This window comes from Mesorhizobium sp. M0016 (assembly GCF_040324035.1).
Taxonomy (GTDB): Bacteria; Pseudomonadota; Alphaproteobacteria; order Rhizobiales; family Rhizobiaceae; genus Mesorhizobium.
Map to the genome: position 1 here is coordinate 383,786 of NZ_JAMYVM010000003.1, position 41,969 is coordinate 425,754.

General features: G+C 61.4%; 36 protein-coding genes, 1 tRNA gene and 4 pseudogenes (1 of these 41 cut by a window edge). 29 read left to right on the forward strand and 12 right to left on the reverse strand.

Annotation, left to right across the window (positions count from 1 at the left end):
* From pyrE to rpoZ, 3 genes are all read right to left on the reverse strand, one after another.
* Positions 1 to 58, reverse strand: partial view of an orotate phosphoribosyltransferase gene (gene pyrE / locus NKJ88_RS07110; protein ID WP_023731418.1) — the 5' portion only. The gene continues 521 nt to the left of window position 1, outside the view; the window shows 58 of its 579 coding nt (coding positions 1–58); its start codon is at positions 56 to 58; its stop codon lies off the left edge, out of view.
* 116 nt (positions 59 to 174) lie between these two features.
* The gene (locus tag NKJ88_RS07115; protein ID WP_023670236.1) at positions 175 to 2,406 is read right to left on the reverse strand and encodes a RelA/SpoT family protein; all 2,232 of its coding nucleotides are present in this window, start codon (positions 2,404 to 2,406) and stop codon (positions 175 to 177) included.
* 127 nt (positions 2,407 to 2,533) lie between these two features.
* Entirely contained in the window at positions 2,534 to 2,935 is a 402-nt protein-coding gene (gene rpoZ, locus NKJ88_RS07120) for a DNA-directed RNA polymerase subunit omega (RefSeq protein WP_023670235.1), read from the reverse strand.
* Positions 2,936 to 3,266: 331 nt separating this feature from the next.
* Here rpoZ and NKJ88_RS07125 point away from each other — a divergent pair, with 331 nt between their 5' ends.
* Together NKJ88_RS07125 and NKJ88_RS07130 are read left to right on the forward strand one after the other, a co-directional pair.
* The gene (locus tag NKJ88_RS07125) at positions 3,267 to 3,848 is read left to right on the forward strand and encodes a LabA-like NYN domain-containing protein (protein ID WP_023670234.1); all 582 of its coding nucleotides are present in this window, start codon (positions 3,267 to 3,269) and stop codon (positions 3,846 to 3,848) included.
* Positions 3,844 to 4,509 (forward strand): uracil-DNA glycosylase, encoded by a 666-nt coding sequence (locus NKJ88_RS07130; RefSeq protein ID WP_031199471.1) that lies wholly within the window; start codon positions 3,844 to 3,846, stop codon positions 4,507 to 4,509. The genes NKJ88_RS07125 and NKJ88_RS07130 overlap by 5 nt, the downstream gene beginning before the upstream one ends.
* A gap of 10 nt (positions 4,510 to 4,519) precedes the next feature.
* Here NKJ88_RS07130 and NKJ88_RS07135 read toward each other — a convergent pair.
* Positions 4,520 to 4,983: pseudogene (locus NKJ88_RS07135) on the reverse strand (zinc-binding dehydrogenase); the annotation flags it as partial.
* Between the two features lie 38 nt (positions 4,984 to 5,021).
* Here NKJ88_RS07135 and NKJ88_RS07140 point away from each other — a divergent pair.
* Positions 5,022 to 5,147, forward strand: coding sequence for a winged helix-turn-helix transcriptional regulator (locus NKJ88_RS07140; protein ID WP_155923286.1), 126 nt, complete (start codon positions 5,022 to 5,024; stop codon positions 5,145 to 5,147).
* Positions 5,148 to 5,184: 37 nt separating this feature from the next.
* Here the strand turns inward: NKJ88_RS07140 and NKJ88_RS07145 are convergent.
* Positions 5,185 to 5,672: pseudogene (locus NKJ88_RS07145) on the reverse strand (Lrp/AsnC family transcriptional regulator).
* A 132-nt stretch (positions 5,673 to 5,804) separates the two neighbouring features.
* Here NKJ88_RS07145 and NKJ88_RS07150 point away from each other — a divergent pair.
* Positions 5,805 to 6,710 (forward strand): DMT family transporter, encoded by a 906-nt coding sequence (locus NKJ88_RS07150; RefSeq protein ID WP_352443842.1) that lies wholly within the window; start codon positions 5,805 to 5,807, stop codon positions 6,708 to 6,710.
* A gap of 36 nt (positions 6,711 to 6,746) precedes the next feature.
* Here NKJ88_RS07150 and NKJ88_RS07155 read toward each other — a convergent pair whose 3' ends face one another.
* From NKJ88_RS07155 to dapA, 3 genes are all read right to left on the reverse strand, one after another.
* Complete coding sequence (locus NKJ88_RS07155; RefSeq protein WP_023670227.1) at positions 6,747 to 7,487, reverse strand: glycoside hydrolase family 25 protein; 741 nt, start codon at positions 7,485 to 7,487, stop codon at positions 6,747 to 6,749.
* An 82-nt stretch (positions 7,488 to 7,569) separates the two neighbouring features.
* The gene (smpB, locus tag NKJ88_RS07160) at positions 7,570 to 8,049 is read right to left on the reverse strand and encodes an SsrA-binding protein SmpB (protein WP_023670226.1); all 480 of its coding nucleotides are present in this window, start codon (positions 8,047 to 8,049) and stop codon (positions 7,570 to 7,572) included.
* A gap of 25 nt (positions 8,050 to 8,074) precedes the next feature.
* The gene (gene dapA / locus NKJ88_RS07165) at positions 8,075 to 8,956 is read right to left on the reverse strand and encodes a 4-hydroxy-tetrahydrodipicolinate synthase (RefSeq protein WP_023731414.1); all 882 of its coding nucleotides are present in this window, start codon (positions 8,954 to 8,956) and stop codon (positions 8,075 to 8,077) included.
* Between the two features lie 278 nt (positions 8,957 to 9,234).
* Here dapA and NKJ88_RS07170 point away from each other — a divergent pair, with 278 nt between their 5' ends.
* Together NKJ88_RS07170 and NKJ88_RS07175 are read left to right on the forward strand one after the other, a co-directional pair.
* Complete coding sequence (locus NKJ88_RS07170; RefSeq protein WP_352443843.1) at positions 9,235 to 11,268, forward strand: lytic transglycosylase domain-containing protein; 2,034 nt, start codon at positions 9,235 to 9,237, stop codon at positions 11,266 to 11,268.
* Between the two features lie 310 nt (positions 11,269 to 11,578).
* A pseudogene (locus tag NKJ88_RS07175) lies at positions 11,579 to 12,475 on the forward strand (alpha/beta fold hydrolase); the annotation flags it as partial.
* A gap of 62 nt (positions 12,476 to 12,537) precedes the next feature.
* Here the strand turns inward: NKJ88_RS07175 and NKJ88_RS07180 are convergent.
* A complete protein-coding gene (locus tag NKJ88_RS07180; protein WP_031214965.1) occupies positions 12,538 to 13,614 on the reverse strand; it encodes a tyrosine-type recombinase/integrase in 1,077 nt (358 codons plus the stop codon).
* 239 nt (positions 13,615 to 13,853) lie between these two features.
* Positions 13,854 to 15,041: a porin gene (locus NKJ88_RS07185; RefSeq protein WP_352443844.1), complete on the reverse strand. Its 1,188-nt coding sequence runs from the start codon at positions 15,039 to 15,041 to the stop codon at positions 13,854 to 13,856.
* A gap of 464 nt (positions 15,042 to 15,505) precedes the next feature.
* Here NKJ88_RS07185 and NKJ88_RS07190 point away from each other — a divergent pair.
* The 13 genes and pseudogenes from NKJ88_RS07190 (at position 15,506) to NKJ88_RS07250 (ending at position 27,165) form a co-directional block, all read left to right on the forward strand.
* Positions 15,506 to 15,596, forward strand: a tRNA-Ser gene (locus NKJ88_RS07190).
* A 275-nt stretch (positions 15,597 to 15,871) separates the two neighbouring features.
* Positions 15,872 to 16,104: pseudogene (locus NKJ88_RS07195) on the forward strand (GIY-YIG nuclease family protein).
* A gap of 123 nt (positions 16,105 to 16,227) precedes the next feature.
* Positions 16,228 to 17,403, forward strand: a complete 1,176-nt coding sequence (locus NKJ88_RS07200) for a porin (RefSeq protein WP_352443845.1) — start codon at positions 16,228 to 16,230, stop codon at positions 17,401 to 17,403.
* Positions 17,404 to 17,652: 249 nt separating this feature from the next.
* Positions 17,653 to 18,765 carry a pyridoxal phosphate-dependent aminotransferase gene (locus NKJ88_RS07205; protein ID WP_352443846.1) on the forward strand — a complete coding sequence of 371 codons (1,113 nt, stop codon included), beginning with the start codon at positions 17,653 to 17,655 and terminating at the stop codon, positions 18,763 to 18,765.
* 146 nt (positions 18,766 to 18,911) lie between these two features.
* Positions 18,912 to 19,202, forward strand: coding sequence for an acylphosphatase (locus tag NKJ88_RS07210; protein WP_352443866.1), 291 nt, complete (start codon positions 18,912 to 18,914; stop codon positions 19,200 to 19,202).
* Between the two features lie 69 nt (positions 19,203 to 19,271).
* Positions 19,272 to 19,928 (forward strand): TetR/AcrR family transcriptional regulator, encoded by a 657-nt coding sequence (locus tag NKJ88_RS07215; RefSeq protein ID WP_023735525.1) that lies wholly within the window; start codon positions 19,272 to 19,274, stop codon positions 19,926 to 19,928.
* A 65-nt stretch (positions 19,929 to 19,993) separates the two neighbouring features.
* Positions 19,994 to 21,157, forward strand: coding sequence for an isovaleryl-CoA dehydrogenase (locus NKJ88_RS07220; protein WP_023735526.1), 1,164 nt, complete (start codon positions 19,994 to 19,996; stop codon positions 21,155 to 21,157).
* 107 nt (positions 21,158 to 21,264) lie between these two features.
* Positions 21,265 to 22,089 (forward strand): DUF1444 family protein, encoded by an 825-nt coding sequence (locus NKJ88_RS07225; RefSeq protein WP_352443847.1) that lies wholly within the window; start codon positions 21,265 to 21,267, stop codon positions 22,087 to 22,089.
* An 8-nt stretch (positions 22,090 to 22,097) separates the two neighbouring features.
* On the forward strand, positions 22,098 to 23,705 hold the full coding sequence (locus NKJ88_RS07230) for a carboxyl transferase domain-containing protein (protein WP_023670209.1): 1,608 nt from the start codon (positions 22,098 to 22,100) through the stop codon (positions 23,703 to 23,705).
* Positions 23,706 to 24,236, forward strand: a complete 531-nt coding sequence (locus NKJ88_RS07235) for an O-acetyl-ADP-ribose deacetylase (protein ID WP_352443848.1) — start codon at positions 23,706 to 23,708, stop codon at positions 24,234 to 24,236.
* 120 nt (positions 24,237 to 24,356) lie between these two features.
* Positions 24,357 to 24,731, forward strand: coding sequence for a hypothetical protein (locus NKJ88_RS07240; protein WP_023670207.1), 375 nt, complete (start codon positions 24,357 to 24,359; stop codon positions 24,729 to 24,731).
* 45 nt (positions 24,732 to 24,776) lie between these two features.
* On the forward strand, positions 24,777 to 25,154 hold the full coding sequence (locus NKJ88_RS07245; protein WP_023670206.1) for a hypothetical protein: 378 nt from the start codon (positions 24,777 to 24,779) through the stop codon (positions 25,152 to 25,154).
* A gap of 49 nt (positions 25,155 to 25,203) precedes the next feature.
* A complete protein-coding gene (locus NKJ88_RS07250) occupies positions 25,204 to 27,165 on the forward strand; it encodes an acetyl/propionyl/methylcrotonyl-CoA carboxylase subunit alpha (protein WP_352443849.1) in 1,962 nt (653 codons plus the stop codon).
* Positions 27,166 to 27,230: 65 nt separating this feature from the next.
* Here NKJ88_RS07250 and NKJ88_RS07255 read toward each other — a convergent pair whose 3' ends face one another.
* Positions 27,231 to 28,352 (reverse strand): ABC transporter substrate-binding protein, encoded by a 1,122-nt coding sequence (locus tag NKJ88_RS07255; RefSeq protein ID WP_023824180.1) that lies wholly within the window; start codon positions 28,350 to 28,352, stop codon positions 27,231 to 27,233.
* A gap of 386 nt (positions 28,353 to 28,738) precedes the next feature.
* Positions 28,739 to 29,005 (reverse strand): SEL1-like repeat protein, encoded by a 267-nt coding sequence (locus NKJ88_RS07260; RefSeq protein ID WP_006199745.1) that lies wholly within the window; start codon positions 29,003 to 29,005, stop codon positions 28,739 to 28,741.
* Positions 29,006 to 29,445: 440 nt separating this feature from the next.
* On the opposite strand from NKJ88_RS07260, the gene NKJ88_RS07265 reads away from it, so the two are divergent.
* From NKJ88_RS07265 to NKJ88_RS07310, 10 genes are all read left to right on the forward strand, one after another.
* Entirely contained in the window at positions 29,446 to 29,787 is a 342-nt protein-coding gene (locus NKJ88_RS07265; RefSeq protein WP_352443850.1) for a DUF2147 domain-containing protein, read from the forward strand.
* A 51-nt stretch (positions 29,788 to 29,838) separates the two neighbouring features.
* Positions 29,839 to 31,347, forward strand: a complete 1,509-nt coding sequence (locus NKJ88_RS07270) for a recombinase family protein (protein WP_352443851.1) — start codon at positions 29,839 to 29,841, stop codon at positions 31,345 to 31,347.
* A 594-nt stretch (positions 31,348 to 31,941) separates the two neighbouring features.
* On the forward strand, positions 31,942 to 32,598 hold the full coding sequence (locus NKJ88_RS07275) for a hypothetical protein (RefSeq protein ID WP_352443852.1): 657 nt from the start codon (positions 31,942 to 31,944) through the stop codon (positions 32,596 to 32,598).
* Positions 32,599 to 33,390: 792 nt separating this feature from the next.
* Positions 33,391 to 35,226: a type I restriction-modification system subunit M gene (locus NKJ88_RS07280; protein WP_352443853.1), complete on the forward strand. Its 1,836-nt coding sequence runs from the start codon at positions 33,391 to 33,393 to the stop codon at positions 35,224 to 35,226.
* Positions 35,223 to 35,597, forward strand: coding sequence for a hypothetical protein (locus NKJ88_RS07285; RefSeq protein WP_352443854.1), 375 nt, complete (start codon positions 35,223 to 35,225; stop codon positions 35,595 to 35,597). The genes NKJ88_RS07280 and NKJ88_RS07285 overlap by 4 nt, the downstream gene beginning before the upstream one ends.
* Positions 35,594 to 36,913, forward strand: coding sequence for a restriction endonuclease subunit S (locus NKJ88_RS07290; protein WP_352443855.1), 1,320 nt, complete (start codon positions 35,594 to 35,596; stop codon positions 36,911 to 36,913). Before NKJ88_RS07285 ends, NKJ88_RS07290 begins: the two co-directional genes overlap by 4 nt.
* 340 nt (positions 36,914 to 37,253) lie before the next feature.
* Entirely contained in the window at positions 37,254 to 37,442 is a 189-nt protein-coding gene (locus tag NKJ88_RS07295; RefSeq protein WP_352443856.1) for a hypothetical protein, read from the forward strand.
* Positions 37,439 to 37,969, forward strand: coding sequence for a hypothetical protein (locus tag NKJ88_RS07300; protein WP_352443857.1), 531 nt, complete (start codon positions 37,439 to 37,441; stop codon positions 37,967 to 37,969). The genes NKJ88_RS07295 and NKJ88_RS07300 overlap by 4 nt, the downstream gene beginning before the upstream one ends.
* Positions 37,966 to 41,097, forward strand: a complete 3,132-nt coding sequence (locus NKJ88_RS07305; RefSeq protein WP_352443858.1) for a type I restriction endonuclease subunit R — start codon at positions 37,966 to 37,968, stop codon at positions 41,095 to 41,097. Before NKJ88_RS07300 ends, NKJ88_RS07305 begins: the two co-directional genes overlap by 4 nt.
* Positions 41,094 to 41,573, forward strand: coding sequence for a hypothetical protein (locus tag NKJ88_RS07310; RefSeq protein WP_352443859.1), 480 nt, complete (start codon positions 41,094 to 41,096; stop codon positions 41,571 to 41,573). The genes NKJ88_RS07305 and NKJ88_RS07310 overlap by 4 nt, the downstream gene beginning before the upstream one ends.
* Positions 41,574 to 41,969: the final 396 nt, after the last annotated feature.

Here is a 41,969-nt window from a genome sequence, read left to right on the forward strand (position 1 = left end):
GCCCCTCCAGAACAGCGCCCGCCTCGCGGAAAATGCCCAGCACCTCGTCGGTATTCATAACTCGCCCCATGTCCATGGTGAATGGTGAAATGGTGAATGGTGAATGGTGAATGGTGAATGGTGAATGGTAGTGAGAGCGCCTTCTTTCACTATTCACTACTCACTATTCACTATTCACCCATTCACACGCCGCGCATCGCTGACGCTCGAATTATCCTTGAGCTGCGACAGCAGCCGGTTGAGGTGCTTCAGATCCCAGACTTCGAGATCGATCAGCATTTCGGTGAAGTCGGGCGCGGTGCGCACCATCGACAGCGTATGAATGTTGGCGTCGTTGGAGGCAACGACCTGGGCGATGTCGGCGAGGGAGCCCGGCGCGTTGATGGCGGTGACCGAGACGCGCGCCGGAAAGCGCTCCTTGGTCTGCTCGTCAATGTCCCAGCGCACGTCGATCCAGCGCTCCGGCTGGTCGTCGAAGGCCTGCAGCGCCGGCGACTGGATGGGATAGATGGTGATGCCGGTGCCCGGCTGGACGATGCCGACGATGCGGTCGCCAGGCACGGCCCCTTCCGGCGCGAAACGCACCGGCAGGTCGCCGCGCACGCCGCGGATCGGCACCGCGCCATCGCGCGGCTGGTCCTTGTCCTTGCGCGCGGCTCGGGTGCCGGGCATCTGGAACAGCATGCCGGCGGCGTTGCGGATCTTCGACCAGCCCTCCTCGCGCTGCTTAGGGGCGCTGACGGTGACGCGCTCGTCCTTGTAGTCTGGGAAGACCGCCTTCATGACGTCGGTCGAGGCAAGTTCGCCGCGCCCGACCGAGGCCAGCACATCTTCGATGTCCTTGCGCGCCAGCCGGTGCAGCACCGGCTTCAGGCTTTCCTTGGTGAAGGTCTTGCCGGCGCGTTCGAAGGCGCGCTCGAGAATGCGGGCACCAAGACCTGAATATTGCTTGCGAATGGCGTTCTTGGTGGCGCGGCGGATGGCTGAACGCGCCTTGCCGGTGACCACCACCGATTCCCACGCCGCCGGCGGCACTTGCGCCTTGGAGCGGATGATCTCGACCTCGTCGCCGTTCTTAAGTTCCGTCATTAGCGGCATGATGCGGCCGTTGACCTTGGCGCCGACGCAGGTATCGCCGACATCGGTGTGCACGGCATAGGCGAAGTCGATGGGCGTGGCGCCGCGCGGCAGCGCGATCAGCATGCCTTTCGGCGTGAAGCAGAACACCTGGTCCTGGAACAGCTCCAGCTTGGTATTTTCGAGGAAGTCTTCCGGGTTGTCGCCTTCTGCCAGTTGCTCGATGGTGCGCCGCAGCCAGGCATAGGCGTTGGTCTCCTTCGAGATCGCATGGGCGGCGCCGTTCGTCTTGCCGCCGGTGTCCTTGTAGATCGAATGGGCGGCGACGCCATATTCGGCGATCTTGTTCATCTCGCGGGTGCGGATCTGCAGTTCGACGCGCTGACGCGAGGGGCCGACAATGGTGGTGTGGATCGAACGGTAGTCGTTCTGCTTGGGCGTCGAGATGTAGTCCTTGAAGCGGCCAGGCACCATCGACCATGTGGTGTGGATGGCGCCGAGCGCACGGTAACAGTCTTCGACGCTGTCGACGACGACGCGGAAGCCGAAGATGTCCGAGAGCTGCTCGAAGGACAGCGCCTTGGCCTCCATTTTGCGGAACACCGACCAAGGCTTCTTCTGCCGGCTCTTCACGCCGGCGTTGATGGCATGCTTTTCGAACAGCGCCGACAGCGCCTTTTCGATGTCGGTCAGCACACCCTTGTTGCGCTCGAATATCTCGGCAAGCCTGGCTGTGACGGCGCGATAGGCTTCCGGATTGATGAAGCGGAAGGCGATCTCTTCCAGTTCCTCGCGCATGCCTTGCATGCCCATGCGCCCGGCCAGCGGCGCGTAGATATCCATCGTCTCCTCGGCGATGCGCAGGCGCTTGGCCTCGGGCATATGGTCGAGGGTGCGCATGTTGTGCAAACGGTCGGCGAGCTTGACCAGCAGAACGCGGACATCCTCCGAGATGGCCAGCAACAGCTTGCGCAGGTTTTCCGCCTGCTCGGCCTTCTTGGAGACGAGATCGAGCTTCTTCAGCTTGGTCAGGCCTTCGACCAGCTTGCCCATTTCGGGGCCGAACAGATCGTCGATCTCGGCCCGCGTCGCGGTGGTGTCCTCGATCGTGTCATGCAGCAAGGCGACGGCGATCGTCGCCTCGTCCATGTGCATTTCGGTGAGGATGGCGGCGACTTCGAGCGGATGCGAGAAATAGGGATCGCCGGAAGCTCGCTTCTGGTGGCCATGCTTCTGCATGGCGTAGACATAGGCCTTGTTGAGCAGCGCCTCGTTGACGTCAGGCTTGTAGCGCGCAACGCGCTCGACAAGCTCATACTGACGCATCATGGGCGGGTTCTCACGGTGCTGAAATGATTGATGCGCCGCACTGATGTACGGCGCATCTCATAGATAGCCACGAAACTCACGGGACGGAAGTGCCGGAACCATATTCCCGGCAGGTCCAGGGCAGCGATTAGTAGTCGTCGCTCTTTTCCGGGGGCACCAGGCCCTCGATGCCGGCCAAAAGGTCTTCCTCGGTCATGCGATCGAAGGTGACGTTTTCTTCCGCGTCGTCGGCGTCGGTAGCTGCAACTGCGTTGCCGGTCTGGTCGGCGATCGCCTCGCCGTCGGCCTCGGGCTCGTCAACCTCGACATGCTTCTGCAGCGAGTGGATCAGATCTTCCTTGAGGTCGTCAGGCGACAGCGTCTCGTCGGCGATCTCGCGCAGCGCCACGACCGGGTTCTTGTCGTTGTCGCGCGGCACGGTGATCGGCGCGCCCTGGCTGATCTGGCGGGCGCGGTGGCCGGCGAGCAGCACGAGCTCGAAGCGGTTGTCAACCTTGTCGATGCAGTCTTCAACGGTTACGCGGGCCATTGATTGCCCCTTTCATGCCTGGATTTGATGGAAAACAGGCGCGGTCCATAACCCGAACGCCGCCGAAATACAAGCATTATGGCGCTGTGGCCTCGTGGGCTGGCGGATGCCAGTTTCTGGGCGCCGGTGAATGCCTTGCCGGCGAAGCCCGCCTACCGGCGACGACACGGCTCCGATCACAATTGCTTGCAGTGCGCCCCGGCACCCTTGGATTGCCGTAAAACTGGCGCTATCTCGGTTGACGATAGGTCAGCCGGCTTATTTACGAGCCCAGCGATATAACGACCCATTTCGATTAGTCCGCCACCTATTTCGAAAAAGGAATATTGCCATGTTCGACCCCCGTGAAAAGATCGCTCTATTCATTGACGGCGCCAATCTTTACGCCACGTCGCGCGCACTCGGCTTCGACATAGACTACCGCAAACTGCTATCCAGCTTTCAGAAGCGCGGCTACTTGCTGCGCGCCTATTACTACACCGCATTGGTCGAGGATCAGGAATACTCTTCGATCCGCCCTTTGATCGACTGGCTCGACTACAATGGCTTCAAGGTGGTGACCAAGCCGGCCAAGGAATTCACCGACTCGACCGGCCGCCGCAAGATCAAGGGCAATATGGACATCGAACTGACCGTCGATGCGCTCGAACTTGCCGATGTCGTCGACCACTATGTCATCTTCTCCGGCGACGGCGACTTCCGCACACTGGTCGAAGCGCTGCAGCGGCGCGGCCGCAAGGTCTCGATCGTCTCGACCATGGCTTCGCAGCCGCCGATGATCTCGGACGATCTGCGCCGCCAGGCCGACCATTTCATCGATTTGACCTCGCTGAAGAACGAGGTCGGCCGCGATCCCTCCGAGCGGCCGGTGCGCAGGCCCGAGCCGGCCGAAGTCGAAGAGGAAGACTATTGACGGCGCGGCCTTGGACGCCGCTCCCGAACCCGACCGCGACTGCCCCCTCTGCCCACGCCTGCATGATTTCATCGCAGACTGGCGGCAGCGCGAGCCGTCGTGGTTCAACGCGCCGGTGCCGACCTTCCTGCCGCCTGATGGCGAGGACGCCGTCGAGCTGCTGATCGTCGGGCTGGCGCCCGGCCTGCGCGGCGCCAACCGCACCGGGCGACCGTTCACCGGCGACTATGCCGGCGACCTGCTCTACTCAACGATGATCGCTCACGGTTTTGCCCGCGGCGAATTCAAGGCGCGGCCGGATGATGGGTTGCAGCTGGTCGGCACCGCGATCACCAATGCGGTGCGCTGCGTGCCGCCTGAAAACAAGCCGATCGGCGCCGAGATCGCCACTTGCCGCAGCTTTCTGGTGCCGACGATTGCACGCTTTCCCAAACTGCGCGCCCTGCTGGCGCTGGGCTCCATCGCCCACCAGTCGACCGTCAGGGCGCTGGGCCAGCGCGTCGCCGCCTATCCGTTCAAGCACGGCGGTCAGTTGCCGGCCGGCGGCGTCACGCTGTTTTCCAGCTATCACTGCTCGCGCTACAACACCAACACCGGTGTCTTGACGGAGACGATGTTCGTCAAGGTATTCAGCGAGATCGCGTCGTTCCTGCGGAACTAGACGCTGCCTCTCAAAATCCCTCGAGCACGATCTTGCCCTTGGCCTTGCCGGTCTCGATCAGCGCATGGGCGCGCTTCAGATTGGCGGCATTGATTGGGCCGAACGTCTCGCCCAGCGTGGTGCGGATGGTGCCGGCGTCGACAAGGCGCGCCAGTTCGTTGAGATGTTCGCCCTGCGCGGCCATATCGGGCGTTTCATACAGCGAGCGGGTGAACATCGGCTCCCAGTGGACCGAAACGCTCTTGCGACCCAGTCGCGGGTTTCGGGCCGCGATGCGGTGGCGATCATCGTCAGATCGGTCAGCTGGCGCGCGAGCTGGACCGCGATCGACCCGACGCCGCCGGCGCCGCCGACGATCAGGATGGTGTTCGCGGCGCCGATGACTAGCTTCTTCACATTGAGGCGGTCGAACAGCGCCTCAAAGGCGGTGATCGCCGTCGTCGGCAGTGCTGCCGCCTGCGCATAGCCGAGCGAGCCAGACTGGGCTCATCGCCCGCAAGCTCTATGCGCAGATGCCGCCGAAGGTCGAGTACAGCCCGACGCCTCGTGGCCGAAGCCTGGAGCCCGTGATCACCGTGCTGAAGGTCTGGGGCGATGCGAATGTGACGCTGGCGCCGGAGGTTTCCCAGGCCGCTTGAAGCGGAGGCGTGGCAACCGCTTGCGTTGGTCCGGCCCTCACACCGGCAGCAGCGCGTCCGGCTTCACGTCCGATATCGACGCATAGGTGTGCGTTTCCCTGACACCCGGCAGCGGCAGGATCACGCGCTTCAAAAAATCCTGATAGGCGGCCATTTCCGAAATGCGCGCTTTCACCAGATAGTCGAAGCCGCCCACGACCATATGGCACTCCAGCACTTCGGGGGCCTTTGCTACCGCTTCGGCGAAACGGTCGAACACATGCGGCGCCGCCTGGTCGAGCCTGACTTCGATGAAGACGAGCGTGCCGCGGCCGATCTTTTGCGGATTGAGCACGGCCCGGACCGCGGTGATGAAACCCTCACGGAAAAGGCGCTTCACGCGCTGGCTGGCGCCGGTCGGCGACAGGCCGACACGGGCTGCTAGGTCAAGCGTCGTGCGACGCCGTCCTCCTGCAGCAACCGAAGCAGGCTGCGATCGATGGCGTCGAGCTGATCGGATTCATGATTCACGTTTGCAGCGCCCATATCGCGTGACTTTCACTTCCACATTGCGAAAACAGCATATTTTGACGCACCATTTTCGACAATAGGCTGCGTTTTCAACGAAAGCCGTCTGGAGGAAGTACCCTTCCGCTGGCAGGATCGAGCGGGACAAGAATGCGCGTGACAGAGGACCGAAACACGAAGCCGGCAATCCTTGCTGGCCTGGCCATGATCGGCATCTACGCCGTGCAGTTCGTCGCCGCCCGCTTCAGCCTGCGGGAACATCTGACCGCGACCGATTTGGCAACGTTGCGCTTTGCCGGCGCCGGCATGGTCATGCTGCTGGTCGTCTGGAGAAACGGCCAGGCGACTGGCAAGGCATTGGGCTGGAGGCGTGCCTTGACGCTGGCGGCACTGGCCGGACTGCCCTACCCTATCATCATCAATTGGGGACTGACCTATGCGCCGGCAGCGCATGGTGCCGCACTTTGCCCTGCCTCGATCGTTTTCTTCTCATTCGTGCTGTCGCGCATCGCCACGAGGGAGAAAACCTCGCGCCAGGGAACCATCGGCGTCGCAGCCATCATCGCCGGGCTGATCCTGTTCATTGCACCCGTGCGCACTGGCGGCGGCATGAAGGATGTCCTCTTCGGCGATCTTCTGTTCGTCGGATCCGGCGCGATGTTTGCCACCTATGCCGTTCTCGTGCGGCGCTGGCGCGTCGATCCGGTTGCGGCGACCGCAACGGTGGTGCTGCTGTCATGCGTGCCGCTGCCGTTGCTCTATTTCTTTGCCCCAAGCGGCCTCCGCGCGGCATCAGTGGCCGAGATTGCCAGCCAGATCGTCATTCAAGGGTTTTTGGCAGGTGCGGCCGCCATGTTCCTGTACACCTATATCGTCCGGCAGCTGGGGTCGCAGGCGGCATCGCTGTTCATGCCATGCGTGCCGATCGCAACCGTGCTGATCGCGATGACGGTGCTCGGCGAGACGCCGACCGGCGCCCAGTTCGCCGCCGTACTGATCATGGCCGCGGGGATGGCTTTTTCGGCTCTTTCCAGGCCTGTTCCCAAGCCTGCGTAAGACTGCGGATGCCAAACTCAAGGCCAGCTGATTCGTTCAAGGCGATGGAGGCTTTTGCGAAGAGAGCGATGCGGGCGCAGCAAATAGCTCGGCCAGCGTTTGCTGCCCACCCTGCAGGACGTTGAGATCGACATCGCCCTCGATCCCGTCGACACGGCCCATATTGTGGTACTGCCAGTAAATCCAGCCGTCCTCGCTCGGCTTGAACGCCAGCGAGCGCAGCCAGCGCTGCCGCACTGCCATCTGTCCGGCATAGGCGTCCTCAGCCTCGTCGGTCAGGTAGATGATCGCCGGCTTGCCGAACGCAGCTTCAACCGGTCCGAGGAAGGCCTGGAGTTCCGCGCTCAGCTGCTCCGGCGACGGGCGTTGCGGGCAGTTGCCGCCGAATTCGATGTCGACGACCGGCGGCAGCAGCGGCTGGTCGTGCGGCACCACCGCGATGAAATTTTTCGCCTGGTCGGCGCCCGGCCGGCAGAAGGTGAAGAAGTGATAGGCGCCGACGGCAAGTCCGGCCGCGCGCGCCTCGCGCAGGTTTTTGGCGAAGGCATCGTCGACATGGTCGCCGCCCTCGGTCGCCTTGATGACAGCGAAGGCGACATCGTCGGCGGCAACGCGGCGCCAGTCGATCTCACCCTGATGATGGGAAACGTCGATACCCCTGACCGGATAGCTGTCACGATCGGGCGAGAAGGTCCGGAAATAGAAGAAGCCGCCTGCTGCGACGAGGCCGGCAAAGACCAGACTGGCCGCACCCCAGAGGATGATCCGGTTCTTCAAACCTTTCCCCATCGTGTTTTGCTGTTGCAGCTGTTCGAAACTTGAAAGCCGATGTCTGGCTTTTCTGGGGCTGCCTGAGATTCTAGCCGCGTTCCTTCATGAGCCGGCCCTTTTCGCGCGACCAGTCGCGCTGCTTTTCTGTCTCGCGCTTGTCGTGCAGTTTCTTGCCGCGGCCGACGGCGAGCAGCAGCTTGGCACGGCCCTGGTCGTTGAAGTAGATTTTCAGCGGAACCAGCGTCATGCCTTCGCGGTCGATGCTCTGCGCAAGTTTTGCCATCTCGCGCTTGTTGAGCAGCAGCTTGCGGCGCCGTCTGGGCTCATGGTTGAAGCGGTTGGCCTGCAGGTATTCCGGCAGATAGGAATTGATCAGCCAGATCTCGCCGCCCTCCACCGAGGCGTAGCTGTCCTGGATGTTGGCCTGGCCCTGGCGCAGCGACTTGACCTCGGTGCCGGTCAGCACAAGGCCGGCCTCGACGGTGTCGAGCACCTCATAGGAAAACCGCGCCTTGCGGTTTTCCGCAACGGTCTTGTTGTTGGGATCGGCTTTTCTGACCTGGTTCATGATGCGGAGAGGTGGCGCCTCATCCTTAATTTATCAAGCCGGCGTGCTTCATCGCCGCATCGATCTTCTCGGCGGTCGATGGCTCGATCGTCACCAGCGGCGAGCGCACCACGTTCTCGACCTTGCCAATCTTCGACAGCGCGTATTTGACGCCGCACAGGCCGGGCTCAAGGAAGATGGCCTTGTGCAGCGGCAGCAGACGGTCCTGCAATTCCAGCGCCTTGGCGCTGTCACCGGACAGTGTGGCTTCCTGGAATTCGGCGCACAGCCGCGGCGCGACATTCGACGTCACCGAGATGCAGCCGACACCGCCATGAGCGTTGAAGCCGAGGGCAGAGGCATCCTCACCTGAAAGCTGGATGAACTCCTTGCCGCAGGTGGCGCGCTGTTCGGACACGCGCTCGACCTTGCCGGTGGCATCCTTGACGCCGACGATGTTCTTGAAGTCGTGCGCCAGCCTGCCCATCGTCTCCGGCATCATGTCGATCACCGAGCGCGGCGGGATGTTGTAAATGATGATCGGCAGCTTGGTCGCCCTGGCGACGGCAGCGAAATGCTCGTACAAGCCGCGCTGTGTTGGCTTGTTGTAATAAGGCGTGACGACCAGAGCGGCGTCGGCGCCCGCCTGCTCGGCGTACTGCACCAGACCGACCGCTTCAGCGGTGTTGTTGGAGCCGGCGCCGGCGACGACCGGAGCGCGGCCCTTGGCCACATCGATGCAGACCTTGACGACATGGCGATGCTCGTCATGCGACAGCGTCGGCGACTCTCCGGTGGTGCCGACCGGGACGAGGCCCGTCGTGCCCTCGCCAAGTTGCCATTCGACGAAGGCGCGAAAGGCTTTCTCGTCGAAACGTCCGCTCTTTTCGAACGGCGTCACGAGCGCAGTAAGCGAGCCTCTCAGCATGTCGTCCAACTCCTTGGAACTTGTTTGTTTATGCGTGTCATCGTCCCAAAACCGGTTCCCGCTTTTGGGCGACATGCATCGGGCGCCTTCTAGCCGAAAGCGAAGCCGCGCACCATAGTCTCGACACTGTTGCGCGGCAAGCATGCCGATGGTGCCAGCAAGCGCAATTCGAACGGCCTCGATAACCCTTTGTTTACGAGCTCTTCACGACCTAAGTCTAGGCTCTCGGGCACCTGGGCTTGCCATCTAAAGTGCCGCAACAGGGAAAGATCAGGATCATGCCGGCCAGTCGGCCACTCCGCTTCATATTGCTTGGCGCCGTTGCCCTGCTGATAGTGGGAACGGCGGCAAACGAGAGCGTCGACGAGCAGACGACCTCATCGATCCCGATGCCTGACATGCAAGACAGAGCGCAGACCGATGCGCCCTCCGCCAATATCGCCGTGTTGAAAGGCAGTCTCGACGCGTTGGCGACCGGCGATATCGCCGCGGCACGAGCGGTGCGCGAAACATTGCCGGCCAGTTCGCTGGACCGCCATATCCTGGCCTGGGCGATCGCGCTCTATGGCGGCGACCGTGTGCCGAGCAGCGAGATTGCCGATACCGCAAAGATGTTGCCGAATTGGCCCGGCACCATCGCTCTGCGCAAGAACAGCGAGCGCGCGCTTTATCGCGAAAACCCCTCGCCGCAGACCGTGGTGAAAGCCTTTGACGGCAGCCAGCCGCTGACCTTTCAAGGCGTGGTCATCCTTGCCCGTTCTTATGTAGCTCTTGGCAACACCAAGGCTGCGCTTTCCGTGCTGTCGCCATTCTGGCGCACCGAGAAGCTGGAAGCCAGGGACGAGGCGGCCGTCAGCAAGGAGTTTGGCGCCATCATTCCGGCTGCCGACCATCGTTTCCGCATGGAACGGATGTTTTATGCCGACCGGGAGAATTCGGCACTGCGGGTCGCAGCACTTGCCGGCGCGCAACCGCTGGCCGATGCCTGGGCCGCCGCCTCGCGTGGCGACAAGAACGCGGCCAAGCTGTTGAAAGCGGTGCCTGCCGCGCAGCAATCGGCCGGCTATTTCTTCGCGCAAGCCGAATATCTGCGCAAGCAGCGGAAGTTTGCGGACGCCGCCGCGGTGATGATGAAAGCGCCAACGAGCCGCGACGCGCTGGTCGATCCCGATGCCTGGTGGGTCGAGCGCCGCGTGCTGTCGCGCGCACTGGTCGACCAGGGCGACTGGAAGACCGCCTACAAGGTCGTTGCCGCGCATGCCGCCGAAAGCCCCGCCAGCGCCGCCGAGGCCGAATTCCACGCCGGCTGGTATGCGTTGCGCGGCCTCAACGATCCTGCGACGGCCTCGACCCATTTTGCCCGCATCGCCGATCTCGCGCAGGGACCGATGTCGCTGTCACGCGCCTATTACTGGCTTGGCCGCGCGGCGGAAGTCGGCGGTCCCGGCAATGCGAAGGATTATTTCACCAAGGCGGCAGCCTATGGCACCACTTTCTACGGGCAGTTGGCGGCGGAACGGGTTGGCTTGCGCACGCTGAACATCGTCTATCCCGAGCCAAGCACTGCCGACCGCCAAAGCTTTGACGGCCGCGAAGCCGTCAGCGCCATCAAGCGGCTGCAGGAGGCGGGCTACGACCGCTATGCCGAGACGCTTTACCGCGACCTCGCCGGGCAGTTGACCAGCCCCGGCGAGCTGGCGCTGCTTGCGGTGCTGGCGGAAAAGCAGGGCAATCATTTCATGGCGCTGAAGATCGGCAAGATCGCCGGCGCGCGCGGCATCGATGTCGGCGCGCTGTCGCATCCGCTGGGCGTCATTCCCGACACCGCCGACATATCCGGCTCGGGCAAGGCGCTGGCCTATGCGATCGCCCGCCAGGAAAGCGAATTCAATGTCGGCGCCGTCTCCAGCGCCGGCGCGCGCGGCCTGCTGCAGCTGATGCCGGGCACCGCCAAGCAATTGGCGAAGAAGGCAGGACTGAGCTTTTCCCAGGATCGGCTGACCAGCGATGCCGGTTACAATGCGACGCTGGGGGCTGCCTTCCTTGGCGAGCAGCTCGACCGCTTCGGCGGCTCCTATGTGCTGACCTTCGCCGGCTACAATGCCGGCCCTAACCGCGCCAGCCAATGGGTAGCCAAGTACGGCGACCCGCGCGGCAAGGGCATCGACGCCGTCGTCGACTGGATCGAGCGAATTCCCTACACCGAAACAAGAAGTTACGTGCAGCGCGTGATGGAGAATTACGAGGTCTACAAGATGCGCATTTCGGGGAAGTACGATATCGTTGGGGATTTGGTGAACGGAAGAGGCTGAGGCCGCAGAGCTGTCGCCACGGGCAGACGTTGGCGATCCTTCGCGCCCCCCTCTGGCCTGCCGGCCATCTCCCCCACGAGTGGGGAGATCAGCTTCGTTGCCGATTTCGCCAATCTCCAACGTCGAAGGAAGGGCGTAGCGCCGGAACCGCCAATCTCCCCCCTCGTGGGGGAGATGTCTGGCAGGACAGAGGGGGGCGCTGTCCCTCCGACATTTCCAAGAGTGTCAGCTTGCCGACAACCCTCGATTTGACCGCTCCCACCCTCGCCTGTAGCAGACGGAGACAATCCGGCCAGGGAGTCCTTTCAATATGTCGAGCACCGACGGCTTTTCCGATTTCTTCTACACAGCGCCGGACGGCCTCAGACTTCACGCTCGCATCTACGGTGAGACAAACTCGGGAACCTCGCCGGTGGTCTGCCTGCCCGGCCTGACCCGCAACGCGCGCGATTTCCATGAGCTGGCGCTTTATCTGTCGCGGACCGACAATCCGCGCAAGGTCATCGCCTTCGACTATCGCGGCCGCGGCCAGTCCGCTTACGACCCTGATATCGGCCATTACACTATCGGCATCGAGGCCGGCGATGTCCTCGCCGGGCTGGCTGCCCTGGACGTCGAGGAAGCGGCCTTCATCGGCACATCGCGTGGCGGACTGATCATCCACGTGCTCGGCGCGCTGCGGCCAGCCATACTGAAAGCCATAGTGCTGAACGACATCGGACCGGTGATCGAGGCAGCGGGGTTGGCCCATATCCAAACCTATCTCGACCCGGCACCGAAACCGAAGAGCCGCGCTGAGGCGATCGATGCGCAACGCGTCGCGCACGGGGCGGATTTTCCCGCTCTGACCGAGGCGGATTGGGAGCGGATGGTGTCGGCGCTCTACCGCGAGACGGACGAAGGCCTCCTGCTGCCGGATTTCGACCCCCAACTGGTCGAGACGGTGGCGGGCCTCGACCTCAGCAAGCCGTTGCCGGATCTGTGGCCGCAGTTCGAGGCGCTGGCGGCGATACCTTTGCTTGCCATTCGCGGCGCCAACTCGAAACTCCTGTCGGCCGACACACTCGACGAGATGCAAAAGCGTCATCCCGGCATGGAAGCGATCACCGTCGAGGGCCAGGGCCATGCCCCCTTCCTGGAGACAGGCAACCTGCCGGGCGCTATCGCGGCCTTCGTGGATGGAGCATCAAATACGGCCCAGAAAAAAGTAACCCCAAGATCAAATATGATCCTGGGGTTGCCTTGGCAGTATATGAAAGCCTTGGGTAACTATTTGGCTTTCGAGCTTTTCCGGGGCGTCTTGGGTGCCTTCGCCGCTGCCGCTTTGCCCTTTTGGGCAGGCGCTGGCACTGAGGCCGTGGTCAGCGGCGATGCGAAGGCGGAGTTTTTTCCATCGCCGGACAGCCCTTCGCCGCGGGGCGTTTCCAGCACGACGACGCAGCCGTCGAGATCGTTGGTGGCCAGATGCGCATAGCGCATGGTCATCGAAAGCGTCTGGTGGCCGAGCCACATCTGTACGCGCCGGATATCGATGCCGCCCTGGACCAGACGCGACGCGCAGGTGTGGCGCAAGATGTGCGGCACCACCTGGTCGTCGGCGCCGAGACCGACTTCGGCCTTGGCATCGTTCCAGATGGCGCGAAACTGCGCCTGGCTGAGTTTGGTGAACGGACCCTTGGGCCGGCGGCCCTCCGACGGGGGCAGTTTGATGACCTCCTTGACCCGCTCGGTCATCGGGATGGTGCGGCTGCGGCCGGATTTGGTGATCCAGAACGAGACGCGATGTTCCTGGATATCGTTCCAGATCAGTCCGAGCGCCTCGCCGAGGCGGCAACCGCTGTCGACGAGAAAGACCGAGAGACGGTAGGCGTCTTCGCTGCGGGTCCTGATGGCGGCGAACAGCCTTGCTTCTTCGTCCCTTTCGAGGAAACGAATCCGTCCCGCCCGCTCCTTCTGGCGGCGGAACTCGGGCAGGCTGTGGATATCCCCCATCTTGTAAGCCTTGCGCAGTAGTTTGCTGAGGGCAGCCATCTTTCGATTGATGGTTGCGTTGCTGTTGCCGCGCTGGCGCAAGGTGCCGATAAGATTGTCCAGGGTGCTCTGGTCGAAGGCGCTGAACCGTTCTCCTAGGAGAATCTCGTCTATTTCGCCGATGAAGGAGCTGACATTGTATTTATGTCGCCCATCATCCCAGAGTATGTCTCGGTATGCTGAAAAAAGCTCTCCGACCCGGTGCGACTTTACTTCTCTGATTTTGTTGTAGCTGTATCTTATCTTCGCATTTTGAGAAGAGAACATTGAGAAATGTTCGGAGGGGTCGCCCTCTTGTATCGCGTCGATGGTCATAAATTGCCACACCCCCGAGTGGATAGGGTCAGACCTACCCGCTTGGAAGCGTCCTTTCAAGAGATTTAATCACGCAGTTGTGAATTCATCCGCCCATCAGCGAATCCCACGAACTCACCCTACGGACTGTTCAGCTGCCGATTCCCCCTGTTCCTTCTGCTTGTCTTGACCCAGTCACGAACAGAACAGCCCGGGCGTTGAAGCGCCCGGGCTGGTATTCACTTATCTAAAGCCAGCCCTTAGAACGAGCGCTGGAAGCGAAGCATGCCGCCGACGTTGCTCTTCTTATCGGCATTGGTCCAGTTGTGGTTGTTGCCAAGGGTATTGACCTCGTCGATGCTGCCTGCATTGAGGTAGTCGACTTCGGCCGTGACCGTAAAGCCTGGGACAACATCGTAAGCGATGTTGGCTGCGACACCGAGGTTCTCACCTTCGTCATACGAGACCTGGACGTTGAACGAGGTCTTCTCGTTGATGGTGTAAGTGCCACCACCCCAGACTGCCCAGTTGCCATCCCACTGCTTGTAGAAGCCGCGGCCGCCAGCTGCGAACGCGTAGCTCGGATCCGTGTAGTTGTCGTCGGTGCCGTAGCCGCCCATGATGAACAGCGACAGGTTCTGCATCGGGGTGATGTCCAAACGGACCTTGCCGGCGACTTCTTCATAGTTGCTGTCATAAGCGAGCACGCCGGTGATGGAGCCCCAGCCCTGCGTGTACTTCACGCCGCCGACGACATGCGGAACGTAGCTGTCGATCGTACCCTTGCCGTAGGAACCGTACGAGCCGTCGCCCGAGCCTTCCTCAAGCGAGAGAACGGCGGAGAAGCCGTTGCCAGCGTCGAAGTAGTACTGGATGACGTTGGTGTCGAAATCGCCGTAGGGAACCAGCGTATCCTGGATGACGTTGCCGGCGTAGCCAATGAACGTGTTGAACGCCGATTCGTCCTTACCGACGCGCAGACCGCCGAGCTGGATCCAGGCGAAATTCAGCGAAACGCCCGAGTTGCCAGCAAAATTGTCATCGTCGGTGTCATTGGCGGCATAGTCGTTGCGGTTGCCGAAATTCCAGCGGGTCTCGGTGTAGGTCTTCAAGGTGCCGAGCTCGGTTTCCTGGCCGGTCCAGGTCTTCAGTGCGAAGCGGGCCTTCTTGCGCCAAGTGTCGTTCTCGTCGCCATCCTTCGCGTCGAAGGTCTTTGCACCATCGAACGAACCGACATCGCCACCGCTGATGTCGTAACGGACATAGCCGCCGATGCGCAGGCAGGTTTCGGTGCCGGGGATATAGAAGTAGCCCGAGCCGTAAACGTCGCAAATCTTGACGTATTCAGCCGGTTCCGGCTCGGCGACGACGACGGCGTCGGCGGCGCGCGCACCGGAAACTGCGATCAGGGCCGCAGCGGAGCCGAGAAGAAGGCTCTTAATGTTCATTTTCTGACCTCCAGTCAAAAGTTAAAAAACGGGTCTGGGTATTCTTTGCTGAAGGACAGCGTTCCCTGCCCCATCCCCACTACCGAAAAAGATGCGCACCGCGCCGCTCCTTCGAAATCGACATTACCCATGAGGCGGCGTCGTTCAACCACGATCGTACCGGCGAAAGGGCTATGCGGGCGCTATCCCCATGCGTTGTTGCACAAATGACACGATTTGGCCTCAGTCAGAAAGCTCTCATTAACTATCGAAGGGCCCGGAAGCCTTTGCCGCAGCGCCCGAATGCGGCCGAATCCGGCGACGACCGGCCGAGATTGCGGCCATGTCGCCGACTCGCCAGCCAGGGAACCGCCGCAGATTCGCCGCATGCAAAAGGCGGCGCTGCGGCCAAATCCGGAATTTTCAGAGATAATGGCGCCGGCTTGTTGATTGTGCCCGCGCTTTTCTTTATCCAGCGGCGCAACGGAGAGGTGGCCGAGTGGTCGAAGGCGCTCCCCTGCTAAGGGAGTAGAGGTCAAAAGCTTCTCGTGGGTTCGAATCCCATCCTCTCCGCCATCCTGCTTCGCTCTTCGAGCTTCGCAGGACAAGCCCAACCCTCAGCGCGAAGCAGGATGGCGGAGAGAATGCCCTCCGAAGCCTTGGCGTAGGAGGGCCGGACCGCGTGGTGTGCTACGTGCCGCACAGCGTAAGCCCAGAGAATCCCTTGCAGAATTCGATTGGTCCTGCTTCGCTCTTCGAGCTTCGCAGGACAAGCCCACCTCAGCGCCAAGCAGGATGGCGGAGAGGATGCCCTCCGAAGCCTTGGCGTAGGAGAGCAGCTCACGTGGTATGTGTATCTTCTGGAGAGTACGGCTGCTGAAGGCGAACGCTATATCGGCATAACGACGGACCTGAAACGGCGGCTTGTCGAGCACAATGCGGGGAAATCCAGCCATACATCCAAGTTTCTGCCGTGGCGGATCGTCAGCTATATGGCCTTTCGAACCAGGCCAAGGCAGCTTCATTCGAGCGCTATCTCAAATCCGGTTCAGGGCATGCTTTCGCCAACAAGCGCCTGTGGTGATGGCCGCATCACCTGCCGCAAAGGTCCATCTTTTCAATAAACTTCAACAATAACAATCGGTTACAGCGAAAACGCTTGTCGCCGGCTTCACTATCTTGTTCGATTCTGACTGGAGGTCAGAAAATGAACATTAAGAGCCTTCTCCTCGGCTCCGCTGCGGCCTTGATCGCAGTTTCCGGTGCGCGCGCCGCCGACGCCGTCGTCGTCGCCGAGCCGGAACCGGCTGAATACGTCAAGATCTGCGACGTCTACGGCGCCGGCTACTTCTACATCCCCGGCACCGAAACCTGCCTGCGCATCGGCGGCTATGTCCGCTACGACATCGGCGCCGGCGACGTCGGCTCGTTCGACGGTGCGAGGTCCTTCGACCATAAGGATGGCGACGAGCAGGACACCTTCTACAAGAATGCCCGTTTCACGCTGAAGACCTGGACCGGCCAGGAAACCGAACTCGGCACCTTGAAGACCTACACCGAGACCCGCTTCAACTTCGGCAATCGTAACGGCTACCCGTCGGCAGACGATCCGACCACGGAAGCAGACGAGTTCAACTCCAACCCTGCCGGCAACAAGAACGTTTCGCTGAACTTCGCCTGGATCCAGCTCGGTGGCCTGCGCGTCGGTAAGGACGAATCGGCCTTCGACACGTTCATCGGCTACGCCGGCAACGTCCTCCAGGATACGCTCGTTCCCTACGGCGATTTCGACACCAACGTGGTCCAGTACTACTTCGATGCGGGCAACGGCTTCTCGGCCGTCGTCTCTCTCGAAGAAGGCTCCGGCACCGTTGGCACCATCGACAGCTACGTTCCGCATGTCGTCGGCGGTCTGAAGTATACGCAGGGCTGGGGCGCCATCACCGGCGTCGTCGCGTATGACAGCAACTATGAAGAAGTCGCCGGCAAGGTGCGTTTGGACATCACCCCGATGCAGAACCTATCGCTGTTCATCATGGGCGGCTACGGCACCGACGACAATTTGACGGACTCGAGCTATGCGATCGACGCCGGCGGCCGCGGCTTCTACAAGCAGTGGGGCGGCAACTGGGCTTTCTGGGGTGGTGGCACCTACACCATCAACGAGAAGACCTCGTTCAATGCCCAAGTCTCGTATGACGAATGGAAGAATCTCGGTGTTGCCGCCAACATCGCCTACGACGTTGTTCCCGGCTTCACGGTCACGGCCGAAGTCGACTACCTCAACGCAGGCAAGTTCGACGACGCCAACTTCTCCAACTTTACCGATGCCGACAAGAAGAGCAGCATCGGCGGTCTCCTCCGCTTCCAGCGCTCGTTCTAAGACGCTCAGCCTGGCTGAAAAGCAAGCCCGGCGGGCAACCGCCGGGTTTTTTTGAAGCATCCGTCGCCATGTCATTGGCTGCAGTGGCCTTCAAAAGGCTGCCGCCTACCGGCAGTCAGGTCGTAGAGCGTGGCCACCCGCGCCGATTTCATCCCGGGCGTCATGGCCACTATTTCCAGCCGCGCCAGAACTTGCGCCGTCCTATCGGGCACGCTAGCAAGAAGGCTCATCTTCTCGTGAGCTTTTGCCATGCGCCAGCGCCCTGCCCTCACGCCGCTTGTCGGCGCGCTTCCCTCCACGGTGCCGTTTGTCGGACCGGAAGCGCAGGAGCGCGAGCGCGGACGTGCTTTTCGCGCCCGCATCGGCGCCAATGAGAGCAGTTTCGGGCCTTCGCCGCGCGTTATCGCCCGTATGGAGCGCGTCGCGCGTGACCAGTGGATGTATTGCGATCCCGACAATTACGATCTGAAGCAGGCTGCGGCCCGCCATCTCGGCGTCGGCGCCGAAAACGTCGTGGTCGGCGAAGGCATAGACGGGCTGCTTAGCCTGGTGGCGCGCATGTATGTCGCGCCTGGCGACGCGGTGGTCACCTCGCTCGGCGCCTATCCGACGTTCAATTTCCACATTGCCGGCGTCGGCGGCCGGCTGGTCACGGTGCCTTACGAGAACGACAAGGAAAGTCTGGATGGACTGCTCAAGGCAATTATCAAGGAGAAGGCGCCGCTGGTCTATCTCTCCAATCCGGACAATCCGATGGGCAGCTGGTGGGAAGCAGGAGATATCACCCGCTTCGTCGAAGCGTTGCCGGAAACCACCATGCTGGTGCTCGACGAGGCCTATGGCGAATTGGGGCCGGCCTCGGCGCTGCCGCCGATCGATGTCGCGCGGCCCAACGTCATCCGCATGCGCACCTTCTCCAAGGCATACGGGCTGGCCGGCATTCGCTGCGGCTATGCGGTGGCCGAGGCTGAGGTGATCCGCGATTTCGAGAAGATCCGCAACCATTACGGCGTCAGCCGCATGGCGCAGATCGCCGGCGTCGAGGCGCTGGCCGACCAGGACTGGCTGCACAGCGTGGTGGCGCGAGTCGCTGCCGGATGCGCACGTATAGCCGGGATTGCCGAGACGAACGGGCTGAAGCCGCTGCCATCGGCGACCAATTTCGTCACCATCGATTGCGGCAAGGACGGCGCCTTCGCGCTGAAAGTGCTGCAAAATCTTTTGTCGCGCGACGTGTTCATTCGCAAACCGATGGCGCCAGGGCTCGACCGTTGCATAAGGGTCAGCGTCGGCATCGATCATGAGCTCGACATCTTTGCCGAGGAACTGCCCGGCGCGCTCGCCGCGGCACGGGGAAACTAGCCCGGCCGATTGCCGTCGCGACACGGCCTGCCAATGCCGCCAAAGGCCAAGACAGAACCAGCCGGGCCCCCGGCTTCCGTCGATCCAACAACAATCCAACCGTTCAAGGCTGTTGCTTTCGTCCGATCCCGCGCCAGTTCTTGAGCATGGGAGATAACGACCGGCAAAAGGCGGTGCAGGCGCGCATGCATGGTAAGGTGCAAGGCGTCGGCTACCGGATGTGGGCGCGACGCGAAGCGATAAGGCTTGGCCTCGTAGGTTGGGTACGCAATGAACGAGACGGCACGGTGACGGCCTCGATTGCCGGTGCCGATGCTGCGGTTTCCACAATGATCGAACGGCTCCGGCAAGGGCCAAGGGGAGCTTCGGTTTCGAGGGTCAAGATCGAAGAATTCGAACTCCTCGACGCGCCCATCGACTTTCGGATCATTGTCTAGACGGAACCGCTTTATTGCCGCTTGAATTAATTGAACGTTCGTTTTATTACTAAATACCGGGAGACGATCATGGCACGCACAACGGGATCCGACGGCGAAAAAACTGAAGCGGCCGTCCGCGAGGCAGCGGTCAGCCTGATCGCCCGCTTCGGCTATGAGGCGACGTCGATGCGGCAGCTTGCCGCCGAGGTCGGCGTCCAGGCGGCCGCGCTCTACCGCTATTTTCCGACCAAGGAAGACCTGCTGTTCACGCTGATGCGCGAACATATGGAAGGGCTGATCGAAGCGTGGGACGCCGCACGCCCCGACGCTGCCGATCCGGCAACGCGGCTTGCCGCCTATGTCGAAAACCACATCGCTTTCCACATCGAGCGCCGCCACTCCACCCATGTCTCGAACATGGAATTGCGCAGCCTGTCACATGACCGGCTGACGCAGATCCTTCGCATGCGCACCGCCTATGAGAAGGAGTTGCGCGCCATCCTGCGCGACGGCGCGGAGGCCGGCGCCTTCAGTGTCGATGACACCGGGCTCACTGCCATGGCGCTGATCCAGATGATGACCGGCGTCATCGTCTGGTTCCGGCCGGGCGAGCGGCTGTCGATGGCTGAAGTCACGGCGACATATCTTTCAATGACAATGCGCCTGGTTGGCGCGAACATAGACGGCAAGACTTACAGCGCCGCGCGTCCCTTCGGACGCGCAAATGACGCTGTAGCATTTTGATTTCGCGCATGATCCTTTCCGAAAATCAAAGTTGATTTCGGGGTCATGCGGCAGGAGGGAACGGCATGTACACGAACACACTCAGCTTCGGGCATGACGAGGACATCGAGGCGCTGCGCGATCTGGTGCGCCGCTTTGCCCAGGAGAAAATAGCGCCGATCGCCGCCGAGATCGACCGCAGCAACCAGTTCCCCGCGCATCTGTGGAAAGAACTCGGCGCGCTCGGCCTGCTTGGAATCACCGCCGATCCCGATTTCGGCGGTAGCGGCATGGGCTACCTCGCCCATGTCATTGCGGTGGAAGAGATTTCGCGCGCCTCGGGCTCGGTCGGCCTTTCCTACGGCGCCCATTCGAACCTCTGCGTCAACCAGATCAACCGCTGGGCGACACCTGCGCAGAAGGAGAAATTCCTGCCGGCATTGTGCTCGGGCGAAAGGGCAGGTGCGCTGGCCATGTCGGAATCGGGCGCCGGCTCCGACGTCGTCTCGCTCAAGCTGCGCGCCGAAAAGCGCAACGACCGCTATGTGCTCAACGGCTCGAAAATGTGGATCACCAACGGCCCCGACGCTGAAACGCTGGTGGTCTACGCCAAGACCGATCCGGAGCGGAAATCGCACGGCATCACCGCCTTCATCGTCGAAAAGACCATGGCCGGCTTCTCGGCATCGCCAAAGCTCGACAAGCTCGGCATGCGCGGCTCCAACACCGGCGAACTGGTGTTCGACAATGTCGAGGTGCCCTATGACAATGTGCTGCATGAGGAGGGCCGCGGCGTCGAGGTCCTGATGTCGGGCCTCGACTACGAGCGCACCGTGCTCGCCGGCGGCCCGCTCGGGCTGATGGCGGCGAGCCTCGACGTTGCCGTCCCCTATGTGCATGAGCGCAAGCAGTTCGGCCAGCCGATCGGCGAGTTCCAGCTGGTGCAGGGCAAGCTCGCCGACATGTATTCGACGATGAATGCCGCGCGTGCCTATGTCTATGCTGTCGCGGCTGCCTGCGATCGCGGCCAGACGACACGCAAGGATGCTGCCGGCTGCGTGCTGTTTGCCGCCGAAAAGGCGACGTTGATGGCGCTCGACGCCATCCAGCTGCTTGGCGGCAACGGCTATACCAACGAGTACCCGACCGGCCGGCTGTTGCGCGACGCCAAGCTTTACGAGATCGGCGCCGGGACCAGCGAAATCCGCCGCTGGCTGATCGGGCGCGAGATCATGGCGGAAGGGGTTTAGTGCCTGCCAAGATAGCAGGCTGTAGTTTTGCGGGTATCGAGAGACAAGTAGGGCGATAGATGGTTACGTCATCGGGGCATCCAGTCACAAGGCGGGGGATATTTGCGATGGCTTTGTTTTCCACAATCGCTGGCTTTCTCGGGCGCGCGAAGGCTCAGAAGCGTCGCTTTTCTAATATGGCGGAATTCAGAGAGCTCGTAATTGCCGAACTCAAACGGCAGCCGGGTGTCGATAGCGCTGTCGCAGACCCATCGGATCCTGCAAAAATCGGTGCAAAACTCGATGGCGCAGAAGTGACGGCAGACGTCACAAACGTGTTCGGGCACTTGAACTCATACCCCGACGAAGACGCCGATGCGGCCATACGCAGGCTAGTCCGAGGCCTCGCCGAAATACGACCTAGGGCGAGTGAAGAAAGTCTGAACGCGGTGATACGGACCCAGCAGTATGTCGAGCACCTCAGATCGATGGGTCTGGATTTATTGTGCGAACCGCTGGTTGGTGAAATTGCGGTCGTATACATGGCCGACCTTCCCGATTCAGTCTCACCTGTTGCTCCGAAGGACTTCCCCGGCCGGGCGCTTTCGGATTTGCGCGATGTCGCACTAGGCAATGTGAAGAAATGGCTGCCGAAAATTGTCTCCGACGGCCAGATTGGCACATTTTATCTCTATTACGTCGACGGCAATACGATGCTCTCCACGAGCCTTGTGCTGCTCGACGAGTTCTGGCTGTCGATCAAAGCACAGTTTCCCGGCGATGTTTTATTTGCGCTGCCGCGCCGGGATCAATTGTTCATCTTCGATGCGAGCAATCCGAAGGCCCAAAGCGCGGCCAGACAGATGATCGACGTCACGTTCGAGGATGGCTTCAATCTGCTATCCGATAAAATTTTCGAACGCCGCAACGGCAAACTCCTAGCGCAGGTGTAGAGATCGATATGGCCGTACTCCAAACCCAGATCTCGCCCTCCTCCGAAACCTACCTCGCCAATGCCGAGCGCATGCGGGCGCTGGTTGCCGACATTGCGGACAAGGCGGCAAGCGTCGAGCGCGGTGGCTCGGAGGAGGCGCGCGAGCGTCATGTTTCGCGCGGCAAGCTGTTGCCGCGCGAGCGGCTAGCGCAGTTGCTCGACACCGGCTCGCCTTTCCTCGAGATCGGCCAGTTCGCGGCATGGTCCATGTATGGCGAGGAGATTTCCTCGGCCGGCCTCATCGCCGGCGTCGGCCGTGTCGAAGGCACCGAGGTGATGGTCGTGGTCAACGACGCCACGGTGAAGGGCGGCACCTATTATCCGCTGACGGTGAAGAAGCATTTGCGGGCGCAGGAGATCGCGCTGCAAAACAATCTGCCTTGCGTCTATCTGGTCGACAGCGGCGGCGCCAACCTGCCCAACCAGGACGAGGTGTTTCCCGACCGCGAGCATTTCGGCCGCATCTTCTACAACCAGGCCAACATGTCGGCGGCCGGCATTCCGCAGATCGCCTGCGTCATGGGCTCATGTACTGCGGGCGGCGCCTATGTGCCGGCAATGTCGGACGAGACGATCATGGTGCGCAACCAGGCGACCATTTTTCTCGGCGGCCCGCCGCTGGTGAAGGCGGCTACGGGCGAAGATGTCAGCGCCGAGGAGCTTGGCGGCGCCGACGTGCACACCAGGCTGTCCGGTGTCGCCGACCACTATGCGCTGGACGACGAACATGCGCTGGCCATCTGCCGGCGCATCGTCAAAAACCTCAACCGGCGCAAGACTGTAAGCTTGACCTTACAGAAACCCATGCCGCCGCTTCATGACGCGCAGGAACTCTACGGCATCGTGCCGACGGATCTGCGCCAGCCCTATGATGTGCGCGAGGTGATCGCGCGCGTCGTCGACGGCTCCGAGTTCGACGAGTTCAAGCAGAATTACGGCACCACGCTGGTCACCGGCTTTGCCCATCTTCAGGGCATGCCGGTCGGCATCATCGCCAACAATGGCGTGCTGTTTTCCGAAAGTGCTGTGAAGGGCGCGCATTTCATCGAACTGTGCTGCCAGCGCAAGATCCCGCTGATCTTCCTGCAGAACATCACCGGCTTCATGGTCGGGCGAAAGTACGAGGCCGGCGGCATCGCCAAGGACGGCGCCAAGCTGGTGATGGCGGTTGCCACCGCCAAGGTGCCGAAGGTGACGATGATCATCGGCGGGTCGTTCGGCGCCGGCAATTACGGCATGTGCGGCCGCGCCTACTCGCCGCGCTTCCTGTGGATGTGGCCGAACGCGCGCATTTCGGTGATGGGCGGCGAACAGGCGGCGACCGTGCTGGCGGTGGTCAAGCGCGAGGGCATCGAGCGCAAGGGCGGTGAGTGGAGCGCGGACGAGGAAGCGAAATTCAAGAAGCCGATCCTGATGAAATACGAGCATGAGGGCCACCCGCTCTACTCCTCGGCGCGGCTGTGGGACGACGGCATCATCGATCCGGGGAAAACGCGCGAAGTGCTCGCGCTCAGCCTTTCGGCCGCGCTCAACGCCGACATCGAAGAAACGAAGTTCGGCGTGTTCAGGATGTAGATGAGCAAGTTCGGCGAACGGATACATGTCCACACCGGCGACATCACCAGGCTTGCGGTCGATGCCATCGTCAACGCCGCCAATTCCTCGCTGCTGGGCGGCGGCGGCGTCGACGGCGCCATTCACCGCGCCGCAGGCCCGGAGCTCGAATTCGAATGCCGGATGCTGAACGGCTGCAAGGTCGGCGAAGCAAAGCTTACCAAGGGCTATCACCTGCCGGCACGTTACATCATCCACACGGTCGGACCTGTCTGGCAAAGCGGCGGAAAAGGCGAAGCCGGGCTGCTCGCCTCCTGCTATATCAGGTCGCTCGAAATCGCCGCCGCCAGGGATTGCCGGACCGTGGCATTTCCGGCGATCTCCACCGGCATCTACCGTTATCCGAAAAATGAGGCGACGCAGATTGCCGTTGGCATCGCAGGTACCTTCGTCGGACAGAACTCAACGCCCGAAACAGTTATTTTCTGCTGCTTCGACGAGCCAACAGCTCAACTATACCGACAAGCCGTTGCTGCCATTGAAGGATGCTAGTCTGCATGGATAAGATGGTTCATCCACCTACGCAAAAGAAATTTTCGGTGAGCAGGCTGGCGGCACTGGAGAATAGACGCTATTGTTCATTCCGCATTGGGCAACGGGGATGGGGTAAAGATGAGGCCGAAATATTCGGGAAAAACGACTGCGTCGGTACTTGCAGTCTTGCTTATATTTGCGGTACCCGGCGTTGGCGCCGCGGCATCGCTGGCGGGAAGCAAAGGCGACATCCATTTCTATCCGTATTTGCCGAAAAGCCCGAAAGACCAGTGCACCATGGCTTACAACGCCTATGTGGCCGCCGGCGGCCATTCGGCCTATGCGACCACGCCCTATGCCCGGATCCGTTCGTTGTACATCATCTGCGGCTCGGGCTTGAATGCACCGTCACAGAAGGCTGCCGAAGAACGGGCGATGAAATCCTGCGAGTCCGCCCGCAGCCATTACAAGGTCATTACAGGGGCGGGCTGCGAAGTTGCGGCATCGAAGTAGGCCGACAAGCATCGGCTTGGGCATTTTTCAAATGGGCGGCGCAAGATGAAATCGACACGCATCAAACGAATTACTGTATCGATGCTTGCCGGCCTGCTCGTATTTACGGCACCCGGTATCGGGGCGGCTGGATCGCTGGCGGGCAGCAAGGGAGACACCCGATTCTGGCCTCCGTTGTCACTGAATCCAAAGGAGCCCTGCACGAAGTCGTACAACGCCTATGTCGCGGCGAGTGGCCACTCGGCCTACGCGACCACATTCTACTCGCGCGTCGACGATCTTTACATCATCTGCGGTGCGCGGCTGAACGCGCCATCTCAGAAGGCCGCGGAAGAGTTGGCGTTGCGAAGCTGTCAGGTTGGCCTGAAAAAGTGGAAGGTTCAGATCGCGAGCGGCGGCTGCAAAATCGCGGCTTCGAAATAGGCTCATTCCTGCCAGACCGGCGCCGCCCGAGACAAACCCGGGAGGCTCCATGTTCGCCAAGATCCTGATCGCCAATCGCGGCGAGATCGCCTGCCGTGTGATCCGCACCGCACGCAGGCTCGGTGTGCGCACCGTCGCCGTCTATTCCGACGCCGATGCCAAGGCCCTGCATGTCGAAATGGCCGACGAGGCAGTGCATATCGGTTCCTCGCCGGTCGGCGAAAGCTATCTGCGCGGCGACAGGATTGTTGCGGCGGCGCTGGCGACCGGCGCCGAAGCAATCCACCCCGGCTACGGCTTCCTCTCGGAAAACCCCGATTTCGTCGACCAGATGGTGGCGGCGGGGCTCACATTCATCGGCCCGTCGGCCGCCTCGATCCGCGCCATGGGGCTGAAGGATGCGGCCAAGCGGCTGATGGAAAAGGCCGGCGTGCCGGTGGTGCCGGGCTATCATGGCGAGGCGCAGGAGATCGTGCTGCTGGCGTCCAAGGCGCGTGAGATCGGCTATCCCGTTCTGATCAAGGCGCGCGCCGGCGGTGGCGGCAAGGGCATGCGCCGGGTCGAACATCCCGACGATTTCTCCGAGGCGCTGTCGGGCGCACGGCGCGAGGCCAAGGCCGCGTTCGGCGACGACCGCGTGCTGGTCGAAAAATATGTCGACAAGCCGCGCCACATCGAGGTCCAGGTGTTCGGCGACAATTTTGGCAATGCCGTGCATCTCTATGAGCGCGACTGCTCTGCGCAGCGCCGCCACCAGAAGGTGATCGAGGAAGCGCCGGCGCCCGGCATGACGCCGGCGCTGCGCAAGGCGATGACGGAAGCGGCGGTCAAGGCCGCCAAGGCGATCAGCTATTCCGGCGCCGGCACCATCGAATTCATCGTCGATGCCTCGCAAGGGCTGAAGGCCGACCGTTTCTGGTTCATGGAAATGAACACCCGCCTGCAGGTCGAGCATCCCGTCACCGAAATGGTCACCGGCACCGACCTCGTCGAATGGCAGTTGCGCGTAGCCGCCGGCGAAAAGCTGCCAAAGACGCAGAGCGAAATCACGCTTTCCGGCCACGCCTTCGAGGCGCGTATCTATGCCGAGGACGCGGCGAAAGGGTTTCTGCCGGCGACCGGCACGCTGCATCACCTGGCGTTTCCCGACAACGCGCCCGAAGGCGCCAGCATGCGCGTCGAGACCGGCGTGCGGGCCGGCGATGCGATCTCGCCCTTCTACGATCCGATGATCGCCAAGCTGGTCGTCCACGCCAAGGACAGGCAGGCGGCGCTCGATGCGCTCGGGACTGCGTTGTCGCAGACCGAGATTGCCGGCTCGACCGTCAACACCGCCTTTCTCGCGGCACTTGCCGCGAACGCCGATTTTTCGGCCGGCGACGTCGATACCGGCCTGATCGGCAGGCATCAGGAAGCGCTGACCGCGGTCGCCCCGCCGAGCAGCGAGATCGTTGCCGCGGCGGCCCTTGCCGCGGCGGGCGCCGGTGCCTTGCCGCCGTCGAACGATCCGTGGTCGTCGCTTGCCGGCTATGCGCATTTCCACAGCATTGCGCGCCGCACGCGCCTGCGGCATGGCGAGGACGATATACTGGCGCGTGTTTCAGTGCGGCCGGACGGGCGCTTCGAGGTGGCGCTGGACGCGCCCTATGACAGCGTCAATTCGCATGATCTTCGCGCCGCCCCTCGCCTTGCCCGCTGGCCAGGCCACGTCACCGTGTTCGAAGGCGCCGTCGGCTACAGTTTCCTCGTCCCGGATCCGCTGGCGCGAACCGACGAGGCGGCCGCCGCTTCCGGCAGCCTGCGCGCGCCGATGCCGGGCCTGGTCAAGCTGGTGCGCGCGGCAAAGGGCGAAAGGGTGATCAAGGGCCAGCCGCTATTGATCCTGGAAGCGATGAAGATGGAGCACACGATCGCGGCCAGCCATGACGGCGTGATCGCCGAGATCGCCACAGAGGGCGCGCAGGTCACCGACGGAACGGTGCTGGTGCGCTTCGTTGAAGAGGCTTCATAGCCGGCTGGAGGCTTGAACAAAAATGGCCGGGACAAGCCCGGCCATTTCCATGAGTACGCGGCCGCTTACTGCGCGATCGGTGCGTATTTGCCGTCGTGCCACTGGTTGATGTCGTAGCTGGCGTTCTTCAGATCGCCCTTTTCGTCGAAGGTCACGTCGCCGACCACGGTGCTGAACGGCGTGCCGTTCTTCAGCGCTTCGGCGACCTTGACCGGATCGTCTGTTCCGGCGCGCTTGACGCCCTCTGCAAACGCCTGAACGACGGCGTAGGAGAACAGCGTGAAGCCTTCCGGCACGAAGCCGCCCGCCTTGATCTTGGCGATGGCTTCCTTGGCTTCCGGCTTGGCCTGCGGGTCCGACGGGAAGACGAACAGGGTGCCTTCACCGGCGGGGCCGGCGACCTGCCAGAATTCCGGCGAGGCGATCGAGTCCGGCATGATCAGCTGGAACTTGACGCTCTGCTCGGCCGACTGACGCAGGATAAGCCCGGCTTCCGGGTGATAGCCGCCGAAATAGACAACGTCGGCCTTGAGGTCCTTCAGCTTGGTGACGAGAGCCGAATAATCCTTCTCGCCGGCATTGATGCCTTCATAGTCGATCTCCTTGAGGCCACCGGCATTCATCGTCGCCTTCACGGCATCGGCAACGCCCTGACCGTAGGCGCTCTTGTCATGCAGGATAACGACATTCTTGCCGGCATATTTCTTGGCGATCCACGGGCCAATGAAGGCGCCCTGCGCGTCGTCACGCGTATAGAGACGCATGATCGTCGGCCAGCCGGCCTTGGCGGCGGCATCGGTCAGCTCGGGATTTGAAGAGGCCGGGCTCATCATCAGCGCGCCGGCCTCGGCGTAGACGGCGGAAGCCGGGATGCTCGAACCTGAACAGGCATGGCCGTCAATAAACTTGACGCTGTTGGCAACGATCCGGTTGGCCACCGAAACCGCCTGCTTGGGATCGCACTGGTCGTCCTCGATGTCGAGCTTGATCATCGAGCCGTTGACACCGCCGGCGGCGTTGATCGCGTCGGCGGCTGCCGTTGCGCCCTGCTTGAACTGGTCGCCGATCGTGGCGAGCTGTCCGGTCATCGGGCCGACCACCGAAATGGTGATGTCATCGGCAAAGGCAACCGGCGCGCTGATCATCAGGCCAAATACGGCCGCGCTCAAAATACCCATTTTTTTCATGGTGATAGAACTCCTCCCACACTCGCGCAGCCGCTCTGGCCGCGCTTCTTTCCGAAGGCGGGACAATTTCATCCTTCATTGGGCCTGTCTAGGCGCATCGGCGCCGCTCGATTGGGCCTCATCAACGCAAAAAGCCACGCCAGCCTGTTCCGGCCGGTCGTGGCTTTTTGCCCGTAGCAGTCCCCATGCGCCCCCGCGCCACGAAAACCTGCCCGCCGTCCCCATTGTGCACGACTGGACCGTGCCGGCCTGCCGCGTTCTTGTTCTTTCATGGTCGGCCGTCTTGTCGCGGCCTTGTCGTTTCACCGGTTCCGACCGTCTTTGCGGTCTTGATCCCGGGGCTTCCCTGCTTTCGATAATCTGCCTGCGATAATCTGCTCGCGATCTCAGTGCATCGTCATCCATTCGCGGGCTTCGCGCAGCGCCTTGGCGATCTCGACCTTGGACATTGCGGCCGACAGTTCCGAGCGCAGTTCCGCGGCGCGGACCGAGCCCTTGATGGCGGCGATGTTGAACCATTTGTGGGCGGCAACGACATCGGTCTCGCAATCGCGGCCGGTCGCATACATCATGCCCAGTTCGAAAAGAATGTCGGCCTGGGCAGTTGCCCCCATGGCGCCGAAGCCGGCTTCAAGCATTTCAAAACGTGCCATTTTAGTCCCCTGTCTGGCTCCCGAGAGCGGGCCTCTTCTGTCCCCCGGTGTTCCCCGGGGAGCCGCTCTTTCGATGCTTCCGAGAATGAGGCCGAGCCTTGAATCCGTCGTTAAATGGCGTGCTTAATTTGGAGAAAACAAAGCTAAAACAAGAGGTAAACGCGGAAATTCGTTAAGGATACAAAGTCAGCAATCCCGCCGTTTTTCGATCGATTTGACGAAAATTTGCAAGACGCCGATCAACACTCTGCTAACCACGCAAACCAAAGCCAACGCCTCGATCGTTTCATTTTCACGGGCTGCGCTCTCCCGACCCCGCATGAAAATTGCGAAACCTTCCGTCGCGGCACCCGCTTTTGTTTTGCCGGGAGCTGGATTAGCTTACGTTTGCGTAAGGGGCAGAGAGGCGGCTGCCCCACCTAACACCAGGGAGGACAGATATGTTTCGCAAAGTGAGCTTGGCCCTGGCGGCCACCGTGATGATGGCTGGTGCGGCCTGGGCCGATCCGATCGAAGGCAACTGGAAGACACAAGCCGGCGACACAGCAGTTATCGGCGGCAGCGGTTCATTCTCCATCACCCTGAAGACCGGCAAATATGCCGGGAAGACCATCGGTTCGCTCAAGGCGGCCGGGGCCAACAAATATGCCGGCAACATCACCGATCCGGCAAACGACAAGACCTATTCGGGCAAGGCAACACTGTCGGGCACCTCGCTCAAGATGAGCGGCTGCGTGCTCGGCGGGCTGATCTGCAAGAGCCAGACTTGGACTAGACAGTAACTCTACAGACTGGTACCTCGGCGTCTCCAAGGCACAACGGAGACGCCCACCATGCTGCACCCCCACAATCTCAAAGGACGCCAAGCGATCTCTTACGCTCGCTGGTCCTCGGGAAAGCAGTCGCAGGGCGATAGCCTCGCCCGGCAGGTCAGCAATGCCGAGAAGTTCTGCACCCAGCACGGCCTAACGTTAGATCGCGAGCGCCAGTTGGTGGACGATGGCGTCTCGGCCTTCAAAGGCGCAAACCTAGAGGCATCTCTTGGTGCCTTCGTTGCCGATGTCCGGTCTGGGAAGATACCGAATGATGTGGTCCTCATTGTTGAGAACATAGACCGCATCACCCGCGTTAAGCCCACCAGAGCAATCCGCTACTTCCTCGATCTCTTGGACACCGGTCTAACGCTGGTGACCTTGACGGACCAGCGCGTCCACACCAGCGAGGGATACGACGACAACTTCGCTGGTCTCATGATGTCACTCATGGCGATGCAAGCCGCCCACGAGTACAGCGCCAAGCTGTCTTACCGCGTCCAAGAGGCATGGAAGCGCAAGGCTGAGAAGGCGCGAGCGGGACGCATCAAGCTAGCCAAGGTTCCTTTCTGGATCGACCATGAGACCCAACAGTTGAACGACCGTGCCGATGACGCCCGGCTCCTGTTCGATTTGACCAAGCAGGGTCTCGGGCAACTGGCCATTACACGGACGTTGAACGCCAAGGGCATCTCAAGTCCCTCGGGCGGCACGTGGTCTCAGGCGGTCGTTGGCGAGACGCTGCGCAACCCTGCGGCTTATGGGACGCTTGTGCTTCGAGGCGAGGAGGTGCCGGGCTACTTCCCCGCCCTGATCACCGAGAGCGAATGGCTGGCCTCACGCCAGCGGACCAAGGCGCGACAGCACAGCCGACAGGTGGGCAACACAGCGAACCTGTTCAGCCGCATGGTCTACTGCGCAGGGTGCGGCTCCTCAATGGCTGTGACCTCTGTCAAACGTGGTGGTCGGTCCTTCGGATACCTGACATGCACAGGCAAGATGTCCAAGCGGACGGACTGCCGGGCACCAACCTGGCGGTACGACGATTTCGAGCGAGAGATGGTCAGCCGCGTCGGCTTCTTGGCCGTTCCTATACCGCAGGAACCCGAGGCCCTCGACGGCCCCGTGAAGGCTACAGAGGACATCTTGGCTACCCTCGAAGCCAAGCGGGCCAACGTCCTAGCTGGTGTTGCCGACGCCTCCTCGGCTGACGTCATCCGGCTGTTGACTACACAGGCCGATGGCATCTCGCGTGAGATCGCATTGAAGCGCCGGGAACTCGAAAAGCTACGCGAGAACAGCGCGAGGCTTCGTGAGACCGAGGCTGCTGTAGACGACTTCGTGGCGGATCAAGAGGAGATGGAGCGGCTGGCCCGAGAGGACCGGAAGTCTGCGCAAGGGCTCCTTGGTGACTTGATTGAACGCATAGAGCTTGAGAGCGACAGCAAGACGCTCAGGCGAGCCCTTGTCACCATGCGGAATGGCTACAGCCAAACCATAGTTTTCGACAGCACCGGCGAGCCCGGATGATTAGGGACCCATACAGCATACACCCATCCCCTGAGATTAGGTCCCCATATAGAGGGAAGAAAGCTCATCGGTAATTAGGGCCTCATATTGGGGGAACGAAGCACCCCACCTGTCCTCAGGGTCCCATCCATTAATTACCCACCCATATCGGGGGAAGTAAGCACCTTGACGCTTCCTCCGCGACAATGAATCTCTTGGGGTTCGCTGCTTTCCAGCAGCTAAGTGCGGCTACCTTTCCTTCGGAGTGGTTGCACGCCCCCCGCTCCTGCGATTAGGTCGTCATATTGAGATAGGCGAAGCTCCTGCCCGAACGTTCGCGCGTCAAAATTCTCGAGTTGACGCCAAGGGCGCCGGGCAGCGAAACCTGATGCCCGAGCGGTTCGCCCGCTGCCACTCTGTCGGCGAACCCTCGCCCTTTCGAGACGGCAGGAAATCATAGCGTTTCCTTGACTCTCCTCGGCCCCCTGTAGCGCCACGGCGTGATACTGCCTCTCCTATACCAGCCCAACATCCGTGCCTCTCCCGAGAGCCCTCGTGGCCCCGCTGGGACGCGCCGCAGCCACTACCACATACCGACGAAAGGCATTCCCCAGCATGACCATGCACAGTCTTCCCACGCCCGGACTCAAGGATTGGATCGAGCAACACAAATCGGCAGCCGCTGCCCGCGGCGGTCGGGCATTCACCGCCACAGAGGTGATCGCCGAGAGCGTCCGCTGCAAAGCCGAGATCAGTCGGCCCTTCCTTGCTCGCGGAGAAATTCTCAACCCCATCACTGGCGAGATCGTCACCGGCTGTCTGTCACTCTCGAACGCGCTCGGCCGCCTTCGGGGACGTCACGGCAGCGATACGACCGTCCGCAAGCTCATTCCCACGCTGGAACGTGCGGGGCTAACCGAACGGCGCCTTGCCTGGCGGATGGTCCCCATGTTGACCGACCCGACCGCTACCAAACCGGAGTATCGACATGACGCAGTGGCCACCAGGGCAGCGACGGCCGACGGCCTCCTCATATCCATTCACTATGGACAGAACCACGAGAGGTGGGTGAGGACCTTGGTGACCCCAGAGGGATTGGCGCTTCTCGCCCGGCTGCAGAAGACGCCAACGGGTTCCGTTAGGAAGCCCAAGGCTCAGGATATCGTGAGGGCATTGCTGGCCGAGGGGAGGACGCAGGCCGAGGTCGTTCGACTGACTGCCATGTCCAAGCAGACGGTCTCATACCATGCAAGGTCTATTAGCAAGGTCTAAGTCAAAGAAAACGGTCGTCGCTATACTATAGACGGGAGGTAACTTGGGCTCCTTCCAGACTCCATCGAGAAGACAACTGGCGGCTATGTCGGCAGACCCATGGATGAGACGGCTTTGCCGTTCATGGGATAACCGACCGTGCTGCCAGCTTCGCTTGGCGGGAGACAAGATTGATAGTCATCATCGATTATCATCTTTTTTGTCTCACCTGAGCCATGGCTTCAGGACCGTCAGGCTGCTCCATCGGCACGGGCAAGCCCTCTCTCCGATTGCCTACCTGACGATAACCTGAAGTTGGTCACTCGATGGCCAACACGCCCGCCGTCCTTGCTCCCACCTTTTTTTGTTGAATGGTATGACAGTGACGCCTGGACGCACTCACGTCTATTGCGATCGCTTCATCAATCTCACAGAGCCATTCTGCTCCCGCTTGGCGACCGCAATCAGGATATTGGAAATCGTCTCCTCATCGAGCTCCAAAGAAAGGTGAAAGTCCGTTTGCCCGTCATGTTTATCAAGCGCTTGGGTATCGTTGTTTGATCCAGTAGCCGACAACGAGAGCCTGCCGTCATATCATTCCATCTCGGAAAGCCGCAGTGTGCCCTCATGGGTCATCCCTCGGTTCTCGTCCTTTTTCCGAGAACTGCTCAAGCTGAACTTTATCAAACGCCCCTCCCATGTGGCGACCTTCGCTGGACCATAGTACACGATGGTGAGCGAACACGCCTGCCGCATTGCCATTTCGTCACCTGTCGGCTTTAGTCTCGGCGAACTGATTTGGGGGCACCACAGTTGAACCAGCAGGCACTTTCGGCATTCATCTGGTCCGTCGCGGACCTTCTGCGGGGCGATTACAAGCAGGCCGACTACGGCAAGGTCATCCTGCCCTTCACCGTGCTGCGTCGTCTGGATTGTGTGCTGGAGCCGACCAAGGAAGCCGTGCTGGCTGAACATGCCGCGAAGACCGCACTCGGCACGAACCCGGAGCCCTTCCTGCTGCGCAAGGCTGGGCAGACCTTCTACAACACCTCGAAGCTCGACATGCGCAAGCTGATGGGCGATCAGGACAATATCGCCCAGAACCTGTTCGCTTACGTTCAGGCCTTTTCGCAGGACGTGCGCGACATCTTCGAGCGCTTCGAGTTCGCCATCCAGGTCGACCGGCTGGCCAAGGCCGGGCTCCTATACCAGGTCACTGAGAAATTTGCCCGCATCGACCTCCATCCCGGCAAGGTCGACAACCACCAGATGGGCCTGATCTTCGAGGAGCTGATCCGCAAGTTCTCCGAACTCTCCAACGAGACCGCCGGTGAGCATTTCACGCCGCGCGAGGTTATCCGGCTGATGGTCAACCTGCTATTCGTCGAAGACGACGACATCCTGTCGAAGCCCGGGGTGGTGCGCACGATCTACGATCCGACTGCTGGCACTGGCGGGATGCTCTCGGTCGCCGGTGAGCATCTCGTCGAGCACAACGACAAGGCCTCTCTGGTCATGTACGGGCAGGAGTTGAACCCGGAGGCCTACGCAATCTGCAAGGCCGACATGCTCATCAAGGGGCAGGATGTCGCCAACATCGTCTTCGGCAATACCCTGTCCGACGATGGCCACACGCACGAGAAGTTCGACTACATGCTGTCCAATCCACCCTTCGGTGTCGAATGGAAGAAGGTCGAGAAGGAGGTTCGCCGCGAGGCGGAGCAGCAAGGCTTTAATGGCCGTTTCGGCCCGGGCCTGCCGAGGGTCTCCGACGGGTCCCTGCTGTTCCTCATGCACCTCCTCTCTAAAATGCGGCCTGCGGTCGATGGCGGAAGCCGGTTCGGCATCGTGCTGAACGGCTCGCCCTTGTTCACCGGCGGGGCTGGCAGCGGCGAAAGCGAGATCAGGCGCTATGTGCTGGAGAACGATCTGGTCGAGGCCATCGTCGCCCTGCCCACCGACATGTTCTACAACACCGGCATTTCCACCTATGTCTGGGTTCTGTCCAACCGCAAGCCAGCCCACCGCAAGGGCAAGGTGCAACTCGTCGATGCTTCGAGCTTCTGGCGCAAGATGCGCAAGAGCCTCGGCTCCAAGCGCAAGGAGATGGGCGACGACGACATAGCCACGGTCACCAGACTGTTCGGCGGCTTCGACGCGGCCCAGGTCGGGACCGTGCTGGACGCAGATGGCAAGGAGGTGGCGCGGCAGGTGGTGCTGGAGGGCGAGCAGCCCCCGGCGGCTCCCGAGGGTGGCAAGGTCAGGCTCGCACCGCTGTCGCTGATCTTCCCGAACGAGGCCTTCGGTTATCGCACGATAACCGTTGAGCGCCCCCTGCGTGACCAGAAGGGCCGCATCGTCCTTGGCGAGCGCGGCAAGAACAGGGGTAAGCCGCAGGCCGACAGTGCCCTTAGGGACACCGAGAACGTGCCGCTCTGCGACGACGTTGACGACTTTTTCCGGCGCGAGGTCCTGCCTCATGCGGAGGATGCATGGATCGACCATGAGAAGACCAAGGTCGGTTATGAGATCCCCTTCAACCGGCACTTCTACGTCTTCGAGCCGCCGCGCCCGCTGGCCGATATCGATGCGGACCTCAAGCAGGTGACCGACCGCATCCTGACGATGATCGGGGAGTTGTCCGCATGACCGGCGAGAAACTGAGAGAGGCGATCAGGGCGTTGCTGACGAGCCATCCGGCCATTTCCGTTTCGTCCAATGGCCATGCGACACATGCCGAGCGCTATGTCGCGTCCAACGGTGCGCCGCTCGGATTTGAGCCTGCTCGGATCAAGCACCAGAACCTGTGGGTTCGCGCCGACAGCGTCCGGGCCAGCCGCCTGAGCGACATCATCAGCGAGCCTTACGACCATTCGACGTTCGCCATGAGCAAACCAAACCACAATCTCTTTGGTGAGCCAGCGTTCAAGGACACCGATCTGATCTGCTTCAAGCTTACGGACTTGTGGCAGGCGGTGCGGATCATCACAGAGGTCGCGGGGTTGGGTGTCGGAAAATGACGCACCATAGCACCTACTTCTCTGCTGTGTGGGAGGACATGCGGCTTCGTTTCGTGCTTCGGCTCAACCCGAGCAAGGCAGAGCTTGGCGGTCTCTCCGAAGACGAAGAAGTTTCATTCCTTCCAATGGAAGCGATTGGAGAAGACGGCTCAGTCCGACTTGAGGCCACACGTCGACTTGGCGACGTCCAGTCTGGCTATAGCTACTTTCGGGACGGCGATGTCGTTGTCGCGAAGATCACGCCATGCTTCGAGAACGGCAAGGGAGCCCTGATGCAGGGCCTTCTCGGTGGGGTTGGCTTTGGCACCACTGAGTTGATCGTTGCTCGCCCACGCCAGGAACGCTTGGTTGCCGAGTTCCTGAATTGGCTATTTCAATCCGCAGAGTTCCGAGGCCTCGGTGAGGGGGCAATGTACGGTGCGGGTGGCCAGAAGCGTGTGCCCGACGACTTCGTGCGGGACTTCCGATTGGCCCTCCCCCCGCCCCCTGAGCAAAATGCCATCGCCGCCTTCCTCGACCGCGAGACGGGGAAGATCGATGCGCTGATGGAGGAGCAGAAGCGGTTAATCGAACTGCTCAAGGAGAAGCGTCAGGCCGTCATTTCCCATGCGGTCACCAAGGGTCTCGAACCGGATGCGCCGATGAAGCACTCCGCCGTGGAGTGGCTGGGCGACGTGCCAGAGCATTGGACCATCAAGCCCCTCAAACACATGGTCAGTCACGTAGTCGACTGCCTGCACACTACACCGACCTACGACGGTGAATTGTTGTACCCAGCAATCCGAACTGCTGATGTTGAGCGAGGGGTACTTTTGCTGCAACAGGCGAAATTGGTCTCGGAGGATGTATATCGCGAGCGCATACAACGCCTGAAGCCTGAGGAGGGAGACGTCCTATACTCACGAGAGGGAGAGAGGTTCGGCATGGCAGCGCTGGTTCCGTCCGGCGTAAATCTCTGCCTTGGTCAACGAATGATGATGTTCAGGGTCCAGCCCTCCAGCGCTCCCGGTTTCCTGATGTGGGCACTAAACAGTGAACCGATCTATCAGGAGGTACTGGCACGGACGGCTGGCGCTACGGCCCCGCACGCTAACATAAGCGACTTGATCAACTTCAGAGTTCCCTGCCCCCCAGACGCAGAACAGCAAGCCATTGCCCGCTGGTTAGATAGAGCGACCGGCCAGATTGACAGGTTAAGTGAGAAGGCGAACGGGGCCATCCTCCTTCTGCAAGAGAGGCGCTCCGCACTTATCTCTGCCGCCGTCACTGGCAAGATCGACGTGCGGCAACGCGCGGAAGTTGAGACGGCTGCATGAAGAGAACTCCCTCGGGAAGAGTTATTGCACGATTTACTCCGCCCGGGTGGATGGTAGAGCGGATCAGGTCCCTGTCGGAAGAGCTGATGCATTGCAAAGATGCTGCGGAGCGCCGAAGCCTCAGCGCAGAGCTTGCCCGGTTGCAGAAGACAATGGGCGGCCTAACCGTCGAGAAGCCCGACAGGAGCCGTGAAGCGTCCCGGGTGCCCCTGCCAAGGTCCTACATCGAAGAGCGGCAGGCCAAGATCAAGGACGGCGAGCGCATTTCCGGTCGCAAATCGGCCAAAGTTCACTTCGTCCAAGGCGGTGCCCCCGGAAGCGGAAAGGGGGGCAAGGGAAAATGAGCCTGCACAAGGAGATCAGCTTCGAGGCCGAAGTCTGCGAGCATCTTGCCGCGAGCGGTTGGCTCTACACCGAAGGCGAGCCCGCCTCCGCAGCCGTCACCGGCAGTATCGATGTGCGCCCGATGAACAGAGGAAACGATGGGTTGATGCAGATCAACAATGCAAGGGAGACTGTCAGCGTATGAGCGTCGAAACCATCTTGGCCGCTATTCCCACCATGGACGCGCAGAAACGCGCGACCGTTCGCGCCAATGCCGAGGTCAAGCTCAGCCACCCCAGTGCTGGAGGAGATGCTCGCCGCGTTATCGATGCGCTGGACGCCCAGATTGAACTCGAGGCCAGTGTCCTCTCCGTGCATGTCGCGGGGTTGCCAGTCGCGCGGCGTGTGGTCGAGGCCTTCACGCATCAGCCAATGTCCGAGACGGAACGCAGGATCACACAGGTCCTTCTGGACAACCCTGGCCTGTCGTCAGAAGGTCTGAGCCAGAAGCTCGGCTGGGGCGCCCAAAGCTGGCACATGCACTTTGGTGAGATGTGCAAGAAACGCGAGGCCCGGCTCTGGCCAGCCGACAACGCAGTAGTACGCAACGCGGCTTTCTTCAGCGGCATCCTTGCGGAGTGGTCCGAGGTCAGCGGTTGGAAGATGAAGTCCGAGGTCGCCGATGCATTTTCGGCGCTGGGGCTCAAAGCAAAACTCACGGGCGCGAGATGAGCCTGCACAAGGAGATCAGCTTCGAGGCTGAAATCTGCGATCATCTTGGCGCGAACGGCTGGCTCTACGCCGAGGGTGATGCTCCAGCCTATGACAGGACCCGTGCGCTGTTTCCCGCCGATATCGTGGCATGGGTCAAGGCGAGCCAGCCGAACGCCTGGGACACCTTGACGAAATCTCACGGCGCTGCGGCTGAGCCACTCCTGCTTGACCGCATCCGCAAGCAGTTCGATGAGCGAGCGACACTCGACGTGCTGCGTCACGGCGTCGAGATGATCGGCCTCAAGGCCCCTCTGGCACTCGCCCAGTTCAGGCCAGCGCTGGCGATGAATGCCGACATCCTCGCCCGCTACCGGGCCAACCGGCTGCGCGTCGTGCGGCAGGTGCGCTATTCGCTCGCCAACGAGAACGCCATCGATCTGGTGCTGTTCCTCAACGGCCTGCCCGTCGCCACCGTCGAGTTGAAGACCGACTTCACCCAGTCCGTCACCGACGCCGTCGACCAGTACAAGTTCGACCGTCTGCCGAACCCGAAAGGCAAGGCGCCCGAACCGATCCTGAGTTTCCCAAGCGGGGCTCTGGTTCACTTCGCGGTCAGCAACGCCGAAGTGATGATGACGACAAAACTCGAAGGTCCGCAGACGCGCTTTCTACCCTTCAACAGGGGCAACGACGGCGGCAAGGGGAACCCGCCTAACCCTAACGGTCATCCCACGGCCTATCTCTGGGAGGACATCTGGCAGCGGGACTCGTGGTTGGAAATCCTCGGGCGCTACATGGTCGCCGAGCGGGATGCGAAGAAGAAGATCAAGGGTCTCATCTTCCCGCGTTTCCACCAGCTCGACGCCACGCGCAAGCTCAGGGCCGCTGTTCTCGCCGAGGGCGCTGGCGGCAAGTACCTGATCCAGCACTCGGCGGGCTCAGGTAAGACCAACTCGATTGCATGGTCCGCGCACTTCCTGGCCGACCTGCACGACGATCAGCACCGCAAGGTGTTCGACACCGTACTTGTGGTGTCCGACCGCAACGTCATCGACACCCAGTTGCAGGAAGCGATCTTCAACTTCGAGCGCACGACTGGCGTTGTCGCCACCATCAAGAGCGAAGGCGGGGCCAAGAGCGGCCAGCTCGCGGAGGCGCTGGCGGGCGGCAAGAAGATCGTCGTCTGCACCATCCAGACCTTTCCGTTCGCCCTTGCAGCCGTCAGGGACCTCGCAGCATCGCACGGCAAGCACTTCGCGGTCATCGCCGACGAGGCCCATTCGAGCCAGACCGGCGAAGCGGCTGCCAAGCTCAAGGCCGTGCTATCCCCCGAGGAACTTGCCGACCTTGGCGATGGCGGGGAGGTCAGCTCGGAAGACATTCTGGCCGCCCAGATGGCATCGCGGGCGAGTGACAAGGGCATCACCTACGTCGCCTTCACCGCGACACCGAAGGGCAAGACGCTGGAGCTGTTCGGTCGCCGCCCCTTCCCCGATCAGCCAGCCAGCGAGACCAACCTGCCCGCCGCCTTCCACGTCTATTCGATGCGGCAGGCCATCGAGGAGGGTTTCATCCTCGACGTGCTTCAGAACTACACGCCCTACAGCCTCGCCTTCAAGCTTGCCCACGAGGGCAAGGAGATGGACGACACCGAGGTCGAGCGCAGCGCAGCGGTCAAGTTCCTGATGCGCTGGGTGCGGCTGCACGACTACAACATCAGCCAGAAGGTGCAGATCGTCGTCGAGCATTACCGTTCGCTGGTGCAGCCACTGCTCGACGGCAAGGCCAAGGCGATGGTGGTGGTGGGCAGCCGTGTGGAGGCCGTGCGCTGGCAACTCGCGATCAACAAGTACATCGGCGAAAAAGGCTACAAGCTGGGGACGCTGGTGGCGTTCTCGGGCGAGGTCAACGACCCGGCAAGCGGGCCTGACCCCTTCAGCGAAACCAGCAAGGAGCTGAACCCGGGGTTGAAGGGGCGTGATATCCGCGAGGCCTTCAAGCTGCCCGAGTACCACATCCTGTTGGTGGCCAACAAATTCCAGACCGGCTTCGACCAGCCGCTGCTGTGCGGCATGTATGTCGACCGGCGGCTGGCGGGCATCCAGGCCGTGCAGACGCTCTCGCGGCTTAACCGCGCGCACCCCGGCAAGGACACGACCTACGTCCTCGACTTCGTCAACTCCGGCGACGACATCCTCAAGGCATTCCAGACCTACTACCAGACCGCCGCGCTGGAGAATGTGACCGACCCGAACCTTGTCTTCGACTTGCGGGCCAAACTCGACGCCCTCGGGCACTATGATGAGTTCGAGGTCGAGCGGGTGGTGAAAGTCGATTTGGAACCGGCGTCGAAGCAAGGCGACTTGATCGCCGCCATCACCCCTGTCGCAGACCGCCTCCTGCGGACCTACCGGGACGCACAGGAGCGCTTGCGCGTGGCCCGCTCGAAGGATGATGCCAAGGCAGCCAAGGACGCTCAGGACACCATGGACGCCCTTGTGCTGTTCCGTGCCGACATGGGCGCTTTCGTGCGCCTCTACGCCTTCCTGTCGCAGATATTCGACTACGGCAACACGGCCATCGAAAGCCGCCACATCTTCTACCGCCGCCTGATCCCACTGCTGGAGTTCGGACGCGAGCGGCAGGAGATCGACGTCTCTGGGCTGGTCTTGACCCATCATAAGCTGGCCGACAAGGGCAAACGGTCGCTCGCGCTGGGTGGCTTTGGGGAGCCATTGCAGCCCATCTACGACGCAGGCTTCGGGCAGGTGCAGGAGAAGCAGAAAGCCCTCCTGGCCGAGATCGTCGCCAAGCTGAACGACCTCTTCCAGGGCGTCGATGATGAAGACAGCGTTCGCTACGTCATGGGCGACATCAGGGGCCAGATGCTGAGATCGGATACACTGGTCGAACAGGCTGCTAACAACTCCAAGGAGCAGTTCGCCAACTCACCCGACATCCTCAAGTCTATCGTGAATGCGATCATGGATGCCGATGAAAGCCATTCAAGGCTGAGCAAGCAGGCGCTCGACTCGGCCAAGATACGCGAGGGCCTGAAGGATGTGCTGCTGGGGCCGGGGAACCTGTGGGAACTCCTGAGGGCAAGAAATGGCTCGGTCGACGTGATTAAGGGAGGCACTCCATGAGCAAGAACGGGACGTACAATGGCGGCAGTACGATAATACGTCCGGGCTCTGATTGGTTTTCCCGTACCGAGTCCCGCCCGGCAAAGTGGGACGATTTGCGGCTAACCTACCTGGACGCGATCATCACAGCGATGCTGCAGGGGAAGGATTACCCCAATCCCCCTCTTCGCGCCAGAACTCTGCTGGACGACGACGTTGCCCAAGCCGGCAACCCAGCCAAGTGGGCCAAGGCACAACCCGAATATAAGCACCGCGTGGGTGATCTCACGAGGCGGCTTAGAAAGGCTGGGGGCAAGGCCACGCTCTCGAACCCGAGGCAAGCCCTGGCCGATTCGGAGGCGGCTAACGATCCGCGTAGGAAGGCGCTTTTGGAGGAACGCGACAAATTCTCGCAGATGCTGCGCAAAGCGGAAGAGGTTGTGCGAGATTGTCGTGCGGGGATCGTTCGGGTAAACCGGAAACTCCAGCAGTTATAGATTGCGGATGACTTCTAGAAAATCCGTATCGACATTTCGCATGATCGACCTCACACAGTTCCTCCGTGGAGGTATTCGCTTCACTACAATCTATTAGACCTGCGTTAGCACCTTCTGCACCGACCCCTGCATACTCCGACCGACGCTTCGATCTTTGCAAATGTTGAGGTCTCTCCGGCGCAGTTCCGCAATCCTTGCTTGCAAAGGCATGGTCGGGCCGAAGGTAGGTCTGGGAGCGATTAACCTAACGCACCGTTATCGTTCTGGCCCTAACGAGGCCCCTTGCAAATAGCGTTCTGGCAGGTTCTTAGGGTAGTGTGCTGAGAGTTCTGCAAATTCGCTGAGAGGGGGCGGTCATGGCAGGCTGGTGATTGTTCACGTCACCTGATTCCCGCG

Excerpts from the sequence above, each read along its gene's own strand:
- NKJ88_RS07115 (WP_023670236.1), bottom strand. The coding sequence starts at position 2,406 with ATGATGCGTCAGTATGAGCTTGTCGAGCGCGTTGCGCGCTACAAGCCT.
- NKJ88_RS07230 (WP_023670209.1), top strand. The coding sequence starts at position 22,098 with ATGGCCGTACTCCAAACCCAGATCTCGCCCTCCTCCGAAACCTACCTC.
- NKJ88_RS07250 (WP_352443849.1), top strand. The coding sequence starts at position 25,204 with ATGTTCGCCAAGATCCTGATCGCCAATCGCGGCGAGATCGCCTGCCGT.
- NKJ88_RS07255 (WP_023824180.1), bottom strand. The coding sequence starts at position 28,352 with ATGAAAAAAATGGGTATTTTGAGCGCGGCCGTATTTGGCCTGATGATC.
- NKJ88_RS07140 (WP_155923286.1), top strand. The coding sequence starts at position 5,022 with ATGCCGCCGAAGGTCGAGTACAGCCCGACGCCTCGTGGCCGAAGCCTG.
- NKJ88_RS07275 (WP_352443852.1), top strand. The coding sequence starts at position 31,942 with ATGACCATGCACAGTCTTCCCACGCCCGGACTCAAGGATTGGATCGAG.
- NKJ88_RS07265 (WP_352443850.1), top strand. The coding sequence starts at position 29,446 with ATGTTTCGCAAAGTGAGCTTGGCCCTGGCGGCCACCGTGATGATGGCT.
- NKJ88_RS07210 (WP_352443866.1), top strand. The coding sequence starts at position 18,912 with ATGGGAGATAACGACCGGCAAAAGGCGGTGCAGGCGCGCATGCATGGT.
- NKJ88_RS07235 (WP_352443848.1), top strand. The coding sequence starts at position 23,706 with ATGAGCAAGTTCGGCGAACGGATACATGTCCACACCGGCGACATCACC.
- NKJ88_RS07205 (WP_352443846.1), top strand. The coding sequence starts at position 17,653 with ATGCGCCAGCGCCCTGCCCTCACGCCGCTTGTCGGCGCGCTTCCCTCC.
- smpB (WP_023670226.1), bottom strand. The coding sequence starts at position 8,049 with ATGAACCAGGTCAGAAAAGCCGATCCCAACAACAAGACCGTTGCGGAA.
- rpoZ (WP_023670235.1), bottom strand. The coding sequence starts at position 2,935 with ATGGCCCGCGTAACCGTTGAAGACTGCATCGACAAGGTTGACAACCGC.
- NKJ88_RS07270 (WP_352443851.1), top strand. The coding sequence starts at position 29,839 with ATGCTGCACCCCCACAATCTCAAAGGACGCCAAGCGATCTCTTACGCT.
- NKJ88_RS07185 (WP_352443844.1), bottom strand. The coding sequence starts at position 15,041 with ATGAACATTAAGAGCCTTCTTCTCGGCTCCGCTGCGGCCCTGATCGCA.
- NKJ88_RS07125 (WP_023670234.1), top strand. The coding sequence starts at position 3,267 with ATGTTCGACCCCCGTGAAAAGATCGCTCTATTCATTGACGGCGCCAAT.
- NKJ88_RS07285 (WP_352443854.1), top strand. The coding sequence starts at position 35,223 with ATGACCGGCGAGAAACTGAGAGAGGCGATCAGGGCGTTGCTGACGAGC.
- NKJ88_RS07295 (WP_352443856.1), top strand. The coding sequence starts at position 37,254 with ATGAGCCTGCACAAGGAGATCAGCTTCGAGGCCGAAGTCTGCGAGCAT.
- NKJ88_RS07240 (WP_023670207.1), top strand. The coding sequence starts at position 24,357 with ATGAGGCCGAAATATTCGGGAAAAACGACTGCGTCGGTACTTGCAGTC.
- NKJ88_RS07220 (WP_023735526.1), top strand. The coding sequence starts at position 19,994 with ATGTACACGAACACACTCAGCTTCGGGCATGACGAGGACATCGAGGCG.
- NKJ88_RS07150 (WP_352443842.1), top strand. The coding sequence starts at position 5,805 with ATGCGCGTGACAGAGGACCGAAACACGAAGCCGGCAATCCTTGCTGGC.
- NKJ88_RS07290 (WP_352443855.1), top strand. The coding sequence starts at position 35,594 with ATGACGCACCATAGCACCTACTTCTCTGCTGTGTGGGAGGACATGCGG.
- NKJ88_RS07245 (WP_023670206.1), top strand. The coding sequence starts at position 24,777 with ATGAAATCGACACGCATCAAACGAATTACTGTATCGATGCTTGCCGGC.
- NKJ88_RS07180 (WP_031214965.1), bottom strand. The coding sequence starts at position 13,614 with ATGACCATCGACGCGATACAAGAGGGCGACCCCTCCGAACATTTCTCA.
- NKJ88_RS07215 (WP_023735525.1), top strand. The coding sequence starts at position 19,272 with ATGGCACGCACAACGGGATCCGACGGCGAAAAAACTGAAGCGGCCGTC.
- NKJ88_RS07305 (WP_352443858.1), top strand. The coding sequence starts at position 37,966 with ATGAGCCTGCACAAGGAGATCAGCTTCGAGGCTGAAATCTGCGATCAT.
- NKJ88_RS07300 (WP_352443857.1), top strand. The coding sequence starts at position 37,439 with ATGAGCGTCGAAACCATCTTGGCCGCTATTCCCACCATGGACGCGCAG.
- NKJ88_RS07260 (WP_006199745.1), bottom strand. The coding sequence starts at position 29,005 with ATGGCACGTTTTGAAATGCTTGAAGCCGGCTTCGGCGCCATGGGGGCA.
- NKJ88_RS07225 (WP_352443847.1), top strand. The coding sequence starts at position 21,265 with ATGGCTTTGTTTTCCACAATCGCTGGCTTTCTCGGGCGCGCGAAGGCT.
- NKJ88_RS07200 (WP_352443845.1), top strand. The coding sequence starts at position 16,228 with ATGAACATTAAGAGCCTTCTCCTCGGCTCCGCTGCGGCCTTGATCGCA.
- NKJ88_RS07310 (WP_352443859.1), top strand. The coding sequence starts at position 41,094 with ATGAGCAAGAACGGGACGTACAATGGCGGCAGTACGATAATACGTCCG.
- NKJ88_RS07170 (WP_352443843.1), top strand. The coding sequence starts at position 9,235 with ATGCCGGCCAGTCGGCCACTCCGCTTCATATTGCTTGGCGCCGTTGCC.
- dapA (WP_023731414.1), bottom strand. The coding sequence starts at position 8,956 with ATGCTGAGAGGCTCGCTTACTGCGCTCGTGACGCCGTTCGAAAAGAGC.